At 74.5% G+C, this 55126-nt stretch carries 56 protein-coding genes and 1 riboswitch (2 of these 57 only partly in view); of the genes, 28 read left to right on the top strand and 28 right to left on the bottom strand.

Going from position 1 to position 55126, the window contains the following annotated elements; genetic code table 11:
* The 3 genes in view from ACFV2S_RS09165 to ACFV2S_RS09155 are tightly spaced (at most 11 nt apart) and all read right to left on the bottom strand, a layout consistent with a single transcriptional unit that may run on beyond the window.
* Window positions 1-95: the 5' end (the start) of an amidohydrolase family protein gene (locus ACFV2S_RS09165; protein WP_385555668.1), read on the bottom strand. Its footprint begins 1189 nt before the window's first position; the window shows 95 of its 1284 coding nt (coding positions 1-95); its start codon is at window positions 93-95; the stop codon falls past the left edge of the window.
* An 11-nt stretch (window positions 96-106) separates the two neighbouring features.
* Window positions 107-991, bottom strand: a complete 885-nt coding sequence (locus ACFV2S_RS09160; RefSeq protein WP_385555666.1) for an SDR family NAD(P)-dependent oxidoreductase — start codon at window positions 989-991, stop codon at window positions 107-109.
* Window positions 991-1788, bottom strand: coding sequence for an acetoacetate decarboxylase family protein (locus ACFV2S_RS09155; RefSeq protein ID WP_383786760.1), 798 nt, complete (start codon window positions 1786-1788; stop codon window positions 991-993). Before ACFV2S_RS09155 ends, ACFV2S_RS09160 begins: the two co-directional genes overlap by 1 nt.
* Window positions 1789-1884: 96 nt before the next feature.
* Here ACFV2S_RS09155 and ACFV2S_RS09150 point away from each other — a divergent pair, with 96 nt between their 5' ends.
* The 6 genes from ACFV2S_RS09150 to ACFV2S_RS09125 all read left to right on the top strand — a co-directional run bounded on the left by ACFV2S_RS09150 (window position 1885) and on the right by ACFV2S_RS09125 (window position 7333).
* On the top strand, window positions 1885-2589 hold the full coding sequence (locus ACFV2S_RS09150; RefSeq protein WP_385555664.1) for a TetR/AcrR family transcriptional regulator: 705 nt from the start codon (window positions 1885-1887) through the stop codon (window positions 2587-2589).
* The gene (locus ACFV2S_RS09145; RefSeq protein ID WP_385555662.1) at window positions 2586-3560 is read left to right on the top strand and encodes a DEDDh family exonuclease; all 975 of its coding nucleotides are present in this window, start codon (window positions 2586-2588) and stop codon (window positions 3558-3560) included. Before ACFV2S_RS09150 ends, ACFV2S_RS09145 begins: the two co-directional genes overlap by 4 nt.
* Window positions 3561-3623: 63 nt before the next feature.
* Window positions 3624-3857 (top strand): hypothetical protein, encoded by a 234-nt coding sequence (locus tag ACFV2S_RS09140; RefSeq protein ID WP_361408056.1) that lies wholly within the window; start codon window positions 3624-3626, stop codon window positions 3855-3857.
* 81 nt (window positions 3858-3938) lie between these two features.
* A complete protein-coding gene (locus tag ACFV2S_RS09135; protein ID WP_385555660.1) occupies window positions 3939-4754 on the top strand; it encodes an SURF1 family protein in 816 nt (271 codons plus the stop codon).
* A 34-nt stretch (window positions 4755-4788) separates the two neighbouring features.
* Window positions 4789-6573 (top strand): glycoside hydrolase family 15 protein, encoded by a 1785-nt coding sequence (locus ACFV2S_RS09130; protein ID WP_385555658.1) that lies wholly within the window; start codon window positions 4789-4791, stop codon window positions 6571-6573.
* A gap of 4 nt (window positions 6574-6577) precedes the next feature.
* Window positions 6578-7333, top strand: a complete 756-nt coding sequence (locus ACFV2S_RS09125) for an SDR family oxidoreductase (protein WP_385555656.1) — start codon at window positions 6578-6580, stop codon at window positions 7331-7333.
* A 27-nt stretch (window positions 7334-7360) separates the two neighbouring features.
* Here ACFV2S_RS09125 and amaP read toward each other — a convergent pair whose 3' ends face one another.
* From amaP to ACFV2S_RS09100, 5 genes are read right to left on the bottom strand one after another with little or no spacing between them, the layout of a single operon-like run.
* Window positions 7361-7948: an alkaline shock response membrane anchor protein AmaP gene (gene amaP / locus ACFV2S_RS09120; RefSeq protein WP_385555654.1), complete on the bottom strand. Its 588-nt coding sequence runs from the start codon at window positions 7946-7948 to the stop codon at window positions 7361-7363.
* A 22-nt stretch (window positions 7949-7970) separates the two neighbouring features.
* The gene (locus ACFV2S_RS09115) at window positions 7971-8618 is read right to left on the bottom strand and encodes a DUF6286 domain-containing protein (RefSeq protein ID WP_385555652.1); all 648 of its coding nucleotides are present in this window, start codon (window positions 8616-8618) and stop codon (window positions 7971-7973) included.
* Window positions 8615-8980, bottom strand: a complete 366-nt coding sequence (locus ACFV2S_RS09110) for an Asp23/Gls24 family envelope stress response protein (protein WP_385555650.1) — start codon at window positions 8978-8980, stop codon at window positions 8615-8617. Before ACFV2S_RS09110 ends, ACFV2S_RS09115 begins: the two co-directional genes overlap by 4 nt.
* A gap of 9 nt (window positions 8981-8989) precedes the next feature.
* Window positions 8990-9181, bottom strand: a complete 192-nt coding sequence (locus ACFV2S_RS09105; protein ID WP_383786790.1) for a hypothetical protein — start codon at window positions 9179-9181, stop codon at window positions 8990-8992.
* Between the two features lie 42 nt (window positions 9182-9223).
* Window positions 9224-9700: an Asp23/Gls24 family envelope stress response protein gene (locus tag ACFV2S_RS09100; protein WP_385555647.1), complete on the bottom strand. Its 477-nt coding sequence runs from the start codon at window positions 9698-9700 to the stop codon at window positions 9224-9226.
* Between the two features lie 93 nt (window positions 9701-9793).
* On the opposite strand from ACFV2S_RS09100, the gene ACFV2S_RS09095 reads away from it, so the two are divergent.
* A complete protein-coding gene (locus tag ACFV2S_RS09095) occupies window positions 9794-10483 on the top strand; it encodes a hypothetical protein (protein WP_385555645.1) in 690 nt (229 codons plus the stop codon).
* A gap of 13 nt (window positions 10484-10496) precedes the next feature.
* Here ACFV2S_RS09095 and ACFV2S_RS09090 read toward each other — a convergent pair whose 3' ends face one another.
* The 3 genes from ACFV2S_RS09090 to ACFV2S_RS09080 form a co-directional block, all read right to left on the bottom strand.
* Complete coding sequence (locus ACFV2S_RS09090) at window positions 10497-11297, bottom strand: enoyl-CoA hydratase/isomerase family protein (protein ID WP_383795035.1); 801 nt, start codon at window positions 11295-11297, stop codon at window positions 10497-10499.
* A 133-nt stretch (window positions 11298-11430) separates the two neighbouring features.
* Entirely contained in the window at window positions 11431-11652 is a 222-nt protein-coding gene (locus ACFV2S_RS09085; RefSeq protein WP_006123601.1) for a helix-turn-helix domain-containing protein, read from the bottom strand.
* 364 nt (window positions 11653-12016) lie between these two features.
* The gene (locus ACFV2S_RS09080) at window positions 12017-13615 is read right to left on the bottom strand and encodes an ABC-F family ATP-binding cassette domain-containing protein (RefSeq protein WP_385555643.1); all 1599 of its coding nucleotides are present in this window, start codon (window positions 13613-13615) and stop codon (window positions 12017-12019) included.
* 299 nt (window positions 13616-13914) lie between these two features.
* On the opposite strand from ACFV2S_RS09080, the gene ACFV2S_RS09075 reads away from it, so the two are divergent.
* The gene (locus tag ACFV2S_RS09075) at window positions 13915-14805 is read left to right on the top strand and encodes a neutral zinc metallopeptidase (protein ID WP_385555641.1); all 891 of its coding nucleotides are present in this window, start codon (window positions 13915-13917) and stop codon (window positions 14803-14805) included.
* Window positions 14806-14863: 58 nt separating this feature from the next.
* The gene (locus tag ACFV2S_RS09070) at window positions 14864-15268 is read left to right on the top strand and encodes a VOC family protein (protein ID WP_383795042.1); all 405 of its coding nucleotides are present in this window, start codon (window positions 14864-14866) and stop codon (window positions 15266-15268) included.
* A 71-nt stretch (window positions 15269-15339) separates the two neighbouring features.
* On the opposite strand, the gene ACFV2S_RS09065 is transcribed toward ACFV2S_RS09070, so the two are convergent.
* Complete coding sequence (locus ACFV2S_RS09065; RefSeq protein ID WP_385555638.1) at window positions 15340-16737, bottom strand: hypothetical protein; 1398 nt, start codon at window positions 16735-16737, stop codon at window positions 15340-15342.
* A gap of 89 nt (window positions 16738-16826) precedes the next feature.
* Window positions 16827-17954 (bottom strand): alpha/beta hydrolase, encoded by a 1128-nt coding sequence (locus ACFV2S_RS09060; RefSeq protein WP_385555636.1) that lies wholly within the window; start codon window positions 17952-17954, stop codon window positions 16827-16829.
* A gap of 400 nt (window positions 17955-18354) precedes the next feature.
* On the opposite strand from ACFV2S_RS09060, the gene ACFV2S_RS09055 reads away from it, so the two are divergent.
* From ACFV2S_RS09055 to ACFV2S_RS09025, 7 genes are all read left to right on the top strand, one after another.
* Window positions 18355-19626: an anion permease gene (locus ACFV2S_RS09055; protein ID WP_385555634.1), complete on the top strand. Its 1272-nt coding sequence runs from the start codon at window positions 18355-18357 to the stop codon at window positions 19624-19626.
* Window positions 19627-19642: 16 nt separating this feature from the next.
* Window positions 19643-19864: a hypothetical protein gene (locus ACFV2S_RS09050; protein ID WP_189802473.1), complete on the top strand. Its 222-nt coding sequence runs from the start codon at window positions 19643-19645 to the stop codon at window positions 19862-19864.
* 122 nt (window positions 19865-19986) lie between these two features.
* Window positions 19987-20119: riboswitch (cobalamin riboswitch) on the top strand.
* Between the two features lie 34 nt (window positions 20120-20153).
* A complete protein-coding gene (locus tag ACFV2S_RS09045; RefSeq protein WP_385555631.1) occupies window positions 20154-21140 on the top strand; it encodes a cobalamin biosynthesis protein in 987 nt (328 codons plus the stop codon).
* Window positions 21137-22645 carry a cobyric acid synthase gene (locus ACFV2S_RS09040; RefSeq protein ID WP_385555629.1) on the top strand — a complete coding sequence of 503 codons (1509 nt, stop codon included), beginning with the start codon at window positions 21137-21139 and terminating at the stop codon, window positions 22643-22645. Before ACFV2S_RS09045 ends, ACFV2S_RS09040 begins: the two co-directional genes overlap by 4 nt.
* 55 nt (window positions 22646-22700) lie before the next feature.
* Window positions 22701-24749, top strand: coding sequence for a putative cobaltochelatase (locus ACFV2S_RS09035; RefSeq protein ID WP_385555627.1), 2049 nt, complete (start codon window positions 22701-22703; stop codon window positions 24747-24749).
* A complete protein-coding gene (cobO, locus tag ACFV2S_RS09030; RefSeq protein ID WP_383795060.1) occupies window positions 24749-25357 on the top strand; it encodes a cob(I)yrinic acid a,c-diamide adenosyltransferase in 609 nt (202 codons plus the stop codon). Before ACFV2S_RS09035 ends, cobO begins: the two co-directional genes overlap by 1 nt.
* Complete coding sequence (locus tag ACFV2S_RS09025; protein ID WP_385555623.1) at window positions 25351-26712, top strand: cobyrinate a,c-diamide synthase; 1362 nt, start codon at window positions 25351-25353, stop codon at window positions 26710-26712. Before cobO ends, ACFV2S_RS09025 begins: the two co-directional genes overlap by 7 nt.
* 2 nt (window positions 26713-26714) lie before the next feature.
* Here ACFV2S_RS09025 and ACFV2S_RS09020 read toward each other — a convergent pair whose 3' ends face one another.
* Window positions 26715-27443 carry a ZIP family metal transporter gene (locus tag ACFV2S_RS09020; protein WP_329856422.1) on the bottom strand — a complete coding sequence of 243 codons (729 nt, stop codon included), beginning with the start codon at window positions 27441-27443 and terminating at the stop codon, window positions 26715-26717.
* A gap of 6 nt (window positions 27444-27449) precedes the next feature.
* On the opposite strand from ACFV2S_RS09020, the gene cobC reads away from it, so the two are divergent.
* The gene (gene cobC, locus ACFV2S_RS09015; protein ID WP_385555621.1) at window positions 27450-29024 is read left to right on the top strand and encodes an Rv2231c family pyridoxal phosphate-dependent protein CobC; all 1575 of its coding nucleotides are present in this window, start codon (window positions 27450-27452) and stop codon (window positions 29022-29024) included.
* A 140-nt stretch (window positions 29025-29164) separates the two neighbouring features.
* Here cobC and ACFV2S_RS09010 read toward each other — a convergent pair whose 3' ends face one another.
* Together ACFV2S_RS09010 and ACFV2S_RS09005 are read right to left on the bottom strand one after the other, a co-directional pair.
* Window positions 29165-30151, bottom strand: a complete 987-nt coding sequence (locus tag ACFV2S_RS09010; protein WP_385555619.1) for an SCO1860 family LAETG-anchored protein — start codon at window positions 30149-30151, stop codon at window positions 29165-29167.
* A 288-nt stretch (window positions 30152-30439) separates the two neighbouring features.
* Window positions 30440-31159 (bottom strand): siderophore-interacting protein, encoded by a 720-nt coding sequence (locus tag ACFV2S_RS09005; RefSeq protein ID WP_385555617.1) that lies wholly within the window; start codon window positions 31157-31159, stop codon window positions 30440-30442.
* Window positions 31160-31265: 106 nt separating this feature from the next.
* Here ACFV2S_RS09005 and ACFV2S_RS09000 point away from each other — a divergent pair, with 106 nt between their 5' ends.
* Together ACFV2S_RS09000 and ACFV2S_RS08995 are read left to right on the top strand one after the other, a co-directional pair.
* Window positions 31266-33347: a penicillin acylase family protein gene (locus tag ACFV2S_RS09000; RefSeq protein ID WP_385555615.1), complete on the top strand. Its 2082-nt coding sequence runs from the start codon at window positions 31266-31268 to the stop codon at window positions 33345-33347.
* Window positions 33344-33904, top strand: a complete 561-nt coding sequence (locus tag ACFV2S_RS08995) for a GNAT family N-acetyltransferase (RefSeq protein ID WP_383800405.1) — start codon at window positions 33344-33346, stop codon at window positions 33902-33904. Before ACFV2S_RS09000 ends, ACFV2S_RS08995 begins: the two co-directional genes overlap by 4 nt.
* 17 nt (window positions 33905-33921) lie before the next feature.
* Here the strand turns inward: ACFV2S_RS08995 and ACFV2S_RS08990 are convergent, their stop codons facing one another.
* Window positions 33922-35007 (bottom strand): amidohydrolase family protein, encoded by a 1086-nt coding sequence (locus ACFV2S_RS08990; RefSeq protein WP_385555613.1) that lies wholly within the window; start codon window positions 35005-35007, stop codon window positions 33922-33924.
* Window positions 35008-35050: 43 nt separating this feature from the next.
* Window positions 35051-36118 carry a hypothetical protein gene (locus tag ACFV2S_RS08985; RefSeq protein ID WP_385555611.1) on the bottom strand — a complete coding sequence of 356 codons (1068 nt, stop codon included), beginning with the start codon at window positions 36116-36118 and terminating at the stop codon, window positions 35051-35053.
* 271 nt (window positions 36119-36389) lie between these two features.
* Between ACFV2S_RS08985 and ACFV2S_RS08980 the strand changes: the two genes are divergently transcribed.
* Window positions 36390-37484: a pyridoxal-phosphate-dependent aminotransferase family protein gene (locus ACFV2S_RS08980; protein WP_385555746.1), complete on the top strand. Its 1095-nt coding sequence runs from the start codon at window positions 36390-36392 to the stop codon at window positions 37482-37484.
* Between the two features lie 103 nt (window positions 37485-37587).
* Here ACFV2S_RS08980 and ACFV2S_RS08975 read toward each other — a convergent pair whose 3' ends face one another.
* Entirely contained in the window at window positions 37588-38658 is a 1071-nt protein-coding gene (locus tag ACFV2S_RS08975; RefSeq protein ID WP_385555609.1) for an alkene reductase, read from the bottom strand.
* Between the two features lie 113 nt (window positions 38659-38771).
* On the opposite strand from ACFV2S_RS08975, the gene ACFV2S_RS08970 reads away from it, so the two are divergent.
* A complete protein-coding gene (locus tag ACFV2S_RS08970; RefSeq protein ID WP_385555607.1) occupies window positions 38772-39284 on the top strand; it encodes a MarR family winged helix-turn-helix transcriptional regulator in 513 nt (170 codons plus the stop codon).
* Between the two features lie 150 nt (window positions 39285-39434).
* Here the strand turns inward: ACFV2S_RS08970 and ACFV2S_RS08965 are convergent, their stop codons facing one another.
* From ACFV2S_RS08965 to ACFV2S_RS08950, 4 genes are all read right to left on the bottom strand, one after another.
* Window positions 39435-40493 (bottom strand): aminotransferase class V-fold PLP-dependent enzyme, encoded by a 1059-nt coding sequence (locus ACFV2S_RS08965; protein WP_385555605.1) that lies wholly within the window; start codon window positions 40491-40493, stop codon window positions 39435-39437.
* 90 nt (window positions 40494-40583) lie between these two features.
* A complete protein-coding gene (locus ACFV2S_RS08960) occupies window positions 40584-41291 on the bottom strand; it encodes a DsbA family oxidoreductase (protein ID WP_385555603.1) in 708 nt (235 codons plus the stop codon).
* A gap of 65 nt (window positions 41292-41356) precedes the next feature.
* On the bottom strand, window positions 41357-41833 hold the full coding sequence (locus tag ACFV2S_RS08955; protein ID WP_385555601.1) for a GNAT family N-acetyltransferase: 477 nt from the start codon (window positions 41831-41833) through the stop codon (window positions 41357-41359).
* Window positions 41834-41967: 134 nt separating this feature from the next.
* On the bottom strand, window positions 41968-42945 hold the full coding sequence (locus ACFV2S_RS08950) for a GlxA family transcriptional regulator (RefSeq protein WP_383799774.1): 978 nt from the start codon (window positions 42943-42945) through the stop codon (window positions 41968-41970).
* Window positions 42946-43015: 70 nt separating this feature from the next.
* Between ACFV2S_RS08950 and ACFV2S_RS08945 the strand changes: the two genes are divergently transcribed.
* Complete coding sequence (locus ACFV2S_RS08945; protein WP_385555599.1) at window positions 43016-44377, top strand: MFS transporter; 1362 nt, start codon at window positions 43016-43018, stop codon at window positions 44375-44377.
* Between the two features lie 105 nt (window positions 44378-44482).
* On the opposite strand, the gene ACFV2S_RS08940 is transcribed toward ACFV2S_RS08945, so the two are convergent.
* On the bottom strand, window positions 44483-45415 hold the full coding sequence (locus ACFV2S_RS08940) for an AraC family transcriptional regulator (RefSeq protein ID WP_385555597.1): 933 nt from the start codon (window positions 45413-45415) through the stop codon (window positions 44483-44485).
* A gap of 90 nt (window positions 45416-45505) precedes the next feature.
* Between ACFV2S_RS08940 and ACFV2S_RS08935 the strand changes: the two genes are divergently transcribed.
* Window positions 45506-46513: a zinc-dependent alcohol dehydrogenase family protein gene (locus tag ACFV2S_RS08935; protein WP_385555595.1), complete on the top strand. Its 1008-nt coding sequence runs from the start codon at window positions 45506-45508 to the stop codon at window positions 46511-46513.
* A gap of 6 nt (window positions 46514-46519) precedes the next feature.
* Here ACFV2S_RS08935 and ACFV2S_RS08930 read toward each other — a convergent pair whose 3' ends face one another.
* A complete protein-coding gene (locus tag ACFV2S_RS08930; protein ID WP_385555594.1) occupies window positions 46520-48013 on the bottom strand; it encodes an aldehyde dehydrogenase (NADP(+)) in 1494 nt (497 codons plus the stop codon).
* A 149-nt stretch (window positions 48014-48162) separates the two neighbouring features.
* On the opposite strand from ACFV2S_RS08930, the gene ACFV2S_RS08925 reads away from it, so the two are divergent.
* Window positions 48163-48933 carry an IclR family transcriptional regulator gene (locus ACFV2S_RS08925; RefSeq protein ID WP_385555592.1) on the top strand — a complete coding sequence of 257 codons (771 nt, stop codon included), beginning with the start codon at window positions 48163-48165 and terminating at the stop codon, window positions 48931-48933.
* A gap of 9 nt (window positions 48934-48942) precedes the next feature.
* Here the strand turns inward: ACFV2S_RS08925 and ACFV2S_RS08920 are convergent, their stop codons facing one another.
* Window positions 48943-49440, bottom strand: coding sequence for a cupin domain-containing protein (locus ACFV2S_RS08920; protein WP_385555591.1), 498 nt, complete (start codon window positions 49438-49440; stop codon window positions 48943-48945).
* A gap of 176 nt (window positions 49441-49616) precedes the next feature.
* Here ACFV2S_RS08920 and ACFV2S_RS08915 point away from each other — a divergent pair, with 176 nt between their 5' ends.
* The 3 genes from ACFV2S_RS08915 to ACFV2S_RS08905 are packed head-to-tail and all read left to right on the top strand — an operon-like array spanning window position 49617 to window position 52497.
* Complete coding sequence (locus tag ACFV2S_RS08915) at window positions 49617-50612, top strand: hypothetical protein (RefSeq protein ID WP_385555589.1); 996 nt, start codon at window positions 49617-49619, stop codon at window positions 50610-50612.
* Window positions 50609-51841 carry a sensor histidine kinase gene (locus ACFV2S_RS08910; RefSeq protein ID WP_385555587.1) on the top strand — a complete coding sequence of 411 codons (1233 nt, stop codon included), beginning with the start codon at window positions 50609-50611 and terminating at the stop codon, window positions 51839-51841. The genes ACFV2S_RS08915 and ACFV2S_RS08910 overlap by 4 nt, the downstream gene beginning before the upstream one ends.
* A complete protein-coding gene (locus tag ACFV2S_RS08905) occupies window positions 51838-52497 on the top strand; it encodes a response regulator (protein ID WP_385555585.1) in 660 nt (219 codons plus the stop codon). The genes ACFV2S_RS08910 and ACFV2S_RS08905 overlap by 4 nt, the downstream gene beginning before the upstream one ends.
* A 202-nt stretch (window positions 52498-52699) precedes the next feature.
* Here ACFV2S_RS08905 and ACFV2S_RS08900 read toward each other — a convergent pair whose 3' ends face one another.
* Both ACFV2S_RS08900 and ACFV2S_RS08895 read right to left on the bottom strand, forming a co-directional pair.
* Window positions 52700-52951: a hypothetical protein gene (locus ACFV2S_RS08900; RefSeq protein ID WP_385555583.1), complete on the bottom strand. Its 252-nt coding sequence runs from the start codon at window positions 52949-52951 to the stop codon at window positions 52700-52702.
* A gap of 189 nt (window positions 52952-53140) precedes the next feature.
* Window positions 53141-54223, bottom strand: coding sequence for a hypothetical protein (locus tag ACFV2S_RS08895; RefSeq protein WP_385555581.1), 1083 nt, complete (start codon window positions 54221-54223; stop codon window positions 53141-53143).
* Between the two features lie 144 nt (window positions 54224-54367).
* Here ACFV2S_RS08895 and ACFV2S_RS08890 point away from each other — a divergent pair, with 144 nt between their 5' ends.
* Window positions 54368-55126, top strand: partial view of a peptidoglycan D,D-transpeptidase FtsI family protein gene (locus tag ACFV2S_RS08890; protein WP_385555579.1) — the 5' portion only. It continues 690 nt past the right edge of the window; only the first 759 of its 1449 coding nucleotides appear in the window; it begins with the start codon at window positions 54368-54370; its stop codon lies beyond the right edge, outside the window.

The following is a 55126-nucleotide window of genomic DNA, read 5'->3' as shown; positions in this document are numbered from 1 at the left end:
TGGAAGCGGGGGTCGAGATAGGGCCGGTACTCCTCGGTGGGAAGCCCGGCGTGGCAGTCGGAGGAGATGATCAGGTACGGGTCCTCATAGGTCATGGTCAGGCCCCTCAGTCGAGGATGAAGCTCTCCAGGTACGACGGGTTCGCCCGGTCGAGCATGGACCGCGAGCGCGCCGTGATCTGGCGGTCGCTGTGCTCGCTCGCCGGCAGCATCCAGAAGCGGTCGGCGCGGATGCCGTCGACGACGTGCCCGGCGACGTCCTCCACCGGCGTGAAGGTCACCTCGTGGCCCGCTTCCTTCATCGCGGCCTCGTACTGGTCGAGGCTGCGGTACGGGGTCCTGCGCGGCTTCTCCTTGGCGTAGCGCTCGGGCCGGTTGCGGTGCGACTCCCACAGGCCGGTGCGGAGCATGTGCGGGCCCGGGAAGAGGACGGAGGCGCCCACGCGCGCGTGCTCGGCCTTCAGGTGCGCGTACAGGGACTCGGTCATGGTGACGACGGCGGCCTTGGTGACCGCGTACACGGAGGCGGTGGGCAGCGGGGCGATGCCGCCGTCGCCGGAGGAGGTGTTCACGACGTGGCCGGGTTCGCCGCCCGCGAGCATGCGCGGGACGAAGGCCTGGATGCCGTGGAAGACGCCCCACACGTTGACGGAGAAGGCCCACTTCCAGTCGTTGGGCTCGTGCTCCCACATGCGGCCCTCGGCCCCGGAGCCGACGCCCGCGTTGTTGCAGAGGACGTGGACGGCGCCGAAGGTGTCGTACGCGGCGTCCGCGAACGCCCTCACCTGGTCCGGGTCGGAGACGTCGACGGTCCGGGCGAGGACCCGCGCCCCGCCCGCCGCCAGCTCCTCGGCGGCCTCCTCGAGGGCGGCCCGCTCGACGTCGCCCAGGACGACGGCCAGGCCCTCGGCGGCGAAGCGGCGGGCCATCGCGAGACCGATGCCGCTCGCCGCGCCCGTGACGACGGCGACCTGCCCCTGGCGCAGCTCCATCAGACACTTCCTTCCGGGGGTCCGTCGAGGATCTGGAGGGGGTCGTCGTACCGCTGGTGGACGAAGGGCAGCAGGTCCCGGGCGGAGACGCGCTCGGCGACCGTGCCCTTCTGGTCGGTGGTCTTCTCGCCGATCGTGATCTCGACGAGCCGGCGCACGGGGAGGTCGGCGACCGGGTCGTACATGGACTCGCGCAGGACCACGTCGCCGGTGATCCGCTCCAGCTTCCGCACCTTCTCGTTGCGGACGCAGTGGACGAGGACGGGATCGGCGTCGAAACCGGTGCCCTCGACGCCCGGGAGGAACTTGAAGTAGAAGTCGGTCTTCTCGACGGGCTCCGGCAGCGGCAGCGGCCCCGAGACCGCGCCGCGCACCTCGACGAAGGCGATGCCGTGCCGGGCGAGGGCGGCGCGCACGACGAGCCCCTCGCGCTCGACGGTGACCTCGCCGAGCTTCTTCGGCTCGCCGAAGACCTCGCGCCCGCCGATCAGGGCCCGCTCGTGGGTCATCGGCATGACCAGCGGGTACCAGCCCTCGCGGTCGCCGTGGGCGGCGGCCACGGCGACCGAGCCGGCGCCGAGCGGATAGCCGGGCAGGTCGACCTTGCTGATGTTGGCGCGCACCAGGGGGCGCGCGGTGGGCTTCAGCGGGGGCGGCAGGACCGCCGCCACGACGTCCGGGTCGGTCTCCCAGACGGCGACCACACCGGTGGACCAGATGTCGGGGAGCTTGGCGGACCGCTCGCGGGCCGCCGCCGCCTCCGCGTCACCGCGTGCCCCGTACCGTACTCGTGCCATGACGTACCACCCTTCGGGATCGTCGGCCTGTAACACAGTTACACCGCTGCCGCCGAAGGGTAAAGAGGTGTGCACGCAGAGGAGTTGGGGGAACCGATGGCACGCTCCGCGCTGACCCGCGACGAGGTCCTGGACACCGCGGCCGCCCTGGTGAGGGAGCACGGCCCGGACGCGCTCACGATGCGACGGCTCGCCGCCGAGCTCGGCACCGCGGTCACCTCGATCTACTGGCACGTCGGGAACCGCGAGTCGCTCCTCGACGCCCTCGTCGCCCGCACGGTCGCCGACCTGGGCACGATCCGCCCCCGGGGCGCGACCCCGGCCGAGCGGATCGTGTCGGTGGCCCGCGCGCTGCGGCGCGCGCTGCGCGAGCGCCCGCACCTGGTGGCGATGGTCCACGAACGGGGGCTGACGGAGCGCATGTTCCTGCCGGCCCAGCGCGCCCTGGTCCGCGAGGCGCACGCGGCGGGGCTGCGGGGGGCGCGGGCCGCGCGGGCCGTCCGCGCCGTGCAGTTCCAGGTGGTGGGCTACGTCCTGGTGGAGCGCAACCGGGAGCGGGCCCCCGCCCAGTCCCCGGCCGAGGAGGAGCTGTGGCGCGGCGAGGAGGCCGAGGCGGACGGGCCCCTCGCGCGCGCCCTCGCCGCTCCGATCGACACCGAGCGGCTCTTCGCCGACTCCGTACGGGCCCTGGTGGACGGTCTGCTCGCGGAGGCCGCCGGACACACCGGCGAGGACACCGGAAAGGGAGCCCTGGGGGACACCGGGGACGGGAGTGTCGGTCGCGGGCCGTATTCTCAGTGACCGTGCTTGACGACCGTACGACAGCAGCGATGTGGCCGGCCGCCTACCCGCAGGGGTACGCGGTCGTCGACGTGGAGACCACCGGACTCGCACGGGACGACCGGATAGTGTCGGCTGCCGTCTACCGGCTGGACGCCCAGGGGAACGTCGAGGACCACTGGTACACGCTCGTCAACCCCGAGCGCGATCCCGGCCCGGTCTGGATCCACGGGCTGACGAGTGACGTCCTGGAGGGCGCGCCGCTCTTCCCCGAGATCGCGGCGGAGTTCGCGGCGCGGCTCGACGGCCGGGTGCTCGTCGCGCACAACGCCATGTTCGACTGGCAGATGATCGCCCGGGAGTACGCGCGCGCGGAGTCCGCGGCGCCCGTGCGCCAGCGGCTGTGCACGATCGCGCTGGCGAAGGAGCTGTCGCTGCCGCTGCCCAACCACAAGCTGGAGTCGCTGGCCGCGCACTTCGGTGTCGTGCAGCAGCGCGCGCACAACGCGCTGGACGACGCCCGGGTGCTCGCCGAGGCGTTCCGGCCGAGCCTGCACGCGGCGGCCGAGCGGAACGTCCGGCTGCCGCTCCTGGAGTGCCGGCCGCTGACGGAGTGGGCCTCTGCGCCCACGCAGCCGCGGATCGGCGCGCAGGCCTCCTACCGGGCGGGCGGCTGGCGGCCCTCGCGGAAGCGCCCGCCGTGCCCGTACCCCAACCCCGGCCGGTACGAGTCGGACAAACCGCTCAAGCAGGGCATGCGGGTGGCCTTCTCCGGCGACACCTCCGTCGACCGCGAGCTCCTGGAGGACCGCACCGTCGAGGCCGGCCTGCACGTCGCCGGCAGCGTCTCCCGGCTGACCAGCCTGCTCGTCACCAACGACCCGGACTCCGCCACCTCCAAGACGCTCAAGGCCCGGTCCTTCGGCACCCCGGTCGTCGACGAGGCCGCCTACACGCAGCTGCTGCGGGACGTGAGCCCGGCAGACGGGTGACACCCCCGGCCCTGCGGGCGTGCCGAGCTGCGCGCGCCCGCCGGGCGCTCCACCCTGTGGCGCATGGCACGTTGTGAGGTCTGCGGAAACGATTACGGCATGTCCTTCGAGGTGCACGCGCAGGGCGCGGTGCACGTCTTCGACTGCTTCGCCTGCGCCATCCACCGCATGGCGCCCATCTGCGAGCACTGCCGGGTCCAGATCATCGGACAGGGCGTCGAGGTCGACGGCAGCTGGTACTGCGGGGGCCACTGCGCCCGCGCGGAGGGGAAGGCGGGCATCGTCGACAGGGTGTGAGGAAACGTTCCCGGGCGGGTGCCGCGATTCACCCGAACCCCCCGTGCGTACACCCCGCGGCCCGAAAGGTACGGTCATGGGGTGTACCGCTTCCTGTTGTCCCGGCAGTGGGTGATCCTCACCCTGGTCGCCCTCGTCCTCATCCCCACGATGATCGAGCTGGGCTTCTGGCAGTTCCATCGCCACGAGAACCGGGTCGCCCAGAACACCCTGATCGCGGACAACCTCAAGGCGAAGCCGGTCCCCGTCGAGGAGCTCACCTCCCCCGGGCACACCGTCCCGCGCGGCGACTACTGGCGGCCGATCACCGCCACCGGAACCTTCGACACCGCCCACGAGGTGGTCGTCCGCCGCCGCACCTCCTCCGACGAGCGGGTGGGCGTGCACGTCCTGACCCCGCTGGTCCTCCGCGACGGAAAGGTCGTCCTGGTCAACCGCGGCTGGGTCCCGGCCGCCGCCGACCAGCACTCCTACCCGCCGGTCCCGCCCGCCCCCAAGGGCGAGGTCACCGTCAGCGGCCGGCTCAAGGCGGACGAGACGACGGGCGCCAGCGGCATCAAGGACCTCAAGGGCCTGCCGGACCGCCAGGTCATGCTCATCAGCAGCCACCAGCAGGCCCAGCTCATCGGCCGCGAGGTCCTCGGCGGCTACCTGGAGCTGACCGCGCCCGAGCCGGCCGGCGACACCCCCGAGATGATCCCCGAGCCGGACCACGACTCGATCGGTCCCCACATGGCGTACGCCGTGCAGTGGTGGCTCTTCGTGGCGGGCGTACCCGTCGGCTGGGTGATCCTGGTACGCCGGGAGAAGCGCGACCGGGAGGCCGGCACCGCCTCCGACGTCCCCGGATTGCCGGAACCGGACCCGGCGGCGGCGCAGGTGGCCCCGTCCCGCTGATTGACCGTCGCCGCTTCCGGGAACAGCCCAGAGCGTGACACAACGTATCGACGACTACGCCCTCATCGGCGACCTCCAGACCGCCGCCCTCGTCGGCCGCGACGGATCGGTCGACTGGCTGTGTCTGCCCCGCTTCGACTCCGCCGCCTGCTTCGCCGCCGTCCTCGGCGACGAGGACAACGGCCACTGGACGATCGCGCCCAAGGGCGCCACGACCTGCACCACCCGCCGCTACGCCGAGGACTCCCTCGTCCTGGAGACCTACTGGGAGACCCGCACCGGCACGGTCAAGGTCATCGACTTCATGCCGCAGCGGGACAGGGCGCCCGACCTGATGCGGATCGTGGAGGGGATCAGCGGCACCGTCGAGATGGCCTCCGTGCTGCGGCTCCGCTTCGACTACGGCTCGATCGTGCCCTGGGTGCGCAGGGCCGACGGCCACCGGGTCGCGATCGCCGGACCCGACTCGGTCTGGCTGCGCAGCGAGCCGGACGTGAAGACCTGGGGCCAGCAGTTCTCCACCCAGTCCGCCTTCACCGTCACCCCCGGCGAGAAGGTGGCCTTCGTCCTGACCTGGCACCCCTCGCACGAGCCGCGCCCCGACCTGGTCGATCCCTTCGAGGCCCTGGAGGTGTGCCTCGCGGACTGGCGCGCGTGGGCGGGCCGCTGCACCTACCGGGGCCCCTACCGGGAGACGGTGCTGCGCTCCCTGATCACCCTCAAGGCCCTCACGTACGCCCCCACCGGCGGGATCATGGCCGCCCCCACCACCTCCCTGCCGGAGGAGCTCGGCGGCGTACGGAACTGGGACTACCGCGCCTGCTGGCTCCGCGACTCCTCGCTCACCCTCGGCGCGCTGCTCGCCGCCGGATACGACGAGGAGGCCGCCGCCTGGCGGGACTGGCTGCTGCGCTCGGTCGCGGGCGACCCCGCCGACCTCCAGATCATGTACGGACCGGCCGGGGAGCGCCGGCTGCCGGAGACCAGCCTGCCGTGGCTGCGCGGCTACGCGGGCTCCGCGCCGGTCCGGACCGGGAACGCCGCGGTGGACCAGTTCCAGCTCGACGTGTACGGCGAGGTCATGGACTCCCTCCACCGCGCGCGTGAGGCCGGGATCCCGTCGGAGCGGCACGCCTGGAACCTCCAGCTGAGCCTGCTCGGTTTCCTGGAGTCCACCTGGCGGGAGCCCGACGAGGGCCTGTGGGAGGTCCGCGGCCCGCGCCGCCACTTCACCCACTCGAAGGTGATGGCCTGGGTCGCCGCCGACCGCGCGGTCCGCACGCTGGAGTCCGACCCCTCGCTGCCGGGGGACGCGGCGCGCTGGCGGACGATGCGGGACGAGATCCACGCCCAGGTGTGCGCGCGGGCGTACGACCCCGTGCGCAACACCTTCACCCAGGCGTACGGTTCGACCGGGCTGGACGCCGCCACCCTCCTCATCCCGCAGGTCGGCTTCCTGCCGCCGGACGACCCCCGGGTGGTGGGGACCGTGGACGCCGTGCGGGACGAGCTGATGCACGGCGGCTTCCTGCGCCGCTACAGCCCCGACTCCACCGGCCTGGACGGGCTGCCGGGGCAGGAGGGGACCTTCCTGGTCTGCTCGTTCTGGCTGGCGGACGCGCTGCGGCTGACCGGGCGCGCCGACGAGGCCCGCGAGCTCTTCGAGCGGCTCGTCGCCCTCACCAACGACGTGGGGCTCCTGGCGGAGGAGTACGACCCGGTGGCGGGACGTCAGCTGGGGAACTTCCCGCAGGCGTTCAGCCACATCGGACTCGTGGGGACCGCCATCGCGCTCGACGCCGGGGAGACGGCAGGATAGCCCCATGGATCTGGGACTGAAGGACCGTGTGTACGTGGTGACCGGTGCGACGCGGGGGCTCGGCCGTGCCTCGGCCGAGGCGCTGCTCGCGGAGGGCGCGAAGGTGCTGGTCACCGGGCGCGAGGAGAAGACGGTCGCCGACGCGGTGGCCGAGCTGGGCGAGGGTGCGGCGGGCATCGCCGCCGACAACGCCGACCCGGGCACCCCGGCCCGGCTGATCGCCGAGGCCCGGGCCCGGTTCGGCGGCTTCGACGGCATCCTCATCAGCGTCGGCGGGCCGCTGCCCGGCTTCGCGGCGGACAACACCGACGAGGAGTGGGCGGCGGCCTTCGACACCGTCTTCCTGGGGGCGGTGCGGCTGGCCCGCGCGGCCTCCGAGACGCTCGGCGAGGGCGGGGTCATCGGCTTCGTCCTGTCCGGCTCGGTCCACGAGCCGATCCCGGGCCTGACCATCTCCAACGGGCTGCGCCCGGGGCTCGCCGGCTTCGCCAAGTCGCTCGCCAACGACCTGGGCCCGCGCGGGATCCGGGTCGTCGGCCTGCTGCCGAGCCGGATCGACACCGACCGGGTCCGCTCCCTGGACGCGCTCTCCGGCGACGCGGACGCGGCCCGCGCGGCGAACGAGTTGACGATCCCGCTGCGCCGCTACGGCACCCCGGAGGAGTTCGGGCGGACGGCGGCCTTCCTGCTCTCGCCGGCCGCCTCGTACCTGACGGGCCTGATGCTCCCGGTGGACGGCGGGGCACGCGCCGAGTTCTGACGCCGGGCGGCGGCGGCTTCGCGGTCCTCAGGCGACGCGGCGGGCGCGGTGCTTCACCGCGCGCAGCCGTGCCTCGGTCGGCAGGGCGGGCAGCCCCGTCGCCGTGCGGGCGTGGGCCAGGGCCTCGGTGCTGAGGGCGGTCAGGGCGTCGCCCGGCGAGGCGTGCGGCTCCAGGAGGAGCACGATCCGGGTCCGGGGGGCGCCGCGGCGGCCCGTGAGGGAGACCTTGGCCCGGGCCACGCCGTCCTGCGCGGCGGCGTCCGCCTCCAGGGCGCCCTCCAGGGCCCGGCCGCGCAGGACCGCCGCCTCCCCGTCTCCGGTGTCGACGAGGACCTCGGCGAGCCGGGCCCGCCGGAACTGGGCGATCAGCCACCACAGGGCGAGCAGGACGACGATCCCGAGGGCGGCGATGACCACCGGCCACCACCAGCCCTCGTTGCGCCAGCGCTGCCGCTGGGCGGTGGTGAGAAGGACGTCGGAGGGGCCCGACCAGGGCCACCAGGACGGTACGGACAGACCGGTGGCGGCCGCGAGGACGGCGCCGCCGCCGAGCACGAGGATCAGCCCGGCGAGCCCGAGCAGGACGCGGTTGACGCGTCGGAGGACGACGGTCACGGGCTGTTCCCTCTCCGGTGGTTCACGTGGCCTTCCCTTCCTTCCGGGGCGGCCGGGCCACCCGTACCGTCACCGCGGGCGGGTGGGCGAGGCCGAGCTCGTCGACGCCGTCGGCCAGCACCGTCTCCACGTCGGCGCGGACCTGGTCGAGCGCCCGGAAGTGGGACACCGCCCGGACGGCGACCTTGGCACGGCCGACGCGCACCCGGACGGACTGCACCCCGGAGACCTCCATGACGCGGTCCCGCAGGGTGAAGGCGGCGGCCTCGCGGTCGAGCCCCGCCCGCACGTCGGTGTGCTCGCGGCGCATCGGAAGGATGCCCCGCAGCCCCGGGGTGAGGGCCAGCACGAGGAGCCAGACGCCCAGCGCCACGGCGACGGCCGCGCCGACGACGATCACCGTGTCGTCGAGCGGCCGGGTCGCGAGGGCGTCGGCGAGCTCGCGCCGCCAGGCCATCGCCGGCCGGTCGGCCCGCACGGCCGCGACGTCGTAGAGGAGCAGTCCGGCGCCGCCGAGGACCACGGCCGCGAGCAGGGCGGCGGGGATGCGGCGGACGGCCCAGAAGCGGCGGACGGGCGGGGCGCCGCTGCCGTCCCCGGGGGGCCGGGCGCCGCCGTCGTTCCCGGCGGGCGCGGGGTCGGGGGTGTCCTCCGGCGTCGTGGTGCTCATGCGAGGCGGCCCCTCGGAGTGGTGTGGCGGGTGTGCGCGGAGTGGAGGCGCTCGACGTCGACGGACACCTCGTGGACCTCCAGGCCGACGAGCTGCTCCACGCGGGCGCGGACCCGGCTCCGGACGGCGCCGCACTGGCGGCCGACGTCGGAGGGGTAGTCGAGGTCGAGGCTCACCGAGACGCGGGCGGTCTCCCGGTGGACGACGACCGAGGCATGGGGCTTCGACCCTCCTTCGGGGACCGCGTCGAGCGCCTCCCTGGCCGCCTGGGCGGCGATCTTCGCCACGACCCGGTCGGCGACGGTGGTCGCCCCCCGGTCCCGCGTCCCGTCCCGCACCGGGCCGTCTGCCGGATCCGTCACCACCCCGCGTCACCGCCGCCGGTCGCCGCGATCGCGTCCCCGGAAGAGGTCTCCGACCTCCAGGTCCCCGTCGAGGAACCGACCGGCCACGAAGCCGATCGCCCCGAGGGCCGCGACCAGCAGAAACGCCCCGAATCCACCGAAGTATCCCGCGAATCCGAGTGCCATGCCGGCCACCAGGCCGACCGCCGCCATCGTCATACCGATTCCCTTTCCTGGCCCCTGTCGCCGGGGTTCCGACGACTACTGGAGCCGGGGCTCCGACTCCTCGTCCTCTTCGTCGGGCAGCTTCACGTCGCTGACCGCGATGTTGACCTCGACGACCTCGAGGCCGGTCATCCGCTCCACGGCGGCGATGACGTTCTCCCTGACGTCGCCGGTGACGTCGGCGATGGAGACGCCGTAGTCCACGACGATCTCCAGGTCCAGCGCGGTCTGCACCTCGCCGACCTCCGCCTTGACCCCTCGGGTGGCGTTCGCCTTGCCGCCGCCCCCGCCGGGGACCCGGTCGCGGACGGCGCCGAACGTCCGCGAGAGACCGCTGCCCATGGCGTGGACGCCGACGACGTCGCGCGCGGCGAGACCGGCGATCTTCTCCACGACGCCGTCGGCGATCGTGGTCCGGCCCCGGGAGGCCGGTGCTCCGCCGCCCCGCTTGGTCACCGAGGTGCGGCGCGGTTCCTCCGCCGCGAGGTCCCCGGAGTGAGTGGTGTCCGTCATGAGATTCAGACCCTTCTGGGATATTTCAGGGTTCTTCGCCCACATTAAGGTCGCTTGCCCTCATTCGCCCCGTGGATGCGGCAGGCTGGGGGAATGACGACGGCTGAGGGTTGGACGGCGGCGGTACGGGACCGCCTGGCGCCGGGCAGGCTGCTGCCGCTCGGGGCGGCCGGGGACGGTGCCTGGATCACGGAGCGCGCGGCGCGGGGTGTCCTCGGCCCGGCCGCGGCGGCGGTACGGGGAGCGGTCCCGGGCGCGCTGCGGATCGGGCCCGACCCGGCCGCCGGGGACGAGGGGCCGGCCGCCGCCGGGCCGCTGCCGGTGCCGGCGGGCGGGCTCGGGCCCGGGCCGCTGCGGATCACCGCGGACTTCGGGGCGGTGGCGGGCCGGCCGCTGCCGGAGCTGTCCGACGCGCTGCGCGCGGCCCTGCTCGGGGCGGCGCGCGACGGCCTCGGGCTGCGCGTGACGGCCGTGGACCTGCGGGTGACGGAGCTGCTCGACGGGGAGCCGCCGGAGGCGGAGCAGGACGCTCCCCCGCCGGGACGCCCGGCTCCGGCGACGGACGACCCGGTGGCCCTGGCGGTCCTGCGGGTCGAGGGCGTGGCCGGTGTGACCGACCTCTGGGGATCACCGGTGCACCGGGGTCCGGACCAGGTGCGGGTGGAGCTGGCCGTGACGGCCGGTCACCGCCCGCTGGACGTGGCCCGCGCCGCCCGGAGCGCCGCGACCGCGGCCGCCGCAGGGGCGACCGCGGTCACGGTGCTGGTGTCGGAGCTGCGCTGAACGCGCGCGTGCGTCAGTCGCCGAGGCCCGCCAGGTCGCGCAGGCGGCGGGCCTGGGCGGCGCGCTCGGCGGTGCGCTGCTCCTCGTAGGAGCGGCCGGGGACGCCCTGGAGCAGCGCCTTGGTCTCGGTGACCGCGTCCCGGGGCGCCGCGAGCAGGGCGGCGCCGAGGTCCCGTACCGCCGCGTCGAGCTCCTCGGCGGGGACGGACAGGTTGGCGAGACCGATGCGCTCGGCCTCCTCGGCGTGCACGAAGCGGCCGGTGGCGCAGATCTCCAGCGCGCGGGCGTAGCCCACCAGCGAGACGAGCGGGTGCGTCCCGGTCAGGTCCGGGACGAGGCCCAGGCTGGTCTCGCGCATGGCGAACTGCACGTCCTCGGCGACGACCCGCAGGTCGCAGGCGAGGGCGAGCTGGAAGCCCGCGCCGATGGCATGGCCCTGGACGGCCGCGATCGACACGAGATCGCTACGACGCCACCAGGTGAACGCCTCCTGGTACTCGGCGATGGCCGCGTCGAGGTCCGCGTCGGAACCCCGCGCGAGGTCGAGGAAGGACGGCTCGCCGTCGAAGCCCTCGGGCGTGAACGCCTGCCGGTCGAGTCCGGCGGAGAAGGACTTGCCCTCGCCGCGCAGAACGACGACCCGCACGCTGCCGGGCAACGACCGGCCGGCTTCCGTCAACGCCCGCCACAGAGCGGGAGACTGGGCGTTGCGCTTCGCCGGGTTGGTCAGGGTCACCGTGGCAACGGCGTCCTCGACGGTGAGCCGTACACCGTCCTTGTCGAATACGAGCTCAGAGTCGTCGAGCGTAGTCATGGGGGCGCCTCCGGTTCCGGTGCAGCACTGCATGCGAGATGCTAAGTGACTGCACAGTAACCACCCGGACGACCGCAGGGTCGACCGGGTGCCCACCGGGAGGTCCCGGCGGGCCGGTCGAGCCGCCCCGATGTCAGGCCGAGGCCGCCTTCTTGCCCCGTGTCGCTCCGCCGCGTCCACGCAGCGTGACTCCGGACTCGCTCAGCATCCGGTGGACGAATCCGTAGGAGCGGCCGGTTTCCTCGGCCAGCGCCCGGATGCTCGCACCGGAGTCGTACTTCTTCTTCAGGTCTGCCGCGAGCTTGTCGCGCGCGGCGCCGGTCACCCGGCTGCCCTTCTTCAGAGTCTCGGCCACCCGTGCCTCCTCATGGGAAGTGCGCTCTGGACTTCTCATGATCACCCCTCCCGTGCGTCCTGGCCACCCATTCGACAAGGTCCGTGCCGCCGGGTTTGTGGACGAGTACGCCGTCAACACGAACGGAACCCGGTATTCCGCACGAAGGAGAACGGCTCTCCGGACCGTGCGGTACGGGAAGTGCCAGGTCAGCGCGGCGATGGGAACACACGTACGGCGCGGGTCTGCCGGAAGGATTCGGCAGAGCACCGCGCCGGGATGTACGAGAGACCCTCACTCAGATGAAGGATCACCCATGAGCCGAATGATCCAGCCCGGGATGATCACCCGGGGGCCTCGGAGCCCCCGGGAGCGGCCCCGGGGGTCAGGCGAGGGCCACCAGGTCCGCGTAGTCCGGGCCCCACAGGTCCTCGACGCCGTCCGGGAGCAGGATGATCCGCTCCGGGTCGAGCGCCTCGACGGCGCCCTCGTCGTGGGTGACGAGGACGACGGCGCCCTTGTACGTGCGCAGCGCGCCGAGGATCTCCTCGCGGCTGGCCGGGTCGAGGTTGTTCGTCGGCTCGTCGAGGAGGAGCACGTTCGCCGAGGAGACGACCAGGGTCGCGAGCGCGAGCCGGGTCTTCTCGCCGCCGGAGAGCACGCCCGCCGGCTTGTCGACGTCGTCGCCGGAGAACAGGAAGGAGCCGAGCGTCTTGCGGACGTCGACGAGGTCGAGGTCCGGCGCGGCCGAGCGCATGTTCTCCAGGACGGTCCGCTCGGGGTCGAGCGTCTCGTGCTCCTGGGCGTAGTAGCCGAGCTTCAGGCCGTGGCCCGGGGTGACCTCGCCGGTGTCGGGCGTCTCGACGCCTCCGAGGAGACGGAGCAGGGTCGTCTTGCCGGCGCCGTTGAGGCCGAGGATGACGACGCGGGAGCCCTTGTCGATCGCGAGGTCGACGTCGGTGAAGATCTCCAGCGAGCCGTAGGACTTGGAGAGCCCCTCGGCCGTCAGCGGGGTCTTGCCGCAGGGCGCCGGGTCCGGGAAGCGGAGCTTGGCGACCTTGTCGGAGACGCGCACCGCCTCCAGGCCGGAGAGCAGCCGCTCGGCGCGCTTGGCCATGTTCTGCGCGGCGACGGTCTTGGTCGCCTTGGCGCGCATCTTGTCGGCCTGCGAGTTGAGCGCGGCGGCCTTCTTCTCCGCGTTCTGGCGCTCGCGCTTGCGGCGCTTCTCGTCGGCCTCGCGCTGCTGCTGGTAGAGCTTCCAGCCCATGTTGTAGACGTCGATCGTGGAGCGGTTGGCGTCCAGGTAGAAGACCTTGTTCACCACGGTCTCCACGAGGTCGACGTCGTGGGAGATGACGATGAAGCCGCCGCGGTAGGTCTTCAGGTAGTCGCGCAGCCAGATGATGGAGTCCGCGTCGAGGTGGTTCGTGGGCTCGTCGAGGAGCAGGGTGTCGGCGTCCGAGAAGAGGATCCGGGCGAGCTCGACACGGCGGCGCTGACCACCGGAGAGGGTGTGCAGCGGCTGGCCCATGACCCGGTCGGGCAGGCCCAGGGCGGCGGCGATGGTGGAGGCCTCGGCCTCGGCCGCGTATCCGCCCTTGGTCAGGAACTCGGTCTCCTGGCGCTCGTACTGTCGCAGCGCCTTCTCGCGGGTGGCGCCGGCGCCGGTGGCGATGCGCTCCTCGTTCATCCGCATCTTCTTGATGAGGGTGTCGAGGCCGCGGGCGGACAGGATGCGGTCGCGGGCCAGGACGTCGAGGTCGCCGGTGCGCGGGTCCTGCGGGAGGTAGCCGACCTCGCCGGAGCGGGCGATGGCGCCGGCGGCCGGCTGGCCCTCGCCGGCGAGGCACTTGGTGAGCGTGGTCTTGCCCGCTCCGTTGCGGCCGACCAGGCCGATGCGGTCGCCCTTGGCGACGCGGAAGGAAGCGGACTCGATGAGGACACGGGCACCGGCGCGCAGCTCGATGCCGGAAGCGGTGATCACGGACAGACTCCAGGGCGGTGGGAAACGGCGGAAGAGACGACTGGTGGCAGGCTTCGACGCCGCTAATGCACCCAGGGAAGAATGTCCCAGGGGATCAGGTCCCAGGGGAGAATGTCCATACGGCCATTCTAACGGGCGTCTGCAACTGGTTTTCGGCCACGCGGGTACGGCGGGCGAACTCGGAGCTTTCTCACATTCCTTCCGATGAGTGACAAAAGGGGCGGGTCACGGGAGATCGTCCGATACTCGGCGCAGGACGGCGGCCACCGCCGTGACGGCGACGCGGAGGGTGGTGGACCGTGCAGTTCGACGACGACGCCGACCTGGACACCTCGGAGGTGAAGGACGCCCGCGGCAGCCGTGTCCCGGGCGGCAGGGCGACCGTCGGCGGCGGCATCATCGGCCTCATCGCCCTGGTCCTGGGCGTGCTCTTCGGGGTCGGGCCCGACCAGCTCGGGCTCTCCTCGGGCGGGGACGCGCCGGTCGCGAGCTCCTCGTCGGCGGCCCAGGTGAGCCAGAGCTGCAGGAAGGGCACGGACGCCAACACGCGCGAGGACTGCCGGATCGTCGCCGTCGTCAACAGCGTCCAGGACTTCTGGCGGAGCGAGTACGCGCGCCGGGGAGGCACCTACGGGAACGCCGCCACCGTGCTGTTCACCGACCGGGTCGACACCGCGTGCGGCCGGGCGACCTCGGCGGTCGGCCCCTTCTACTGTCCCGGCGACCGGCGGGTCTACCTCGACCTGGGCTTCTTCGACGAGCTGCGGACCACGTTCGGTTCGAGCGGCGGACCTTTCGCCCAGGCGTACGTCGTGGCGCACGAGTACGGGCACCACATCCAGAACCTGATGGGGACCCTGAGCCGCGCCCAGGACGGGCGCACCGGCGCGAACTCCAACGCCGTGCGGGTCGAGCTCCAGGCCGACTGCTACGCGGGCGTCTGGGCGCGGCACGCGACGACCACCCCCGACGAGAGGACGGGCCGGCCGGTGCTCACCCGGCTCACCGACGAGGACATCCGGGACGGCCTGGACGCGGCGGCGGCCGTGGGCGACGACCGGATCCAGGAGAGGTTCCAGGGCCGGGTGACGCCGGAGAAGTGGACGCACGGCTCGGCCGCGCAGCGGCAGCAGTGGTTCTACGAGGGCTACCGGACGGGCGACATGGCCCGGTGCAACACCTTCCGCTGACTTGTCGGCGGTGACTGCCAGACTGAGATCCGGGTCACATGGAGAGGGAGTGATCGGGATGGCTGGGACCCCCGACATCTGTCCGACGCTGCGGTACGCGGACGCGAAGGCCGCGATCAAGCAGCTCACGGAGGGCTTCGGCTTCGCCGAACACGCCGTGTACGAGGGCGAGGACGGCCGCGTCATGCACGCCGAGCTCACCTGCGGGAACGGGATGGTGATGCTGGGCAGCAAGGGCAGCGGCACCGCGTTCGACCGGCTGATGGCCGACGGCGGGCCGGCCTCGGTGTACGTGCGCGTGGACGACGTCGACGAGCACCACGCCCGCGCCGTGGCGCACGGCATCGAGATCGTGATGCCGCCCACGGACCAGGAGTACGGCTCCCGGGACTACACGGCCCGGGACGCCGAGGGCAACGTGTGGAGCTTCGGCACGTACGCCCCCGGCGCCACCGCCGGGTAGGTCCGCGTCCGGCGGCGGGCGGGATCCCGCCGACGCGGCGGTCCCGGCGCCGGTGGCGGCGCTCCGGTGGCTCAGGCTCCGCCGGTGTGGACCTGGAAGGCGGCCCGGCGGACCGCCTTGGCCAGGGCCGGGTCCGGGTGGGCCGCGGCCAGGGCGACCAGGACCTGCACGGTGCGGGGGTGGCCCACGGCGCGGATCTCGTCGAGGAGCGCCGGGACGGTGCCCTGCACCGCGGAGTCGAGGTGCCGGACGAGCAGCTCGCTCTCGCCGTGGTCGGCCACGGCCGCCGCGGTGTCGACCCAGAGCCAGGTCGACTCCTCGCGGGTCAGCACCTCCTGGGCGTCGTCGGGGTCGGCCCCCTCGTACTCGGCGATCCAGAGCAGCGCGTACGGCCGCAGCGAGGGCTCGGCGACGGTGGCCCGCACCTCGGCCTCGGCGGGCGCGCCGACGACGCGGAGCGCCTCGAAGGCGAGCCCGCGCAGCAGGGCGTCCTCGCCGCGGGCGACGGCCAGGAGCTCGCCGACGGCGCTGGACAGCGTGCGGGCCGCGAGCCAGGCGCGGTACTCGTCGCGGGCCGGGCCCGGGGTGAGCCGGGCGCAGCCGCGGAGCATGTCCTCGGCGGACTGCTCGATGTTCCCCGCGGGGCTCTGCGCGGCGACGCAGATCTGCTCCAGCTTGACCCAGACCGCCCAGTTGCCGAGCGGGGTCAGGGTGGCGTGGCGCCCGTCGGTGCCCGCGTCCAGGGTGAGCGCGCCGACCGCGGCCAGGCCCTCCAGCGCCCAGTCGAGCAGCGTGGGGAGCCCGTCGCCCGCCGGGGCGTCGGCGGCCTCGGGCGCCGGCCCGGCCGCGGGGACCTCGCAGCGCTCCTCGCGGAGCTCCTCGACGCGCTGGCCGAGGAGGTCGAGGAGGGCGGGCACGAGGACCGGGCCCTGCGAGAGCTGGAGCAGCGAGAGCACCTGCGGGACGGCCTCGACGACCTCGGCGACGGCGCTCGGCGCGACCCCCTCGGGGGACGGGTGCACCAGGGACCAGGCGTCGAAGAGGGCGACCCAGCCGCGCAGGACGGCGGAGTCGTCACGGTCCCAGGCGTGCAGCCGCCAGCCGGGGCGGGCGGTGTCGCCGTGCAGTTCGACGAGCCCGGCGAGCCGCGCCCGGTCCCAGCCGGCCCGGACCTGGCCGGGCGTCAGCTCCAGCGCGGCCGCGGCCCGTTCCTGCGCGGGACCTGTGCGGGGCGCCGTGGCGGAGCCGCGCTCGACGGCGGCCCAGCGGGCGATCCGTACGGCGTCGGCGAGGACGTGCCGGGCCTGGCGGGCGAGCTCCGCGCGGGGCGGGGTGCCCTCGGGCGGCCGCGGCGCCGGCCGGGTGCGCCGGGTCGTCACCGCCCGTCGGGCGGTGGCCAGCGCCCGCGGGCGGACGAGTCGGAGTCTGGAGTTGCGCGCCAATGGTTCATCGGGCTTTCGAGACGTCACGGGGGCAGTCTTCCCGCTGTCGGCCCGAAAGCCCAATCGGAATCGGACGCCCCGTCGGTTCGGGCGCCGCCGCGGCCTCGGGACCGCCCTCAGAGCAGGGGGGTGAGGAAGCGGCGGACGGACTCCTCGTAGCGGACCGGGTCGGCGTTCCACATGGCGGCGTGCGGGGCGTGCCGCACGGTCTGGAGGCTGACCAGGTCGGGTCGCCGGGCGGCGAGTTCGACGGAGGGCTCCCAGGGGGCGATCGTGTCGTCGGGACCGTGGAAGAGGAGGGTGGGGACCCGCAGGGCGCCGGGCTCCGAGACGGTCTGGAGGAGGTCCCCGTGCGGGCCGGTCCTGCCCTGGGCGGCGCGGACGGCGAGCGGGAGCAGGGGCGCGGGGACGTGGCGGGCCGCCGCGAGGTTGCGCAGGGTGGCCTCCCAGTCGAGCACCGGGGAGTCCAGGACGAGGCCGCCGATCCGGTCGCGCACGCCCGACTCCGCGGCGGCCCGCAGGGCCATCGAGGCGCCGGTCCCCCAGCCGTGCAGGACGACCTTCCGCGCACCCCTGCGGACGGCGTAGCGGATGGCGGCGTCGACGTCCCGCCACTCGGAGTCGCCGAGGTGGGCGAGGCCGTCCGGGGAGGCGGGCGCCCCCTCGTCGCCCCGGTAGGCGGGGACGAGGACGGGGATCTTGCGGCGGTGGAAGAAGGGGACCAGGTTGAGCGGGTGCTCGCGGGTGGTGCCGAGGCCGTGCAGGGCGATCACCCAGGTGGTGCGGGGTCCGGCCACGAGCCAGGCGGGCAGCGGTCCGAGTTCGCCGGGGATCTCGACGTCCTCCTGGGCGAGCCCGAGGGCGCTGATCGGGGTGCCCCGGTGCAGCTGGGGGGTGAGCCGGACGCGGGCGCCGGGCCCGAGGACGCCGAGTTCGACCCGCTCCAGGCGGCGGACGACGGTGTCGGCGGTGTGCGGGACCCGTTCGAGGACGGGGCCGAGGACGGCGTGCAGGCCCGGGGCCTCCATCCCGTAGGTGCCGGGGCGCAGCGAGGCGAGGCTGCGGGTGAGGGTGATGCGTTCGGGTCCCGTGGCGTGCACGGTGAGCCGGGGGTCCCCGGGCAGGGGCCGTCCGGACGGCGCCCTGAGGGCGACGTCGCTGGCGTACCGGCCGGCCGCGATCGCGGCCGCGCCGACACCTATCAGGGTGGTGACGGCCGCTGCCGTCGCTGTAGCCGGGCGCACGCTCCCAGTGTCGGCAGGGAGGGGTGGGGCTGCCACCGGACGGACCCGGACGGCCCCCCTCCGCCCGGGGCGCGGCCGGGGGGGGCGGGGGAAGCGGAGGGATCGCCCGGTGGAGTGACATGGGTCTCCTCCTGGCGGTCCCCCGGCCGGATGGTTCTGTCCAGGGAGCGGAACCGGGTGACGGGGGAGGAAGCGGGGCAGGTCGTACGTGCCCCGGGAGGGCCCGGATTACCCGCGGTTGCCGGGTGACCGCATCGTGGACACCCGGACACCCGGGGGCCACAAGCGGAATGTCTTGACACCGGATAGGGACACCACGCCGCCCGGCTCAGTTCACCTTCCGTTCACCCAGGTTGCTTACGTTCGTCGAGCCACTGACGTCAAACGATTGCCTGGGTAAATGGAACACATCACGCTGCTGCTCGCCATTGTGGTCGTGACAGCTCTCGTGTTCGATTTCACGAACGGTTTCCACGACACCGCCAACGCGATGGCCACGACCATCTCGACCGGTGCTCTCAAGCCCAAGACGGCGGTGGCCATGTCCGCCGTGCTGAACCTCGTCGGAGCGTTCCTGTCCGTGGAGGTCGCCAAGACGATCTCCGGCGGGATCATCAACGAAGAGGGCATTCGCACAGAAGTGATCTTCGCGGCGCTCGTGGGCGCCATCCTGTGGAACCTGCTGACCTGGCTCCTGGGCCTGCCGTCCAGCTCGTCCCACGCCCTCTTCGGCGGTCTCATCGGCGCCGCGGTCATGTCGGCCGGCTGGTCCGCCGTGAACGCCCCGACCATCGTCACCAAGGTCCTGATCCCGGCCGTCGCCGCGCCGATCGTCGCCGGCCTCGCCGCGATGCTGGCCACCCGGCTGACGTTCAAGATCGGCGCCAAGACCGACGAGAAGCACACCGCCAAGGGCTACCGCGTCGGCCAGATCGCCTCCGCCGGTCTCGTCTCCCTCGCCCACGGCACCAACGACGCCCAGAAGACGATGGGCATCATCACCCTCGCCCTGGTCACGCAGGGCGTCGTCAGCCCCGGCTCGAACCCCCCGCTGTGGGTCGTCGTCTCCGCCGGTGTCGCCATCGCGCTCGGCACCTACCTCGGGGGCTGGCGCATCATCCGCACCATGGGCAAGGGCCTCACCGACCTCAAGCCGCAGCAGGGCTTCGCCGCCCAGACCAGCGCCGCCACGGTCATCCTCGCCTCCTCGCACCTCGGCTTCTCCCTCTCCACCACCCAGTCCTGCTCGGGTGCCGTGATGGGTGCCGGTCTCGGCCGCAAGGGCGGTGTCGTCCGCTGGTCGACCGCGACCCGGATGTTCGTCGCCTGGGGCCTGACGCTGCCCGCCGCCGGCCTCGTCGGCGCCGGTGCCGAGTTCCTCACCAAGCAGGGCCCCTGGGGCATCGTCGCCGTCGCGGTCCTGCTGGTCTCCGGGTCGGCCGTGATCTGGTCGCTGTCCCGCCGCAAGCCGGTCGACCAGCACAACGTCACCGCCGACGACCTGAACGGCGACTCCGAGCCCGCGGGCGTCGTGACCACCGCGATCGCGGCCGTCACCCCGCCGCCGGCCGGTTCCGTCGCCGCCGTCGCGGACGAGGACCTGAAGACCACCATCCCCGCGCCGGTCCCCACGGACCCGGCCGCTCCCCCGGCCCCCGCCGCCGCGGTCTAAGGAACTGGAACCAAGCATGAAGATCGACTGGGCAGCCCTCGGCTCCGTCTTCGGAGTCAGCCTCGTGGCGACCGTCGCCCTCGTGGGCCTCTTCACCCTCGGTGTCATCGGCCTCTCCAAGCAGGAGCAGGCCGCCGCCCAGGGAGGCTCCGCCGCCCTGGCCCGCACCGGCGCCTACGCCTGCTTCGCCCTGTGCCTGGCGGCCGTGGCGTACGGCATCTACCTGATCGTCGCCTGACGCACGCCGGGCGTGACAGGCGGGGCGGTCCGCACCTTCGGGTGCGGGCCGCCCCGCCGTCGTGTTTGTGGTGCTCCGCACAGTGACGCGGTGCAGGTCAAGGGTGAGTTGACGGCTGTTCTCGGCCGTGGTGGACTGCCGAGGCCATTACGGCGGCAGTAGAGGAAGTCCGGTGCGAATCCGGCGCGGTCCCGCCACTGTGACCGGATCCGACGGGTCCGGGAGTCAGGAACTCTCGCCGCCGGTCACGTCGATCCAGGGCGCGGACCCTGAGTGAGGACACAGCGCCATGCCCGGCCGCACCCTCCTGTTCCCCAGAGCCAGCCGCCTCTCCCCGGACGGATTCGCGTACGGCGCGGCCGCCGGACTCGCCGTCGACCTGCTCGTCGGCGATCCCCGACGCGGCCATCCGGTCGCCGCGTTCGGCCGGGCCGCGGCCCGCGTCGAGGACGCCCTGTGGCGCGACCACCGCGGCTGGGGCGCCCTGCACACCACCGTCTGCGCCGGCGCCACCGTCGCGGCCGCCGCCCTCGCCGCCCGTGCGGTACGGGGCAGCCGCGCGGGATCCGCCGCGCTCACCGCCGCGGCCGTCTGGTCCGTCGTCGGCGGCACGACCCTGGGGCGCGAGGCCCGCGCGATCGGCGGCGCCCTCGCCGCCGGGGACCTGGAGGTCGCCCGGGAGCGGCTGCCGCACCTGTGCGGGCGCGACCCGCAGTCCCTCGACGGCCCCGCGATGGCCCGCGCGGTCGTCGAGTCCGTCGCCGAGAACACCTCCGACGCCGTCGTGGGCGCCCTCTTCTGGGGAGCGGTCGCGGGCGTGCCCGGCCTGGTCGGCTTCCGCGCGGTCAACACCCTCGACGCGATGGTCGGCCACAAGTCCCCCCGCTACCGCAGGTACGGCTGGGCCTCGGCCCGCCTCGACGACCTGGCCGGCTGGCCCGGCGCCCGGCTGACCGCCGCCCTCGCCACCGTCGCCGGCGGGAACCCGCGCGGAGCCGTACGGGCCTGGCGGGCGGACGCCGCGAAGCACCCGAGCCCCAACGCGGGCCCCGTCGAGGCCTCCTTCGCGGGCGCCCTCGGCCTTCGGCTCGGGGGGACCCTCTCGTACGCCGGGCGGGTCGAGCACCGGCCCGTCCTCAACGGGGAGGGGCGGCCCGTCGAGGTCGCCGACATCGACCGCGCGGTCCGGCTCTCCCGCCGGGTCACCGGACTGACCCTGGCCGCCTGCGTGGGCGGCCGCATGATCGCGAGCGCGCTGAAGCGGAGGAACGCATGAGGGGTGGGGGGCTGCTCGTCGCCGGGACCACGTCCGACGCGGGCAAGAGCGTCGTCACGGCCGGCATCTGCCGCTGGCTGGTCCGGCAGGGCGTCAAGGTCGCACCGTTCAAGGGACAGAACATGTCCCTGAACTCCTTCGTCACCCGGGAGGGCGCCGAGATCGGCCGCGCCCAGGCCATGCAGGCCCAGGCCGCCCGGGTGGAGCCGACCGCGCTGATGAACCCGGTGCTGCTCAAGCCGGGCAGCGACCGCTCCAGCCAGGTCGTCCTGATGGGCAGGCCGGTCGGGGAGCTCAGTGCCCGCGGCTACCACGGCGGCCGGCAGAAGGAACTCCTCGAGCCGGTCCTCGCGTGCCTGGAGGAACTCCGGGGCACGTATGACGCCGTGATCTGCGAGGGGGCGGGGAGTCCGGCCGAGATCAACCTGCGGCGCACCGACATCGTGAACATGGGCATCGCGCGCGCCGCGAAGCTGCCCGTGGTCGTCGTCGGGGACATCGACCGCGGCGGGGTCTTCGCCCAGTTCTTCGGGACGACGGCGCTGCTGTCGCCCGAGGACCAGTCGCTCGTGGCCGGATACCTGGTCAACAAGTTCCGGGGCGACGTCACGCTGCTGGAACCGGGCCTCGACATGCTGCACGGGCTCACCGGGCGCCGGACCTTCGGCGTCCTGCCGTACGCGCACGGGCTCGGCATCGACGAGGAGGACGGCCTGCGGGTCTCCCTGCGGGGCACCGTCCGCGAGTCGGTCGTCGCGCCGCCGGTCGGCGCGGACGTGCTGCGGGTCGCCGTCTGCGCCGTCCCGCTGATGTCCAACTTCACCGACGTCGACGCGCTCGCCGCCGAACCGGGCGTGGTCGTCCGGTTCGTGGACCGGCCCGAGGAGCTCGTCGACGCCGACCTCGTCGTCGTGCCCGGCACCCGGGGAACGGTCAGGGCGCTCGCCTGGCTGCGGGAGAGGGGCCTCGCGGACGCGCTCGTGCGGCGCGCGGCCGAGGGCCGGCCGGTGCTCGGCGTCTGCGGCGGCTTCCAGGCCCTGGGCGAGCGCATCGAGGACGACGTCGAGTCGAAGGCCGGTGTGGTCGACGGGCTCGGGCTGCTCCCCGTACGGGTGCGGTTCGGGATCGAGAAGACCCTCGCCCGGCCGGTCGGCGAGGCGCTCGGCGAGCGGGTCGAGGGGTACGAGATCCACCACGGCGTCGCGGACGTGCGGGGCGGGGAGCCGTTCCTGGACGGCTGCCGCGTCGGCTCCGTCTGGGGCACGCACTGGCACGGCTCGCTGGAGAGCGACGGCTTCCGCCGGGCGTTCCTGCGGGAGGTCGCGGCGGCGGCGGGCCGGCGCTTCGTGCCCGCGCCCGACACGTCGTTCGGCGCGCTGCGGGAGGAGCAGCTCGACCGGCTCGGCGACCTGATCGAGGAACACGCCGACACCGACGCGCTGCTCCGCCTGATCGAGCGGGGCGCTCCGGAGGGGCTGCCGTTCGTGCCGCCGGGAGCGCCGTGACGCAGGACCGTCCCGCGGGACATCAGCGAACCGAACCCGATGGAAGGAAGACCCGATGAGCACCCGCTATCCGTTCACCGCCGTCGTCGGCATGGACGACCTGCGGCTCGCGCTGCTGCTGAACGCCGTCAGCCCGGCCGTCGGCGGGGTGCTCGTGCGCGGTGAGAAGGGGACCGCCAAGTCCACCGCCGTCCGCGCGCTCGCCGAGCTGCTGCCGGAGGTCCCGGTGGTCGCCGGCTGCCGGTTCAGCTGCGACCCGGCCTCGCCCGACCCCGGCTGCCCCGACGGGCCGCACGGCGACGCCCCCGGCACGGACCGCCCCGCCCGCATGGTCGAGCTGCCCGTCGGCGCCTCCGAGGACCGGCTCGTCGGCGCGCTCGACATCGAGAAGGCGCTCGCCGACGGCGTGAAGGCCTTCGAGCCGGGGCTGCTCGCCGCCGCGCACCGGGGCATCCTCTACGTCGACGAGGTCAACCTGCTGAGCGACCACCTCATCGACCATCTGCTCGACGCCGCCGCCATGGGTGCCTCCCACGTCGAGCGCGAGGGCGTCTCCGTGCGGCACGCCGCCCGCTTCCTCCTCGTCGGGACCATGAACCCCGAGGAGGGCGAGCTGCGGCCGCAGCTGCTCGACCGGTTCGGGCTCACCGTGGAAGTCGCGGCCTCCCGGGACCCCGAGCAGCGGGTCGAGGTCGTCCGGCGGCGGCTCGCCTTCGAGGACGACCCGGCCGCCTTCGCCGCGCGCTGGGCCGGCGAGGAGAGCGCGCTGCGCGAGCGCATCGTCGCCGCCCGGACCCTGCTGCCGCGGGTGGCCCTCGGGGACGCCGTCCTGCTCCAGATCGCCGCCACCTGCGCCGCGTTCGAGGTGGACGGCATGCGCGCCGACATCGTGATGGCCCGGACGGCGACCGCGCTCGCCGCCTGGGCCGGACGGACCGAGGTCACGTCCGAGGACGTGCGGCAGGCCGCGCTGCTCGCCCTGCCGCACCGCCGCCGCCGCTCGCCCTTCGACGCGCCCGGCCTCGACGAGGACAAGCTCGACGAGACCCTGGAGCAGTTCAGGGGCGACGCGCCCGACGACGACCCCGAGCCGGACGGCCCGGGGGACGGCGGGCCCGGCGGCGGCCCGGACGGCGGCGGGGGCGTCCCGCCGCAGGGCGAGGGCCCCGACGGCCCGGCCCCCGAGTCCGCCGAGGCTCCGGAGAGCGCGCCCGCGCCCGCCCCGCAGGGCCCGGGCGCCGGGGAGCGGGCCGCCGTCAAGGCCGGCGAGCCCTTCCGTACGAAGGTGCTGAGCGTGCCCGGACTCGGCGAGGGCGCGGCCGGACGCCGCTCCCGGGCCCGCACGGAGCACGGCCGGACCACCGGCTCCACCCGGCCCCGGGGCGCGCTCACCAAGCTGCACCTGGCCGCGACCGTCCAGGCCGCCGCCCCGCACCAGCGGGCGCGCGGCCGGTCCGGGCCGGGTCTGGTGCTCCGCCGGGACGACCTGCGGCAGGCGACCCGGGAGGGGCGCGAGGGGAACCTGGTGCTGTTCGCCGTCGACGCGTCCGGCTCCATGGCGGCGCGGCAGCGGATGAGCGCCGTGAAGGGCGCGGTGCTGTCGCTGCTGCTCGACGCCTACCAGCGGCGCGACAAGGTCGGCCTGGTCACCTTCCGGGGCCGGGACGCCGAGGTCGCGCTGCCGCCGACCTCGTCCGTGGACGCGGCCGCCGCGCGCCTGGAGAAGCTGCCGACCGGAGGCCGTACCCCGCTCTCCGCCGGGCTGCTCAAGGCCCATGACGTGCTGCGGGTCGAGCGGCTGCGGGACCCCTCGCGCCGCCCGCTGCTCGTCGTCGTGACCGACGGACGGGCGACCGGCGGCGGCGGCGACCCGGTGGCGCTCGCGGCCCGCGCGGCGCGGCTGCACGCCGCCGAGGGCACCGCGTCGGTGGTCGTGGACTGCGAGACCGGGCCGGTGCGGCTCGGGCTCGCCGGGACGCTGGCGCGCGAACTCGGCGGCACCGCCGTCACCTTGGACGAGCTGCGCGCCGACTCGATCGCCGGCCTCGTCAGGGACGTACAGGCAGCAGGACAGACAACGCAGACAGCATGGAGGGCCGCTTAATGCCGCAGGGACAGCCGACCGTCGTGCCCGACGACGGTCTCACCACCCGTCAGCGCCGCAACCGGGCGCTGGTGATGGTGCACACCGGTGTCGGCAAGGGGAAGTCGACGGCCGCGTTCGGCATGGCGCTGCGCGCCTGGAACCAGGGGTGGCCGATCGGGGTGTTCCAGTTCGTCAAGTCCGCCAAGTGGAAGGTCGGCGAGGAGAACGCCCTCAAGGCGCTCGGCGAGACCGGCAAGGGCGGCACGGTCACCTGGAACAAGATGGGCGAGGGCTGGTCCTGGATCCAGCGCGAGGTCGCCGACGGCGAGCAGTCCCACGAGGAGAAGGCCCGCGAGGGCTGGGAGCAGGTCAAGCGGGACCTCGCCGAGGAGCGGTACAAGTTCTACGTCCTCGACGAGTTCGCCTACCTGCTCCACTGGGGCTGGATCGACGTCGAGGAGGTCGTCCAGGTGCTGCGCGACCGTCCCGGGCAGCAGCACGTCGTCATCACCGGCCGCAACGCGCCGCAGGAGCTCTGCGACGTCGCCGATCTCGTCACCGACATGTCCAAGGTCAAGCACCCGATGGACGCCGGTCAGAAGGGCCAGCGGGGCATCGAGTGGTAGCACGTCTCGTCATCGCCGCGCCGTCGTCCGGCGCGGGCAAGACCACGGTCGCGACCGGCCTGATGGCCGCCTTCGCCGGCCGTGGTCTGGCCGTCTCCCCGCACAAGGTCGGCCCCGACTACATCGACCCCGGCTACCACGCGCTGGCGACCGGCCGTCCGGGCCGCAACCTCGACGCGTACATGTGCGGTACGGGGCAGGTCGCGCCGCTCTTCCTCCACGGGTCGCACGGCTGCGACCTGGCCGTGGTCGAGGGGGTCATGGGCCTGTACGACGGGGCCGCCGACCAGGGCGAGCTGGCCTCCACGGCGCAGGTGGCGAAGCTGCTCAAGGCACCGGTGGTGCTGGTCGTCGACGCGTCCTCGCAGTCGCGGTCGGTGGCGGCGCTGGTGCACGGCTTCGCGTCCTGGGACCCGGAGGTGCGGATCGGGGGCGTGATCCTCAACAAGGTCGCCACGGACCGCCACGAGCACCTCCTGCGGGATGCGCTCGGGGAGTCGGGGGTGCCGGTGCTGGGCGTGCTGCGGCGGGCGCCCGCCGTGGCGACGCCTTCGCGGCATCTCGGGCTGGTGCCGGTGGCCGAGCGGCAGGCCGCCGCGGTCGCCGCCGTGGCGGCTCAGGCCGAGCAGGTTCTGGCCGGGTGCGACATGGAGGCACTGCTGGCGCTCGCGCGGTCGGCGCCGGCGCTGAGCGCGGAGCCGTGGGTGGCCGAGGCCGGGGAGCGGCCGCACGCCGGTGGTCCCGTGGTGCCCACGACGAGGCCGGTCGTCGCCGTCGCCGGCGGGGCCGCTTTCACGTTCTCGTACGCCGAGCACACGGAGCTGCTGCGGGCCGCGGGGGCCGAGGTCGTCACCTTCGACCCGCTCCGGGACGAGGCCCTCCCCGAGGGGACCCGAGGGCTCGTCATAGGCGGCGGCTTCCCCGAGATGTACGGCGAGCAGCTGTCCGCCAACGAGCCGCTGCGCAAGGCCGTGGCCGAGCTCGCGGCCTCCGGCGCGCCGGTCGCCGCCGAGTGCGCGGGGCTGCTGTACCTGGCGCGGTCGCTCGACGGCAGGCCCATGTGCGGGGTGCTCGACGCCGACGCGCGGATGTCGGACCGGCTCACCCTCGGGTACCGGGACGCCGTCGCCGTGAACGACAGCGTCCTCGCGCCGGCCGGGGCGCGGCTGCGGGGGCACGAGTTCCACCGCACCGTGATCGAGCCGGGCGCCGGGCCGCTGGCGGCCTGGGGGCTGCGGCAGCCGGAGCGGCGCGTGGAGGGCTTCGTGCAGGGCGGGGTGCACGCCAGCTACGTGCACACCCACTGGGCGGGTTCTCCGGAGGTCGCCGCGCGGTTCGTGGAGCACTGCGCGTGAGCTCAGCCGCCGGAGACCCCCACCACGAGCCAGATGAAGGCCACGCCCGCCACCGTGCACAGCAGGGTGGAGCGGGCCGGGTGCGTGTGGTGGGCCTCCGGCAGGATCTCGGCGGCGGCGAGGTAGAGCAGGGCGCCGCCGAAGAAGCCGAGATAGCCGCCGAGGAGTTCCTCCGGAAGGGTGAACAGCAGGGTGGAGGCGGCGCCGACGAGCGGGGCGACGGCGTCCGCGACGAGCATCGCGAGGGCCTTGCGGCGGGCGTTCCCGTAGAGGCTCGTGATCGTGTACGTGTTGAAGCCGTCGGCGAAGTCGTGGGTGATGACGGCGAGGGCGACGGTGGCGCCCATCCCGCCGCCGACCTGGAAGGCGGCGCCGAGCGCGATGCCGTCCATGAGGCTGTGGAGGACCATCGCTGCGGCGGCCGTCAGGCCGACCTGGGGAACCCTTTCGTCGGCACCGACCCCGTGCGCCGCACGGCGGACGGCGAGGAGCCGCTCGACGACGTGCGCGAAGAGGAAGCCGCCGACGAAGAGCAGCAGGGCCTCCGGGACGCCGAAGACCTCCCTCCCGGCGGCCTGGAGGGCCTCCGGCAGCAGGTCGAGTCCGACGACGCCGAGCATCAGCCCGCCGGAGAGGCCGAGGACGAGGTGGCGGCGGTCGGTGACGCGCTGCGCGACCCAGCCGCCGAACAGCGTCATGAGGAACGCGCCGAGCGCGACGACTACAGCCATGGGCCTTTGCTATCGGATGGGGCCGCGTCCGCGCACCTCGGCGTCGGCGCCCGGTCGGGCGCTCCGGTGGACGAGGTCCTCGCGCTCGTCGGGGCGGTCCTGCGGGAGGCGGGCCTGACGCCCGCCGGGGTCCGCTCGCTGGCCACGCTGGACGGGCGGGCGGCGGAGCCGGGGATCGTGGCGGCCGCGGCGGCGCTCGGGGTGCCGGTGCGGGCCTTCACGGCCGCGGAGCTCGCGGCCGTGCCCGTACCGCATCCGTCGGCGCTGCCGCTGGCCGCGACGGGGACGGCGTCCGTGGCGGAGGCGGCGGCGCTGCGGGCGGCGGGCGCGGGCGGGGAGCCGGGCGTCCTGCTCGTACCGAAGCGGAAATCCCGGCACGTGACGTGCGCTCTCGCTGCTTCCGTCCCGGTTCGTCCGAACGAAGAGGCTCCAGGCGTACGGTTGTTGCCCCGAACTCACGGGTACATCGCTGGCGAGCCTGGCTCACCCCCCACCATCCCCACCCCCCACACGACGGCGGCCATGGACACGCACACGCATTCCGACGCCCACGACCTGCGCCACCACGGTGACGCCGAGGTCAGGGACGACAAACTCATCGATCTGGCGGTCAACGTCCGGACGAACACCCCGCCGGACTGGCTGCGGAAGCGGATCGCCGACTCGCTGACGGGTCTCGCGGCCTATCCCGACGGCCGGGCCGCGCGGGCGGCGGTCGCCGAGAGACACGACCTGCCCTCGAACCGGGTGCTCCTGACGGCCGGCGCGGCGGAGGCGTTCGTGCTGCTCGCGCGGGCGCTGCCGGTGCGGCGGCCGGTGGTGGTGCACCCCCAGTTCACCGAGCCGGAGGCGGCGCTGCGGGACGCCGGGCACACGGTGGGCCGGGTGCTGCTGCGCGAGGAGGACGGCTTCCGGCTGGATCCGGCGGCGGTGCCGGAGGACGCGGATCTCGTGGTGATCGGGAACCCCACGAACCCGACCTCCGTGCTGCATCCGGCCGCCTCGATCGCCGCGCTGGCCCGCCCGGGGCGGATCCTGGTCGTGGACGAGGCGTTCATGGACGCGGTGCCGGGCGAGCGGGAGTCGCTGGCCGGGCGGACCGACGTGCCGGGTCTCGTGGTGCTGCGGAGCCTCACCAAGACCTGGGGGCTCGCCGGGCTGCGGATCGGGTACGTCCTCGCGGAGCCGGAGACGGTCGCGGCCCTGGAGGGGGCGCAGCCGCTGTGGCCGGTGTCGACGCCGGCGCTCGTGGCGGCGGAGGCGTGCATGGCGCGGGCGGCGCTCGCGGAGGCGGAGCACGCGGCGCACCGGATCGGCGTGGAGCGGGCCCATCTGCTGGCCGGACTGGCGGAGTTCGACGAGGTGCGGACGGTCGCGGGCGCGGAGGGTCCCTTCGTGCTGCTGCGGATCGACGGGGCGGACGCGGTGCGGGAGCGGCTGCGGTCGCTCGGTTTCGCGGCCCGCCGGGGTGACACGTTTCCCGGGCTCGACCGGAACTGGCTGCGGCTCGCGGTCCGGGACCGGGCGACGACGAACCGTTTCCTGCAGGCACTCGACCAGGCGCTGCTGATCGGCGGCTGAGCCGCCCGGCCCGGGGCCCGATGCGACGGACAGGCCCCGGGCGGACGCGGAAGGGTCCGGGGAGGGCGGTGTCGTCACCGCCGCCCTCCCCGGACCCTGGCTTCCCTCCCGGCGCCCCCCGGCGCTTCCCCCTCGGGCCGTCAGCCGCGGGAGCGGCCGCGCGAGCGGGTCACGGCGAGGGCGCCGCCGCCCGCGACGAGGAGGGCGAGCGCCCCGATCGCGATGTACGGGGTGGTGGAGCTGCCGCCGGTCTCGGCGAGGTTCTCGGTGGGTGTGGTGCCGCCGTTGTCGGTCTTGATGCCGCCGGCGTCGCTCGGCTTGACCGAGGGCTGCTGGGTGGGCCGCTCGGTCGGCTTCTCCGTGGGCTGCTCGGTGGGCTTCTCGGTGGGCTTCTCGGTCGGCTTGGTGCCCTTGGGCGTCTCGCAGGTGGCCTCGGCGAGGGTCACCGTGCCGTTGACCTCGGCGACGCCGAGCTTCAGCGGGTTGACCGCCACCTTGAGTTCCAGCGCGGTGGCCGCGGCGGTGCGGGAGGTCGTGGACGTGCGGGAGAGGTCCAGGGTGACCTCGCCGACGTCCGGCACGCTGACCTGGGTGCGGCCGGCCGCGGACAGGGTGGTCTTCTTGCCGAACACGGTGATGTGGCCGAGGACGTTGGACTCGGCGACCGGCTTCTTCCCCACCTCGCACAGCGCCTTGGACGTGACCTTCTCGACCTCGACGAGGGAGAGCAGCGGGATGCCGGGGACGTGCACCCGGGCCTTGACGAGGTTGACGTACCCCTCGGCCTTCTTCTCGTCCACGGTCGCGTCCGCGGTGGCGACGTCGGCCTTGAGGATGTCGACCGGCTCTCCTCCCTCGGCTCCCTGCACCTTCACGGAGAGCGCGGTCTCGTTCTCGCTCGCGGGCGCCTTGACCTCGTTGAGGGAGACCCGGACCGGCACGTTCACGGCCTTGCCGAGGAGGGAGACGTCGAGGCCGGTCCGCAGCACGGCCGCGGTGGCGCGCCCTTCGCCGCCCGAGGCGTGCGCCGCCGGGGCCGCGAGGAGCACGGGGCCGACGGCCAGGGCGGCGACGGTCGCGGCGGCGGCGGAGCGGCGTACGGGCATGCGGAAGGTGTTGCTGTTCAAGATGGTGGAACCCCCACAGGAGACATGGCGTCGCCGGCCGCTCACCACGGGGACGGTGGGTCGGCGCGGCCTCGGCGACTTGAGACACCGGAATCTTTACGCACGGAGAGTGAACCGGCAGTCACCTGACGGGACTTCACTCCAAAGGGGGGTTTCCGTGTTCATTTTCGATTTTTCTCTATACAACCGTTCCCGGTTGTCCCGCGTGTTTCGTACGGGGAGGCCTGCGCGGAAACGGTGAGAACGATCCACGAGCCTCCCGGGTCACGGATCGTCAACCGGGCGCACTCAGCTCGCGCGCCAGTACCCGAGGGCGTGGACGCGCTCCTTCGGCAGGGCGAGCTCCTTGCGCGCGTACCCGGCGAGCGCCCGGGTGGTCGCGGTGTCGCAGGCGATCCAGACGTACGAGCGGGGGTCGGCGAGCGCGGGGAGCTCGGCCTTCACCCGGGCGACGAGCCCGGCGCCGCCGTCCTCGCGCGGGATCCGGCGCAGCTCGTGGCAGAGGGGGTCGAGCCGTACCGGCAGCTCCTCGTCCGAGGCGTGCCGGGTCTCGAACCAGAGGGTGGCCGGGACGCCCGGGAACGCGTCGAGCAGGGAGTTGACGGCGGGCAGGGAGGCCGGGTCGCCGACCACGAGCAGCCGCGCGGGGAGCGGGTCGGGGGCCTCGAAACCGGTGCCCTGGAGGGTGGCGTCGACCGTGTCGCCGGGGACGCAGGCGCGGGCCCAGCGGCTGGCGACCCCGTCGTGGAGGGCGAACTCCAGGCTGAAGGTGCCGGCCTCCGGGTCGGGGTCGACCAGGGTGTAGGCGCGCTGGTGGGGTCTGCCGGCGTCGTCGAACCAGACGCGGACCCACATCGTGGGATGGACGCCGGCGGCGGCCAGCAGCCCGCCGTCCGTGAAGCGCACCCGGCGGTAGTCCTCGGTGACCTGCTCGGCCCCCGTCACCGTGAACGTGAAGTCCTTGCCGCGCATCAGTCTGAGCACCGCGCCCTGCCAGCCGTGGCCCACCGGGAACCCCTCCCCCCTGCACTCCTGTAGATTAATTTAGGCCAGCCTAACCTAAGCAAGGTTGGCGGCATACGTACGGTCGGAATCGGACGGGATCGGGGTCTCCGTGAGCATCGAGGTCTACCGGGACGCCTGGGGCGTCCCCCATCTGCGCGCGGCGGACCCGGACGAACTCGCCTTCGCCCAGGGGCGGGTCACCGCCCGCGACCGCGCCTGGCAGCTGGAGGTCGAGCGGCACCGGGCGCAGGGCACCACCGCCGCCTTCCTCGGCGCCGCCGAGCTCGGCTGGGACGTCTTCGTCCGGCGCGCCCGGCTCGCCGACACCGCCCGTCGCTGCTTCGCGCGGCTCGCGGAGACCGACCCGGCGACGGCCGCCTGGGTCAACGCCTACGTGGCCGGGGTCAACGAGGGCCTCGCCGAAGGCGCGGCCCACGCGCCCGAGTTCGCGGAGACCGGCCTCGCGCCCGGCCGATGGGAACCCTGGACCCCGCTCGCCGTCTGGCTCTCGACCCACATCCTCTTCGCCGGCTTCCCCACCAAGCTGTGGCGGGAGCAGGTCGCCCGCCGGCTCGGCGAGGAGTGGACGGAGCTCTTCGCGACCGACGGGCCCGGCACCGCCGGCTCCAACGGCTGGGTCGTGGCCGGCGGGCGGACCGCGAGCGGGGCGGCCCTGGTGGCCGGAGACCCGCACCGGTTCATCGAGGCCCCCGGCGTCTACCAGCAGATCCGGCTCGCCTGCCCCGCGTACGACGTGGTCGGCCTGGCCGTGCCCGGCGTCCCCGGACTCGCCCACTTCGGCCACACCGGGCCGGTGGCCTGGGCGATCACCAACGCCATGGCGGACTACCAGGACCTCTACCGGGAGCGGCTGCGCAGGCTCCCCGACGGCACCGTCGAGGCGTACGGCCCGGACGGCTGGGCCCCGGCCGCCGCGCACCGGGAGACCGTCGAGGTCGCGGGCGCGGAGCCGGTGGTCGTCGAGGTGATCGAGACCGCCCGCGGTCCGGTGATCATCGGCGTGGACGACGAGCCCGGGGACAGCTCCTCCCCCTGGGAGGCCCTCGCCCTGCGGTACCCGCCGCGGGTCACCGGCGAGCTCGGCTTCGGGGCACTGCCCGCGCTGCTGCGCGCCCGGACCGTCGCCGACGTGGACGCGGCCCTCGACGGCTGGGTCGAGCCGGTGAACGTCGTCCAGGCCGCCGACACCCGGGGCGGCCTGCTGCACCGGGTCGCCGGCCACGTGCCCGTACGGGACCGGGCCAACGCGCTGCGGATCGTGCCCGCCTGGGACCCGGCGCACGCCTGGGCCGACGCCCCGGCCCCGCTGCCCCGCGCCGAGGTGCGCGGCCACGCCGTGATGGCCAACGCCCGGGGTCTGGCCGCGCCCCTGGGCGTCGAGTTCGCCCCGCCGCACCGGGCGGCCCGGATCGACGCGCTGCTCCGCCGCTCGGCGGCCTGGACCCCGGAGGCGACCGCCGCGATCCACTCCGACACCGACAACCCCTCGGCGGCCCGCCTCCTGGAGGCGGTGGGCCGCGCGGACACCGCCCTCTCCCCCGGCGGCGCCCGGGTCCGGGAGCGACTGCTCGGCTGGGACCGGAGGATGGACGCGCAGAGCGCCGACGCCGGGCTCTACGCCGCCGTGCGCGGGGCCGTCGTGCGCCGCCTCGCCGCGCACGAGGCCTTCGCCCCGCTGCGCGAACCCGCCCCGTACCCCGAGCTCTTCCGGCCCTGGCTCGCGCTCGGGCCGCGCGTCGCCTTCGCCCTGGAGACGCTGCTCGTGGCCGGGCCCGTGCCCGCCGGGGACGTCGGCCGGATCGTGCGCGAGGCGCTCGACGAGATCGGCGCCGACGAGCCGCCGGCCGCCTGGGGCGTGACGCACCGGCTCGCGCCCTGGCAGGCCCTGCCCGACCCGGACGACGACCGTTGGCCGGGCCTCGGCGGCGACCACGACTGCGTGCTCTCCACGTCCAGCGTGCCCGGCTGGACCGACCGCAGCGCCCGCGCCTCGGCCGCCCGGTACGTCTGGGACCTCTCCGACCGCGAGCGGAGCCGCTGGATCGTGCCGTTCGGCGCCTCCGGCGTCCCCGGCGACCCCCACCACCAGGACCAACTCCCCCTGTGGCTGCGGGGCGAGCTCGCCCCCGTCACCACCGACTGGCAGAACCTCACCAAGGAGCAGGGATGACCACCGCCGTACACGTCCAGACCGTCGAGGGCTTCGGAACCGTCACGGTCCGGCCCGTCGACCCCGACGGCGACGCCCCGCTGCTGCACGGCTGGGTCAACGAGGAGCGGGCCCGCTTCTGGGGCATGGTCGGGACCACCGTCGAGCAGGTCCGGGAGATCTACGCCCACCTCGACTCGCTGACCACGCACCACGGTTACCTGGTCAGCCGCGACGGGGAGCCGGTCGCCCTCTTCCAGACGTACGACCCGGAGGCCGACCGGGTCAGCGAGTGCTACGAGGCGCGTCCCGGCGACATCGGCGTGCACCTGTTCGTCGCACCGGGCCTCGCCCCCGAGCCCGGCTTCACCGGACGGCTGCTCACCGCGCTCGTCGACTTCTCGCTGAGGGACCGCACCAGGATCGTGATCGAGCCCGACGCGGCCAACGAGAAGGCGATCGCCCGCATGGTGCGGGCCGGATTCGTGCTCGGTCCGGAGGTCGTGCTCCCGGAGGTCGACCTGCCGGAGGTCTTCATCCCGGAGAAGCGGGCCCGGCTGGCGTTCCTGAGCCGCTGACGGGCCCCGGCGGCCCCTCAGCCCACGACCCGGCCGTTCACGACGACCCGGCGCGGCGCCGCGAGGACGCGGACGTCCGCGCGCGGGTCCTCGCCGTAGACCACGAGGTCGGCCGGCGCTCCCTCCTCCAGGGAGGGGCGGCCCAGCCAGGCCCTGGCCCCCCAGGCGGTGGCCGCGAGCGCGTCGATCGCCGGGATGCCCGCCCGGGTCAGCTCCTCGACCTCCTCGGCGACGAGCCCATGGGCGAGCGAGCCGCCCGCGTCGGTGCCGACGAAGACGGGCACGCCCGCGTCGAAGGCGGCGCGGACGGTGTCGTAACGGCGTGCGTGGAGCCGGCGCATATGGGCCGACCAGCGGGGGAACTTCTCCTGGCCGCCGTCGGCGAGGTGCGGGAAGGTCGCGATGTTGACCAGCGTCGGGACGATCGCGACACCGCGCTCCGCGAAGAGCGGGATGGTGTCCTCGGTGAGTCCGGTGGCGTGCTCGATGCAGTCGATGCCCGCCTCGACGAGGTCCCGGAGCGAGTCCTCGGCGAAGCAGTGCGCGGTGACGCGGGCGCCGAGCCGGTGCGCCTCGGCGATCGCCGCCCCGACCTCGGCGCGCGGCCAGCAGGCGGTGAGGTCGCCCGCCTCCCGGTCGATCCAGTCGCCGACGAGCTTGACCCAGCCGTCGCCGCGGCGCGCCTCGCGGCCGACGTACGCCACGAGGTCGGCGGGCTCGATCTCGTGGGCGTAGTTGCGGATGTAGCGGCGGGTGCGGGCGATGTGCCGCCCCGCCCTGATGATCTTCGGCAGGTCCTCGCGCGCGTCGATCCAGCGGGTGTCGGAGGGTGAGCCCGCGTCCCGGATGAGCAGGGTGCCGGCGTCCCGGTCGGTGAGGGCCTGCTTCTCACTGGTGGCCTCGTCGACGGGGCCGTGCCGGTCGAGGCCGACGTGGCAGTGGGCGTCGACGAGGCCGGGGAGCACCCAGCCCTCGACGCTCACGGCCTCGGCGGCGGGCCGCTCGAAGGTGATCCGCCCGCCGACGCACCACAGTTCGTCACGGACGTCCTCCGGGCCGACGAGCACCCGCCCCTTCACATGCAGCACCACGTGATCGCTCATACCCGCACTCTACGAGCCGTGCCGAGCGTGCGGGGAGCGCGGTTCACGGACGCCAGTCGGCCTCCAGATCGTGCGAGTCGGTCTTCGTGAGCCGGGTGAGCGCGGTGCCGTCCGCCCGTACCAGGAAGAGGTGCTCGGGGTCCGCGTCGTCGGTGCCGCCCCGGGTGAAGACCAGACGCCTGCCGTCCGGCGACCAGGAGGGGTACGTGTCGTGGGCGCGGGCCGAGGTGATGCGGTGCGTGCCCGAGCCGTCGGGCCGGATGACGTAGAGGTGGGCGAAGCCGGTGGGGTCCACCCGGCTGAAGACGATCCGGCCGGTGCGCGACCAGTCGGGCGTCCAGTCGTGGGAGCCCGCGAGGGTGATCGGCGTCTGCGTCAGGGTGGCGAGCTGGATCCGCATCAGCCTGCTGTTCCCGGAGGCCGTGTCCGCGCGGCTGAACGCCAGGTTCTTGCCGTCCGGGGACCAGGTCGGGTGGGACTCGTCCTGCGGGGAGTGGGTGAGGCGGGTGGTGGGGCTGCCGTCGACGTCGGCGACGTAGATCTCGCGCTGGGTGCCGACCGGCTTCGAGTAGGCGATCCGCTTGCCGTCCGGGGACCACGCGGGTTCGGAGGCGCCCTTGGTACCGGGCACGCTCTTCAGGTCGCCGCCCGTGCTCTTCGTCGTCCAGATGCCGTCGACCGCCCCGCCGGAGCCGTAGCGCAGGAACGCCACCCGCGTGCCGTCCGGGGACCAGCTGGGCATCACCTCGCTGACGGCGGGGGTGTGCGTGAGCTTGACGGGCGGGCCGCCGGCCGGGCCGATCGCGTACAGGTCCTCGACGGGCGCCGCCGCGTCGTAGCGGGCGAAGACGATCGGGCCGGGCGCGGCCGACCACGCCGCGCCGGTCGCCCCCGCGTCCCCCGAGGCGGCGAGGGTCAGCGGTGCGGCGACGGCGAGCGCCGCGACGACGGCGACGGCCGCGCGGCGCGGGCGGGTGCCGACGCTCCGGCGCGGGCTTCCGGCCCCGCCGGTCTCGCCGCCCCCGCCGGTTCCGCCGATCCCGCCGGTTCCGCCGATCCCGGCCGTGCTTCTGCCCCCGGCCCTTCTTCTGCTGTCGAACATGGTGCCCACCCCGGTTCCTCACGGCGGCCTCCTGCGGCGCCGCTCCGGGCCGCAACATCCCACCGCCGGCGCTCCGGGGGAAGCGCCCCGGGCCCGCGGTACGAGGCCTGTGACAGGTTCCGCACACGACCGTGACGGCACGCCGCCTCCCGCCCGGGCGGCCTCGTGCCGCCGCGCCGGACGCACCCGCCGGGCGAGGGCCGGACCGCTTAGGCTGGCACGAGTCGCGTCCCGATGTATGCGACACGTATCCGACCGCGAAGAGGGAACACCCGTGACCGTGACACATCCGCTGCTGGACCTGGCCCCGCTGACCGCCGCGCACTTCGCGTCGATCGAGCGCCGGGTCGCCGCACTGCTCTCCACCGAGCAGGACGTGGTGATCACCCAGGGCGAGGCGCTGCTGCCCCTGGAGGGGTGCATCCGCAGCGGCGCGCGGGCCGGCTCGACCGCGCTGAACGTCGTCACCGGCCCGTACGGGCAGACCTTCGGGAACTGGCTGCGGGACTGCGGGGCGACCGTGGTCGACCTGGAGGTGCCCTTCCACACGGCGGTGACGGCGGAGCAGGTCGAGCGGGCGCTCGCCGAGCACCCGGAGATCGACTTCGTGTCCCTCGTGCACGCGGAGGCGGCGACCGGCAACACCAACCCGGTGGCGGAGATCGGCGAGGTCGTGCGGGCGCACGGCGCGCTGTTCTACCTGGACGCGGTGGCGTCCATCGGTGCCGAGCCGGTGCTGCCGGACGCCTGGGGCGTGGACATGTGCATCATCGGCGCCCAGAAGGCGATGGGCGGCCCCGCGGGCGTCTCCGCGGTGTCGGTGAGCGCGCGGGCCTGGGAGCGGTTCGCCGCCAACCCGGCCGCGCCGCGCCGCTCGTACCTCTCCCTCCTGGACTGGAAGGAGCGCTGGATCGACGGCGGCCGGAAGGCGCTCCTGCACGCTCCGGCGCAGCTGGAGATGCTCGCCCTGGAGGCCTGCGTGGACCGGATCGAGGCCGAGGGCCTGGACGCGCTGATGGCGCGGCACGCCTCGGCGGCGGCCGCGACCCGCGCGGGCGCGGTGGCCCTGGGCGGCGGTCTGGAGCCGTACGTGCGCGAGGCGAGGGACGCGGCACCGGTGGCGACGACGCTGCGCGTGCCCGCGGGGCTCGACGCCTCGGAGCTGGTGGCGAAGGCCCTCGCGGCCGATCCGTCGCTGCCGCTGATCGCGGGCGGCGGGGCGCTGGCCAAGGAGATGATCCGGGTCAACCACTACGGGGTGGACGCGACCCGGGGGGCCGTGCAGTCCTCGCTCGCCGCCCTGGGCGCGGCGCTCGGCGAGTCGGGCCGGACGGTGGACCTGGAGGCGGCGCGCCGGGCGGTCACGGAGGCCTAGTAGTCCGTGCGGGAAGGGGCGGGGGGTCCGGACCTCCCGCCCCTTTCGCGCACCCGGGCCGGACGGGGGCCGAGCCCTCCGGACCCGTGCGCCCGACCCGGTTTCAGAGCGCGGGGTAGTCGATGTAGCCCTCGGGGCCGCCGGCGTACATGCCGGCGCCGTCGGGGGTGTTGTAGGGGCCGTCGGCGCGCAGGCGGGCGGGCAGGTCGGGGTTGGAGATGAAGAGCCTGCCGAACGCGACGAGGTCGGCGGTGCCGTCCTCGATCAGGGCGAGGGACTCGGCTCCGGTCGGGGCGTCGCCGGTGGCCGGGTTGAGGATGAAGGTGCCGGCGAACCGCTTGCGCAGGTCGAGGACGAGCGGGCGGCGCTCGGGGCCGGTCTCCAGGACGTGGAGGTACGCGATGCCGACGGGCTCGATGGCGGTGAGGAGCCGGGTGTAGATCTCCTCGGTGTCGGTCTCGCTGATGTCGTTGAGGGTGTTGGCCGGGGAGATGCGCAGACCGGTGCGCTCGGGGCCGATCTCGGCGGCGACGGCCTTGACGACCTCGACGGCGAAGCGGATGCGGTTCTCGACGGAGCCGCCCCACTCGTCGGTGCGGTGGTTGGAGCCGGAGGCGAGGAACTGCTGGATCAGGTAGCCGTTGGCGCCGTGGATCTCGACGCCGTCGAAGCCGGCCTCGACGGCGTTGCGGGCGGCGGAGGCGAAACCGGCGATCGCCTCGCGCACCTGGTCGCCGGTGAGCTCGCGCGGGGCGACGTACGCCTTGGGGCCCTCGTGGGTGTAGACCTGGCCGGCGGCGGCGACCGGCGAGGGGCCGACGGGGTGGAGGTCGCCGTCGAGGATGTCGGGGTGGCCGATCCGGCCGGAGTGCATGAGCTGGGCGAAGATCCGGCCGCCGCGCTCGTGGACGGCGGTGGTGACCTCGCGCCAGGCGGCGATCTGCTCGCGGCTGTGGAGGCCGGGGGTGTTGGGATAGCCCTGCCCCTCGGGGACCGGCTGGACGCCCTCGCTGATGATCAGCCCCGCGGAGGCGCGCTGGGCGTAGTACTCGGCGACGATCGCCGGAGGGGTGCCGTCCTGGCCGTTGGCGCGGCTGCGGGTCATGGGGGCCATCGCGATGCGGTTCGCGAGGCGGGTTCCGGCGAGGTCGATGGGGTCGAATGCAGTGGTCACGGCTGTCCCTCACAAGAATATGTGGTCGGCCAACTAATTGGGCCGTTGTCACTGTAACCCATTCATTGGCCGACCAAGGTAATCTTGTGGGAAAGCCGTTCCGAGGAGCCCCCATGTCAGGAACCGACCCCGTCTGTACCGCCCCGTCCGCCGGGCCTCAGCCCTCCGACGCGTGCACCGGGACCGTCAGCCACACCCTGGCGTGGGTCGCGCGGCTCCACCGGATCGCGATGGGCCGGCGGCTGCGGGACCTGGGCCTCTACCCGGGCCAGGAGCTGATGATGATGCGCCTCTGGGACTGCGGGGCGGTCCGCCAGTCGGAGCTCATCCAGTCACTGGGCCTGGACCCCTCCACGGTGACGAAGATGCTCCAGCGCATGGAGCAGTGCGGCTACGTGCGCCGCAGCCCGGACCCGGCCGACCGGCGCGCGGTCCGGGTCGAGGCGACGGACGAGGGCCTCGCGCTGCGCGCCGGGGTCGAGGGGGCCTGGCAGGACCTGGAGGAGAGCACGCTGGCCGGACTCGCCCCGGCCGACCGGGCGGAACTCGCCCGGCTGCTCGGCCTCGTGGGCGGGAACCTGGCGAAGGAGGCGGGCGAGGAGGGCGAGACCGGCGCCGTCTGCTGAAAGCCCGGCCGGGTCACCGCGCACGGCCCAGCACCCGTCGGGCGTGGCGGCGCGGCCCGCCCCGCGGGTGCCGGCAGGGCTTCGGCCCGTCGCGCGGACGAGCCGTCGGACGTGGCGGCCCGGCCCCGCCCGCCGGGTGCCCGCGGTGCCTCAGCCCGCCAGGACCTCCAGGACGCGGTCCACGTCCGCCGCCGTGTTGTACAGGTGGAAGGACGCCCGCAGGTTGCCCGCGCGGGCCGACAGCAGGACGCCCGCCTCGCGCAGGGCGTCCTCCCGGTCGCCCAGGCCGGGCACGGCGACGACCGTCGAGTCGTCCATGACCGGCGCGTGCCCGAGGGCGAGCAGCCCGGAGCGGAAGCGGGCCGCGAGCCCCTTGTCGTGGGCCTCGATCCGCTCGATGCCGATCTCCTCCAGGAGGGCGAGCGAACGGGCCGCTCCGTGGTACGAGAGGAAGGCCGCCGGCTCGTCGAACCGGCGGGCGGAGCGGGCCAGTTCGCGGACCGGGCCGTAGCTGTTGACCCACAGCTCCTCGCCCGTCACCCAGCCCGCGTGGATCGCGAGGAGCGAGTCCTGGGCCTCCTCCGTGACGGTGAGGAAGGACGCCCCGCGCGGGCAGAGCAGGTACTTGTAGCCGCCGGCGACCGTGTAGTCCCACTCCCCCGCGCGCAGCGGCAGCCAGCCCGCCGACTGGGTGGCGTCGAGGAGGGTGCGCGCGCCGTGGGCGGCCGCCGCCTCCCGTATCGCCGCGAAGTCGGCCGTGCGGCCGTCCGCCGACTGCACGGCGGAGAAGGCGACGAGCGCGGTCCCGGGCCGGACGGACTCGGCGAGCCGTTCCAGCGGCGCGAAGCGGACCTTGAGGTCGCCGCGGATCGTGAAGGGGGTGATGACCGAGGAGAAGTCCCCCTCGGGGAAGAGGACCTCGGCTCCGGCGGGCAGCGACTGGGCGATCATCCCGCAGTGGACCGCGACCGAGCTGCCGACGGCGACCCGCTCGGGGGAGACGCCGGCGATCCGGCCGAAGGCGGCGCGGGCCTCGTCCACGATGCCGAAGTCCCCGGCACCGCCGGGACGGCCGTCGGCGGTCTCCTCCGCGAGGAGGGTGACGGCCTCCACGGTCCGGCGGGGCAGCAGACCGCACGCGGAGGTGTTCAGGTAGGTCTTCTTGGGCGCGAACTCCGCGCCGCCGAGCGGCTGATCAAGGGATTCCATGTCCCCACCCTGGATTCCCCACGGTCACCCGTCAATGGCGATTCGACCGTGGGGACACCCAAGACGCGCTTATCTCCGCAGGTCAGAGGCTCAAGCCTGCGGAACCTCACAGGCACCGTCCGGACCGCAGACCTCCGCGTCGGTGCCGACCGGCTGGAGGACCCGGCCCTGCCAGGCCTGCTCCAGGGCCTGGGTGAAGACCTCGGCGGGCTGGCCGCCGGAGATCCCGTAGCGGCGGTCGAGGACGAAGAACGGCACGCCGTTGGCACCGAGTTCGGCGGCCTCGCGCTCGTCCTCGCGCACGGCGTCGGCGTAGGCGGTCCGGTCGGCCAGGACGGCTCGGACCTCGGTCACGTCGAGACCGGCCTCCACGCCGAGCGTCACGAGGGTCTCGGTGTCGAAGACGGAGCGCTCCTCGGCGAAGTTGGCCCGGTAGGCGAGGTCCAGGAGCTCGCTCTGCCGACCGCGCTCCCTGGCCAGGTGGAGGAGCCGGTGGATGTCGAAGGTGTTGCCGTGGTCGCGGCCCTCGGTGCGGTAGCCGAGGCCCTCGGAGTGCGCGTTCGAGGCGACGTGCTCCTCCATGGCGCGGGCCTCGTCGAGGGTGCGGCCGTACTTCTTCGCGAGCATCTCCAGGACGGGCCCGGTGTCGCCCTTGGCGCGGTTCGGGTCGAGCTCGAAGGAGCGGTGTACGACCTCGACGTCGTCGCGGTGGGCGAAGGCCGCGAGCCCCTTCTCGAAGCGGGCCTTGCCGATGTAGCACCAGGGGCAGGCGATGTCGCTCCAGATCTCGACGCGCATGTGACTTCTCTCCGAGGGGTTGCCGGTGGGGTGTACGTGTGCGGGAACGCGGGCACCCGTCCGGTTCATTCCGGTTCCGGCCCCGGTGTGAGCCGGAGCACCAGGTGCCTGCCGGAGCGCGGGGTCTCGGGGTCCGGCCTCCAGCCGTGGGCCGCGTAGAAGGCCTGGGCGCGCTCGTTCCTCTCGAAGACCTCCAGGCGGGCCGAGGTCACCCCGGCCGCGCGCCAGGCGGCGAGGCAGGCCGCGTGCAGCTCGCCGCCGACGCCCCGGCGCCACTGGGCGGGGGCGACGTGGAGCTGGCTGAGGACGGCGGCGGCACCGTCGACGCGGTGGGCGGCGACTCCGGCGATCACGCCGTCGCGCTCGGCGCAGAGCACGGCGCCGCGGCCGACGGCGTCCGCCCAGCGCTCGCGGGCTCCGGCGACCGCCTCGGGGCCGAGGATCTCGGCGGCCGGGAGGTGGCCCCGGTAGTAGGTGGCGCGGGCCTCGGCGTGGAGGGCGACGAGGGCGTCGACGTCGGCGGCGGTGGCGAGTCTGATCACAGACGTTCGAACGCCGGAGCGACCGATCCGGTTCCGGAACACCGCGCGCCGGAACGACCGATCCACGGTTCCGCAGCACCGCGCGCCGGAACGACCGATCCGGTTCCGGAGCACCGCGCCCGCGGTCCGCCGGATCAGCCGGCTCCGGCGCCCGTCAGGCGGCTGAAGGTGGACCGGTAGGCGCTCGGGGTCAGGCCGGTGCGGCGCAGGAGGTGCTGGCGGAGCGAGTCGGCGGTGCCGAGGCCGCTCGCGCGCGCCACCTGGTCCATGGCGAGGGAGGTGGTCTCCAGGAGCTCCTTCGCCCGCTCGACGCGCTGGTGGAGCAGCCACTGGAGCGGGCTGACACCGGTCTCCGCGTGGAAGCGGCGCGAGAGGGTGCGGACCGAGACACCGGCGTGCCGGGCGAGGTCGGTGAGGCCGAGGGGCTCGTCGAGGTGTTCCATCGCCCACGCGCGCGTGTCGGCGAAGGAGACCCCTCGCTCGGGAGGCAGCGGGGTCTGGGTGAACTGGGTCTGGCCGCCGGGCCGGACGGGTGCGACGAGCGCCAGCCGGGCGACGGCGTTGGCGACGGCGGCGCCGTGGTCGGTGCGGATGACGTGCAGACAGAGGTCGATGCCCGCCGCGTATCCGGAGGAGGTGAGGACGGGGCCGTCCTGGACGAAGAGGACGTCGTCCTGGAGGTCGACGGCCGGGTGCCGGGCCGCGAGCAGCGGTCGGTACGCCCAGTACGTGGTCGCCGACCTGCCGTCGAGCAGTCCCGCCTCGGCGAGCGCGAACGCGCCGGTGCAGATGGACGCGATCCGTTTCCCTCCGTCGGCGGAGGCCCGCAGGACGTCGAGGACGCGCGGGTCGGGCGCCTCGTAGGCGCCGCTGCCCGCGAGGATCACGGTGTCGGCCCCGGCGACGGCCTCCAGTCCGTGCGGGATCACCAGGTCGAGGCCGCCGGAGGTGGTGACGGGCCCGGGGTCGGGGGCGCAGATGACCGTCTCGTACCCGGGCCGGCCGTCGATCTCGACCTTGCCGAAGAGCATCTCCGGGATGGCCAGGTTGAACATCGAGACGGGCGGGGCGGCGATCACGGCGACGCGCCGGACCCGGGAATCGACGGACATGGCCAGAACCTCCGGTCGTATGGCATTCCAGCCACTACTGTACGGCCCCGCAGGTCACGAAGCTGGGCGCATGTCCTCAACACTCCACGTCCAGGGACCCGTTGTGCGCCTCGGCGCGCCCTCCCCCGGCCCCGCGCTCGCCGCCGCCATGCTCGGCTTCGCCCTCATCACCCTCGACACCTCGGTCGTCAACGTCGCCCTGCCCGCGATCGGCGCCGACCTGCGGGCCGGCATGACGGGCCTGCAGTGGGTGGTCGACTCGTACGCGCTGTCCTTCGCCGCGCTGCTGCTCTCCAGCGGGGCCCTCGCCGACCGGGTCGGGGCGAGCCGGGCGTACGGGGCGGGGGTGGTCGTCTTCACCCTCGCCTCGGCCGCCTGCGGTCTGGCCCCGGGCCTCGCGGGGCTCCTGGCGGCCCGGACCGTGCAGGGCGCGGCGGCGGCCGTGATGCTGCCGGCCTCGCTGGCGCTCGTGCGGGAGGCGTACGGCGATCCGGTGCGGCGGGCGCGGGCGGTGTCGCTGTGGGCGGCGGGCGGCACGGTCGCGGTGGCGCTCGGCCCGGTCGCGGGCGGGGCCCTGACCACGGCCTGGAGCTGGCGCGGGATCTTCTTCATCAACCTGCCCCTCGGGATCCTCGCGCTCGTCCTGCTGTCCCGGGTGGCCCGCTCGGAGCGGAGGCCGGCCCCGCTGGACCTGCCGGGGCAGCTGACGGCGATGACGGCGCTCGGGGCGCTGACCTTCGCGGCGATCGAGGGCGGCACGGAGGCCTGGTGGGCGCTGGGGATCGCGGTGGTGGCCTTCGCCGCGTTCCTGCTGATCGAGGCGCGGCGGCGGCATCCGATGGTGCCGCTCGGACTGTTCAGGAACCCGACGGTGGCGGTGGCGGTGGCGGCCGGTTCGGCGAACAGCGTGGCCTTCTACGGCATGGTCTTCGTGTTCGGCCTCTTCTTCCAGCAGGTGCTGGGGCTTTCGGCGCTCGGCGCGGGGCTGATGTTCCTGCCGATGACGGGACTGCTCGCCGGCGTGAACGTCCTGTCCGCGCGGGTGGCGGCGCGGTACGGGGCGCGGCTGCCGATCGTCCTGGGCCAGGCGGTCGCGGTGGCCGGACTGCTCGGCCTGCTGACCGTGGACGCGGGTTCCTCGCGGGCGGCGCAGGCGCTGCTCCTCGTCCCGCTCGCGCTCGGCGCCGGGTTCTCCCTGCCGCCGCTGATCGCGGCGATGATGGAGGCCGTTCCGGCGGAACGGGCGGGCACGGCTGCGGGCCTCCTGAACGCGATCCGGCAGACGGCGGGCGCCCTCGCGATCGCGGTGTTCGGCTCGCTCGCGGCCCGGGACATGGCGACGGCGATGCGCACGAGCCTCCTGATCAGCGCCGCCCTGCTGACGGTGACGACCCTGGCCTCGCTGCGGCTGCCGCGCCGCCGGAACGGTTGACCGCCGGGGTGCGGTGCCGGGGGGACACCGCCGGGCCGCCCTTCGGGGGAAAGGGACGGCCTGGCGGTGCGGGGCCCAGTCTTCCCGCCGCCCCTGGCGTTCCGCTCACGTCGCGCTAACGCCCTGCGCGCCCTTGCGGTAGCGGCCCGGCGCCACCCCGTACTCCCGCTTGAAGGCCTTGGCGAAGGCGAACTCCGAGGAGTAGCCGGAGCGTTCGGCGACGGCCCGGAGCGGGAGGTCGTCGGCGCGCAGGAGGCGGCCCGCCGTGGTCATGCGCCACCAGGTGAGGTACGCGAGCGGCGGGCGTCCGACGAGGGCGGTGAAGCGGCGGGCGAAGGCGGCGCGGGAGAGGCCTCCGAGCGCGCCGAGCTCCTCGACCGTCCACGGCCTGGCCGGGTCGCCGTGCAGAGCGCGCAGGGCGCCCGCGACCGCCGGGTCGCTCAGGGCGGCGGACCAGCCGGTGGAGCGGTCGGCGCACTCGGTGAGCCACCAGGTGCGCAGCAGGTACAGCAGCAGGGTGTCGAGGAGGGCCGGGACGATGGCGTCGGATCCCGGCTGGGGCTCGGCGAGTTCGGCGCCCAGCAGGTCGACGGCGGCGCGCAGCCGGGGGTGGGACCCGACCCGCGCGGGGAGGTGCACGTACGGCGGCAGGTCGGTGAGCAGGGGGTGCGCGCGGGCCCGGCTGAGCTGGTACGCCCCGCAGAGCAGCAGGGTCTCCTCGGCACCGACGGGGCCCCGGTCGGGGCGGGTGGGCCAGGAGCCGTCGGGGGCGGGCAGCGCGTCCACGAGCGGGGTGCCGGGCCGGTCGGCGAGCCCGTGGCCGGTGCCGTGGGCGAGGAGGACGACGTCCCCGGGGCCGAGGCGGACGGGGGCGCCGTCGTCCGGGGGCAGCAGCCAGGCGGTGCCCTGGAGGACGACGTGGAATCCGGCGCCCTTGCTCGGGGGGAAGCGGAAGCCCCAGGGGGCGAAGCGGACGGTGCGGGAGGAGTGGGGGCGCCCGGTGCGCATGGCGGCGATGGCATCGCTCAGTACGTCCATGGCCGGAACGGTAGCGCCCGAGACGATCGGACATGGTGGGAAGCCGGGGAGACATGGATCGTCCGCCCGGCCGCTTCTAGCGTCGAGGTCATGACGACAACAGGCATGACGACGAAGGCGGTTCTGTTCCACGAGCTCGGCGGCCCCGAGGTGCTGAGGGTCGAGGAGGTGCCCTTGCCGGCACCCGGCCCCGGGGAGGTGCTCGTCCGGGTGGAGGCGATCGGACTGAACCGCGCCGAGGCGCTGTTCCGCGAGGGCACCTACTACTACCCGGCGACGCTGCCGGGTTCGCGGCTCGGCTACGAGGCGGCGGGCGTGGTCGAGGCGGTGGGCGCCGGGGTCACCGCGTACGCCCCGGGCGACCCGGTGATGGCGGCGGCCAACTTCGACTTCGGGCGGTACGGCGTCCACGCGGAGCGGGTGGTGCTCCCCGAGGAGTACGTGGTGGCCCGGCCGGAGGGCGTGGACGCGGTGACGGCGGCGGCGGTCTGGCTGAGCTACTTCACCGCCTACGGCGGGATGGTGCTGACCGGCGGTCTCGGCGCGGGCGAGCACGTGGTGATCACGGGGGCGTCCAGTTCGGTGGGCACCGCCGCGATCCAGATCGCGCTGCGGGTCGGCGCGGTCCCGATCGCCACCACCCGGGGCGAGGGGAAGCGGAAGGGGCTCCTCGGCGTGGGGGCCGCGCACGTGGTCGTCACGGACACCGAGGATCTGGTCGCGGAGGTGCGGCGGATCACCGGCGGGAGGGGTGCGGACCTGGCCTTCGACGCGATCGGCGGGCCCGGGTTCGCCCGGCTCGGGGACGCGCTGCGGCCCGGCGGCACGGCCGTGCTGTACGGCTGGCTGGATCCGCGGCCGGTCGAGCTGTCGCGGAACTGGCCGCTGACCACCCACGGGTACGCGAACGGGGCGCTGGCCAGGACCGAGGAGGGGCGGCGGCGCGCGGCCGGGTTCATCGGCTCGGGGCTGCGGGACGGCTCCCTGGCGCCGGTGATCGCCGAGACCTTCGACGGTCTGGAGCGGATCGCCGACGCCCACCGGCTGATGGAGTCGAACACGCACCTCGGGAAGATCGTGGTGCGGGTGGGCCGGTGACGGGGGTCAGCGCCTGGGGACTCCCAGCGGGTTGCCGTCGCGGAGTTCCGGCGGCAGGAGGTGGCCGGGGGTCGACTGGTACGTGACCGGGCGCAGCCAGCGCTCGATCGCGGTCGCGCCGACCGAGGTGGAGGTGGAGGTGGTGGCCGGGTAGGGGCCGCCGTGGTGCTGGGCGGGCGCGACGGCGACGCCGGTGGGCCAGCCGTTGACGAGGACGCGGCCGGCCAGCGGGGTGAGGGCGGCGAGCAGGGAGGCCGCCGCTTCGTCCTCCTCGCCGATGTGCAGGGTCGCGGTGAGGTTGCCGGGCAGCAGGCCGAGGACGGCGGTCACCTCCTCGCGGGTGGAGTAGCGGGCGACGACGGTGACCGGTCCGAAGCACTCCTCCAGGAGGAGGCGGTGGCCTTCGCCGTGGAGCGCGGCGGCGTCGACGGCGAGGACGCCGGCGCTGACGGTGTGGGCGCCGCCCGCGCCGGGGGTGACCGGGGTGTCGACGCCCGCGAGCGCGGCGCGCTCGGCGACCCCGGCGACGAAGGCGTCCCGCATGCGGCGGTCGAGCATGACGGCCGGTTCGGTCTCGCTGACGGCGGCCGTGAGCGCGGCGAGGAAGCGGTCGCCGTCCTCGCCGCGGGGGGCGAGGACGAAGCCGGGCTTGGTGCAGAACTGACCGGCGCCCAGGGTCAGGGAGCCGGCGAGCCCGGCACCGATCTCCCCGGCGCGCTCCGCGGCGGCGGCCTCGGTGACCACGACCGGGTTGAGGGAGCCGAGTTCGCCGTGGAAGGGGATGGGGGCGGGGCGGGCGGCGGCCGCGTCGAAGAGGGCCCGGCCGCCGCGGATGGAGCCGGTGAAGCCCGCCGCCGCGACGAGCGGGTGGCGGACGAGCCCGACGCCCGCGTCGAAGCCGTGGACGAGGACGACGACGTCCTCGGGGAGCCCGGCCTTGACGGCGGCACGGCGCAGCAGGGAGGCACAGAGCTCGGAGGTGGCCGGGTGGTCGGGGTGGGCCTTGACGACCACGGGGCAGCCGGCCGCGAGGGCGCTCGCGGTGTCGCCGCCGGGGACGGAGAAGGCCAGCGGGAAGTTGCTCGCGGCGTAGACGGCGACGACGCCGAGCGGGATCTTCCAGCGGCGCAGGTCGGGCCGGGGCGGGGTGGCCGCGGGGTCGGGGAGGTCGATCCGGACGTCGAGGAAGGAGCCGTCCTCGACGACCTCGGCGAAGGCCCGCAACTGGGCGGTGGTGCGGGCGAGTTCTCCGGTGAGGCGGACGGGGCCGAGGGCCGTCTCGGCGTCGGCCGCCTCGACGACGTGACCGCCGGAGGCGTCGAGGAGGTCGGCGGCGGTACGGAGGAAGGCGGCCCGCGCCGCGCGGTCGGCGAGGGCCTCGCGGGCGGCGTGCGCGGACCGGACGGCGCGGTCCACCTCCTCGGCTGTGGCCTCCACCGCAACCTGCTCGCGCGGCTTCCCCGTCCGGGGGTCCACACTCCACACTGGTTCTGCCGCCATCGCCACGCCCCTGTTCGCTATTCTGAACGCAGTTCCCGTAGGTGAACGCATCTGGACGGGACTCTAGGGACGGCCCGGCCGTCTCCACAAGGGCTCTGTCCGGCCGGGCGGCCGGTGGACGGCCGGACGACGGAAAAGGGGCGAGGGCCATGGCGACTGCCGACGCGGGTGGGGCACAGGTGAAGTCCGCGGTGCGGACCGTGGAGCTGCTCGAGTACTTCGCGGGGCGCCCCGGGATGCACTCGCTCGCCGCCGTCCAGGAGGCCGTCGGCTACCCCAAGTCCAGCCTGTACATGCTGCTGCGCACCCTGGTCGAGCTGGGCTGGGTGGAGACGGACGCGACGGGCACGCGCTACGGGATCGGCGTGCGGGCGCTGCTCGTCGGCACCTCGTACATCGACGGCGACGAGGTGGTGGCCGCCTCCCGGCCCACGCTCGACCGGCTCTCCGACGACACCACCGAGACCATTCACCTGGCACGGCTCGACGGCACGAACGTGGTCTATCTGGCGACCCGTCAGTCCCAGCACTATCTGCGGCCGTTCACCCGGGTGGGGCGCCGGCTTCCCGCGCACTCGACCTCACTGGGCAAGGCGCTGCTCGCCACCCACAGCGACGAGCAGGTCCGCAAGCTCCTCCCGGAGACGCTCCCGGCGCTGACCGAGCACACGGTCACCGACCGCGAGCGGCTCATCGAGGAGCTGCGCGCCGTCCGGGAGCAGGGCTACGCGGTGGACCGCGAGGAGAACACCCTGGGGCTGCGCTGCTTCGGCGTCGCGATCCCCTACCGGAGCCCGGCGCGGGACGCGATCAGCTGCTCGGTGCCGGTGGCGCGCCTCACCCCCGGCCACGAGCAGATGATCAAGGACGCGCTGTTCGACGCGCGGGACCGGCTGACGCTGGCGACCCGCCGCCTCTGAACCTCCGGGTCACGCGCGGTCGGCGAGGGCCTTCTGCCACACGGGGCTGTCGACGTAGTGGTTGTCGTACTGCTCCGAGGAGGCCTTGATCTCCTCGAAGCTCGCCTCGCCCCGCATGACGCGGCCGAGGAGGCGCAGGTAGTCGAAGCGGGCCATGCCGGGCGTGAAGACGAAGAGCACGTCGGCCTCGGCGCCGGGCGCCGCCGCGAAGGCGTGCGGGGTGTGCGGCGGGACGAGGAGGAAGTCGCCCTGCTCCAGGACGGTGAGCTCCTCGCCGACCAGGACCTGGAGCGAGCCGCCGAGCACGAAGAACATCTCCGAGGCCTTGGTGTGGAAGTGCGCCGGGGCGCCGACCGCGCCCTTCGCGAACGAGGAGCGGTAGCTGGTGAGCTGCCCGCCGGTGGTGTCGGAGTCGGCGAGGAGGGTCATCACGCTGCTCGGGTCGGCCGTGGTCTCGGCGGTGGCGGCGCGGGTGAGGAGCGGGGCGAAGGTCTCGTTCTCGTTCATGATCACTACTCTAGAAGGCCATTGACCGGCCCGACAGGGCCAATTGATCATCAAAAACAGAGGTCAATTCCGGTCGTCGGGTCCCGGCCGGGAGGAGGGCTCCTCCCCCGCGCGGCGGAGTCGGTTCACCACCCGGAAGGAGGTGGGGGCCGGACCCCGCACGGGAGCGTGGAGCCATGACACAGACCGCGTCCCCCCTCGCCCCGGCACCCGCCGGCGGGCACCGCCCGAGCGCCGCCCGCCGTGCGCTGCGCGCCCTCGCGATCCTCGCCTGCCTCCCGTACATCTCGCTCAAGGTCGTCTGGGTGGCGGGCGGCACGCTCGGCATCCCGGCCGGCAGCGTGCTCCTGGAGCGCCCGCAGCTGATGGCGATCGCCAACGCGGTCTCGGTCCTCGCCGACGTCCTCGTCATCGTCCTGGCCCTGCTGCTCACCCAGGCCTGGGGCCGGCGCTTCCCCGCCTGGCTGCTCGCCCTCCCCATGTGGGCGGCGACCGGACTGCTCGCCCCGATCATGACCGGGTACCCGACGCAGCTCGCGGTCGCCCTCGTCACCGGCGCCGACGAGGCCGCCGCACCCGCCGAACCCTTCCTGGACGACTGGGTCTTCGCCGTCGTCTACGGCGGATTCATCCTCCAGGGCCTCTCCCTCGGCACCCTCTTCGCCCTGTACGCCCGGGACCGCTGGAGCCGTCTGTGGCGGGGCCGCCTCGGCGCGCTGCCCGCCGGCACGTCCGGGCCCGGCGCGCGGGCCCTCGCCGTGGCCGGCGCGGTGGCCGCCCTCGTGCCCGCCACGCTCCACCTGGTGTGGGCGGCCGGCTCGACCACGGGCCTGCCCGCCCGGCGGATCGCCGAACGCGACTCCGACTTCTACGTCCTGGAGGCCCAGTGGGCCGGATTCCTCGTCGCCGCCGTCGTCCTGACCCTGTTCCTGGTGCTGCGCCGGCCCGCCCGCCTCCGGGTCCGCACCACGCTCGCGCTGGCCTGGACGGCCTCGGGTGCCGTCGGCTGCTGGGGGGCCTACATGTCGCTCGTCGCGCTGGTGCCGGACCCCGATCCCTCGAAGCACGTCCCCGGGCTCGTACAACTGTCCTACGCTGGCGAGATGATCACCGGGTTCCTTCTCGCCGCGTGCGTGGCGCTCTTCCTGCGGCGCCGGAGCGCCGGGGCGTGAGACCGGCGCGGGCCCTGTTCGGGCAGCGGGCCAGGCTGCGCTGGCTCCATCTGATCCTGGGCGGCGCGCTGTTCATGCCCTTCTGGATGGTCGGCTCCCTGGCCGCGGGGCCGCTGCTCGGCGGCGGCGGCCTGTTCACCGGCGACCTCTGGGTGCAGCTCCTGGCCTACGTCGTGGGGCTGCCGCTCGCCGCCGTCGCCGCGCTCTTCCCGCTGGCCCGGCCGATGTCGGTCGCCGCGGCCCGGGCGCTGTGCGGGGTGGACGCCGACCGGTTCGCGGACGGCCCGGCGCACGGCCCGGAGGCCAGGGGCCGGACGGCCGGCTGGTTCACCCTGCACCTGGGCGCCGGGGCGCTGGTCAGCGGGGCGACCCTGGCCCTGCCGCCCTTCGCGGTCGCGGTCATCGCGCTGCCGTTCTCGCCGGGCCTCCGGGAGTCCGCACTCGGCCGCCTCTGGGGCCTCGACCGGGCCTGGATCCGGGCGGCGCCGCTCGCGGGCCTGCTGATGCTGCTCGCGCTCGCCGCCGTCGCCGCCGCGACGGGCGCCCTCCTCGCCCGGCAGGCGCCCCGGCTGCTCGGGCCGAGCCCGGCGGACCGGCTGGCGGCGGCCGAGCGGCGGGCCGCCGAGGCCGAGTCCCGCAACCGGCTCGCCCGCGAACTGCACGACTCGGTCGGCCACGCCCTGAGCGCCGTCACCCTCCAGGCGGGAGCGGCCCGCCGGGTCCTCGACGGCGACGCGGCCGACCTGGAGTTCGTACGGGAGGCGCTGACCGCGATCGAGGAGACCACCCGGCGCACCGTCGGCGAACTGGACTGGGTCCTGGGCGTCCTGAGGGACGAGGGGACACCGGAGCACGGCCCGGGGCCGGGGCTCGACGCCCTGGAGTCCCTGGTGCGGGGCGCGGGGCCGCGGGTGGCGCTGACCGTGCGCGGCGCCCTGGGCTCCGTACCGGAGGCGCTGTCCCGGGAGGCGTACCGGATCGTCCAGGAAGGGCTGACGAACGCGGCCCGGCACGCGGGCGGCGCGCCCGTCACCGTACGGCTCGACGCCCGTACCGAGGAGTTGGAGATCACCATGGAGAACCCCCTGCCCGACCGTCCCGCGGTCACCCGGCCCGACGGCGGGCGCGGCCTGCGCGGGATCACCGAGCGGGCCCGGCAGCTCGGCGGCACCGCCGGGGCGGGCCCGGCGGACGGCGTCTGGCGCCTCGCGGTCAGGATCCCCCGGTGAGCGCGCCGATCAGGGTCGTCCTCGCCGACGACGAGCGGATGGTCCGGACGGCGCTGCGGGTCATCCTGGACGCGGAGGACGGCCTGGAGGTCGTCGGCGAGGCGTCCACCGGCGCCGAGGCGGTGTCGGTGGTGCGGGCGGAGCGGCCGGACGTCGTCCTGATGGACGTGCGGATGCCGGAGATCGACGGGATCCGGGCGACCGAGCAGATCCTCGCCGGGATGGCGGAGCCGCCGCGGATCGTGGTGGTGACGACCTTCGAGAACGACTCCTACGTGTACGACGCGCTGCGGGTCGGCGCGGCCGGCTTCCTGCTGAAGCGGGCGGCGGCGGAGGAGCTGGTGAGCGCGGTCCGGCTGGTCGCGCGGAGCGACTCGCTGCTCTATCCGGCGGCGGTGCGGGGCCTGGCGGCCGAGCACGCCCGCCGCCGGCCGCCGGTGGCCCCGCCCTGGGCGGGGCGGCTCACCGAGCGGGAGTCGGAGGTCCTCCGCCTGGTGGCGACGGGTCTCACGAACGCCGAGATCGCCGGGCGGATGGGCGTCGGCCCGGCCACGGTGAAGACGCACGTGGCGGCGGTCCTGGCGAAACTGGGCGCCCGCGACCGCACCCAGGCGGTGATCCTGGCGTACGAGTCGGGCTTCGTCCGGACGGGCTGAGGCGCCGCTCGTGGCGGCAGGGCCCCGGGGGCTCAGGGCCGTGGTCCCGGGGCGCCTGAGGCGCCGCATGCCGTTGCCCCTGAGACACCGGCCGAAGCCGCCGGCGCCGACCTGCGAGAGAGATCGGCGTCGGTCCCGCGGCGGGATTCAGGGGCCGGCCTGCGTCTCACCGGGTACCGCTCGCGTCTTCCTGCGGAGGGATTCAGGGGCCGGCCTGCGTCTCACCGGGTACCGCTCGCGTCTTCCTGCGGAGGGCGATCGACCGGTCGACGGCGGACACCGCCAGAAGCGCGAACCAGGTTCCACCCAGACACGGACCGAGCAGACCCCACCAGTCCACGACCGGCTCTGCCAGGATGCCCGCGGCCCACCAGATGTCGTAGGCCACGATTCCGGCCAGCACCAGGGCGACGAGCGCCGTCGTCCACCAACGCTCGGGCCAGCCCCTGTGCATGTCTCCCCCTGTCGGAACCGCCGCTGCGGACGCCCGCTTCCGCTCGCCCACGCGCCGCATCCTGGCAGGTCGGGCTTCATCCGGTCACTGCCCAGCACCGGCAACGAACACCGCCGGTTCCTGCGGGGACCGGGCAGGACGCGGTGGTCCCGGGGCGCCCCGGGACCACGGGTTCCGTTCGCGCGGGGGTCAGGAGCGCGTCGCGGTCGCGCAGCCGCCGGGACCCTCGGTGATCGGGGCGGTGCGGTCGTACGGGTCGACCGTCCCGTTGCCCGGGTCGGCGTCCGGGCCTCCCCCGCCGAACTCCGGCCGGAAGGATCCCGTGGTGGTGCCGCAGCCGCCGTTCGTCATGTCGGTCTTGTACGACAGCAGACTGAAGGTCCCCTCCCCGGTGACGACCTTCGCCGGATCGTCCCAGCTCACCACGGTCTCCCGCCGCACGATCACCCGCACGACCTCGTCGCCGCCGCCGGCCGGCGCGACCGGGTAGACGTAGGTGACGTCGGCGGTCACCTCCAGGGCTCCGAGCCGCCCCTCGCGGTAGGAGAGACGGCCGCGGGTCTTCACCACGTCCCCGGCCGGGCGCGCCTGCGCGGGGTCGAAGCGGCTGAAGAGGAGCAGCGGGTCGTGGTCCTCGTCCGGGCTGCGCAGCGCGGTCGTCACGAAGGCCGTGACGTCCTTCTGGTGCGGGTTCATCAGGGCGATGGCCTGCGCCGGGCGGGCGCCGCGCCGCACCGCCGGGTCCAGGTTGGAGAGGACGAGGAAGTCACGGGTCCGCGCGAGCGCCCGCTCCACCTCGGCCTCGCCCATCCAGCCGGTCGCCTTCGCGGGGGGCACGGTGATGCCGGCCGCGCCGTCCGCCCAGCGCGCCGCCGGGGAGCCCCGGAAGGGCTCGTCGAGGGTGGCCCGTCCGCCCGGCTCGGCGGGCGGCGCCTGCTCCGGCCGCGCCGACTCCCGCGCGAGGGGCGTCGTGTCCGTGTCGCCGCCGGACCAGCCGACGAAGCCGCCCGGGTCCACGGCCACGACCAGCAGGACCAGCGCCGCCACGAACCCCGCCACGTACCAGCCCTTCCCGCGCCGGGGCGGCGGGGGCGTGTGCGCGCGCCAGGCCGTCGGCTCCGCGGGCCGGTCCCGCAGCCGCCCCTCGACCTCGCGGGCCCGTGCGGACGGCTCCTTCGGCGCGTCGGCCGCGCCCTCGGCGGAGGTCCTCAGGAACTCCGCCCACACCTCGTCCGGCACGGACGAACCGTCCTTCTCCCCGCCCGTGGTCACGCCGACTCCCCGCCCCGTACGTCTCCGGCCCCTCCCCAGGGCCCTCCCCCATGATGATCACACGGCGCCCCGACATGAAGGTTCGCTGAGAAAACGGCCACATCCGGAACGTCCGGCACCGGATCGTTCGTCCCCAGAAGTGCGATGAACAAGACGATCAGGCACACGTCGGTCTTCGTCCTGGCCCTGGTGCTCGCCCTCCTCGGGCGGGCCACCTGGGTGCAGGCGTACGAAGGCAAGGCGCTCGCGGACGACTCGAAGAACCGGCGGAAGACCATCGCGCAGTACGCGCAGCCGCTCGGGAACATCGTCGTGGCCGGCTCGCCGGTCACCGGCTCGAAGAGGACGGAGGGATCGGACCTCGCGTACAAGCGCACCTACACGGACGGCGAGCTGTACGCGGCGGTCACCGGCTACAGCTCGCAGGCCTACGGCGCCACACAGCTGGAGGGCATCTACTCCGGTGTCCTCGACGGCACCGACGACCGGCTGAAGAACCCCCTGGACGCCGTCACCCGCAAGCAGCAGGACCCGGGCACGGTCGTCACCACGATCGACCCGGACGTGCAGAAGGCCGCCTACGAGGCGCTCGGGAGCACGAAGGGCGCGGCGGTCGCCGTCGACCCGGCCACCGGCCGGATCCTGGCCATGGTGTCCACCCCGTCCTACGACCCGTCGAAGATCTCCGGGACGAACGACGGGGACGTCTGGAAGAAGCTGACCACCGACGAGGACAAGCCGCTGGTGAACCGCGCGCTCCGACAGCCGCTCCCGCCCGGCTCCACCTTCAAGCTGGTCGTCGCGGCCGCCGCCCTGGAGGACGGCCTGTACGGCTCGGTGGACACGGCGACGAAGAGCCCCGACCCGTACACGCTGCCGGGCACCCGGACGGTGCTGAGGAAC

This window comes from Streptomyces sp. NPDC059695, from assembly GCF_042733785.1.
Classification (GTDB): Bacteria; Actinomycetota; Actinomycetes; order Streptomycetales; family Streptomycetaceae; genus Streptomyces.
This window is presented reverse-complemented; position numbering and strand designations above follow the sequence as displayed.

Bases quoted from the DNA above. Each gene is read 5' to 3' on its own strand.
- ACFV2S_RS09160 (WP_385555666.1), bottom strand. From the start codon at position 991: ATGGAGCTGCGCCAGGGGCAGGTCGCCGTCGTCACGGGCGCGGCGAGC.
- ACFV2S_RS09155 (WP_383786760.1), bottom strand. From the start codon at position 1,788: ATGGCACGAGTACGGTACGGGGCACGCGGTGACGCGGAGGCGGCGGCG.
- ACFV2S_RS09150 (WP_385555664.1), top strand. From the start codon at position 1,885: ATGGCACGCTCCGCGCTGACCCGCGACGAGGTCCTGGACACCGCGGCC.
- ACFV2S_RS09140 (WP_361408056.1), top strand. From the start codon at position 3,624: ATGGCACGTTGTGAGGTCTGCGGAAACGATTACGGCATGTCCTTCGAG.
- ACFV2S_RS09125 (WP_385555656.1), top strand. From the start codon at position 6,578: ATGGATCTGGGACTGAAGGACCGTGTGTACGTGGTGACCGGTGCGACG.
- ACFV2S_RS09115 (WP_385555652.1), bottom strand. From the start codon at position 8,618: ATGAGCACCACGACGCCGGAGGACACCCCCGACCCCGCGCCCGCCGGG.
- ACFV2S_RS09105 (WP_383786790.1), bottom strand. From the start codon at position 9,181: ATGACGATGGCGGCGGTCGGCCTGGTGGCCGGCATGGCACTCGGATTC.
- ACFV2S_RS09100 (WP_385555647.1), bottom strand. From the start codon at position 9,700: ATGACGGACACCACTCACTCCGGGGACCTCGCGGCGGAGGAACCGCGC.
- ACFV2S_RS09095 (WP_385555645.1), top strand. From the start codon at position 9,794: ATGACGACGGCTGAGGGTTGGACGGCGGCGGTACGGGACCGCCTGGCG.
- ACFV2S_RS09090 (WP_383795035.1), bottom strand. From the start codon at position 11,297: ATGACTACGCTCGACGACTCTGAGCTCGTATTCGACAAGGACGGTGTA.
- ACFV2S_RS09070 (WP_383795042.1), top strand. From the start codon at position 14,864: ATGGCTGGGACCCCCGACATCTGTCCGACGCTGCGGTACGCGGACGCG.
- ACFV2S_RS09055 (WP_385555634.1), top strand. From the start codon at position 18,355: ATGGAACACATCACGCTGCTGCTCGCCATTGTGGTCGTGACAGCTCTC.
- ACFV2S_RS09050 (WP_189802473.1), top strand. From the start codon at position 19,643: ATGAAGATCGACTGGGCAGCCCTCGGCTCCGTCTTCGGAGTCAGCCTC.
- ACFV2S_RS09045 (WP_385555631.1), top strand. From the start codon at position 20,154: ATGCCCGGCCGCACCCTCCTGTTCCCCAGAGCCAGCCGCCTCTCCCCG.
- ACFV2S_RS09040 (WP_385555629.1), top strand. From the start codon at position 21,137: ATGAGGGGTGGGGGGCTGCTCGTCGCCGGGACCACGTCCGACGCGGGC.
- ACFV2S_RS09035 (WP_385555627.1), top strand. From the start codon at position 22,701: ATGAGCACCCGCTATCCGTTCACCGCCGTCGTCGGCATGGACGACCTG.
- cobO (WP_383795060.1), top strand. From the start codon at position 24,749: ATGCCGCAGGGACAGCCGACCGTCGTGCCCGACGACGGTCTCACCACC.
- ACFV2S_RS09020 (WP_329856422.1), bottom strand. From the start codon at position 27,443: ATGGCTGTAGTCGTCGCGCTCGGCGCGTTCCTCATGACGCTGTTCGGC.
- ACFV2S_RS08995 (WP_383800405.1), top strand. From the start codon at position 33,344: ATGACCACCGCCGTACACGTCCAGACCGTCGAGGGCTTCGGAACCGTC.
- ACFV2S_RS08990 (WP_385555613.1), bottom strand. From the start codon at position 35,007: ATGAGCGATCACGTGGTGCTGCATGTGAAGGGGCGGGTGCTCGTCGGC.
- ACFV2S_RS08970 (WP_385555607.1), top strand. From the start codon at position 38,772: ATGTCAGGAACCGACCCCGTCTGTACCGCCCCGTCCGCCGGGCCTCAG.
- ACFV2S_RS08965 (WP_385555605.1), bottom strand. From the start codon at position 40,493: ATGGAATCCCTTGATCAGCCGCTCGGCGGCGCGGAGTTCGCGCCCAAG.
- ACFV2S_RS08960 (WP_385555603.1), bottom strand. From the start codon at position 41,291: ATGCGCGTCGAGATCTGGAGCGACATCGCCTGCCCCTGGTGCTACATC.
- ACFV2S_RS08950 (WP_383799774.1), bottom strand. From the start codon at position 42,945: ATGTCCGTCGATTCCCGGGTCCGGCGCGTCGCCGTGATCGCCGCCCCG.
- ACFV2S_RS08945 (WP_385555599.1), top strand. From the start codon at position 43,016: ATGTCCTCAACACTCCACGTCCAGGGACCCGTTGTGCGCCTCGGCGCG.
- ACFV2S_RS08940 (WP_385555597.1), bottom strand. From the start codon at position 45,415: ATGGACGTACTGAGCGATGCCATCGCCGCCATGCGCACCGGGCGCCCC.
- ACFV2S_RS08935 (WP_385555595.1), top strand. From the start codon at position 45,506: ATGACGACAACAGGCATGACGACGAAGGCGGTTCTGTTCCACGAGCTC.
- ACFV2S_RS08930 (WP_385555594.1), bottom strand. From the start codon at position 48,013: ATGGCGGCAGAACCAGTGTGGAGTGTGGACCCCCGGACGGGGAAGCCG.
- ACFV2S_RS08925 (WP_385555592.1), top strand. From the start codon at position 48,163: ATGGCGACTGCCGACGCGGGTGGGGCACAGGTGAAGTCCGCGGTGCGG.
- ACFV2S_RS08920 (WP_385555591.1), bottom strand. From the start codon at position 49,440: ATGAACGAGAACGAGACCTTCGCCCCGCTCCTCACCCGCGCCGCCACC.
- ACFV2S_RS08915 (WP_385555589.1), top strand. From the start codon at position 49,617: ATGACACAGACCGCGTCCCCCCTCGCCCCGGCACCCGCCGGCGGGCAC.
- ACFV2S_RS08900 (WP_385555583.1), bottom strand. From the start codon at position 52,951: ATGCACAGGGGCTGGCCCGAGCGTTGGTGGACGACGGCGCTCGTCGCC.